Below are 55903 nucleotides of genomic sequence, written 5' to 3'. Positions count from 1 at the left end.
GAGCTGCATCATCGGCACCGGTGAGAAGAAGTGCGTGCCGACGACCCGCTCCGGGCGCTCCGTCACGGCCGCGATCTTGGTGATCGGGATGGCGGAGGTGTTGGAGGCGAGCACGGCGTCCTCGCGCACCAGCTTGTCGAGCGTGCGGAAGATCTCGTGCTTGACCTCGAGCTTCTCGAACACGGCCTCGACGACGACGTCCGCGTCCGCGCAGGCGTCGAGATCGGTGGTCGTGGTGATCCGGCCGAGGGCTGCCTCGGCGTCCTTCGCCTCGAGCTTCCCCTTGGCGACGAACTTGTCGTACGACGCCTTGATCCCGTCCGTGCCCCGCGTCAGCGCCTCGTCGGTGACGTCACGCAGGACGACCTCCCAGCCCGCCTGTGCGGAGACCTGGGCGATGCCGGACCCCATGAGACCGGCCCCGATGACGGCGAGCTTGCGTGCCACTGTGCGACTCCCCTGATACGCGCTGTCCATGTTCTCCAGGAGCGGACATTAGCGGGCGTGAGGGGCCCTGTGACCGGTAAGTAACGCGCGTCACGTCTCACATGACGGACATCACACCGGCGGCACGCGCACGGAGAGCCGACGGCCCGTCAGGCGCCGGGAGCGGCGGGCGCGAAGCCGTCGCGCCGCGTCGCGGGCGGGTGCGAGGGTAGGGGTCCCGGTGCCCGCCCGACGAAGGAGAAGCCCGGCATGGCCGTGATCCACCGCACCACCCTCGAGCCGACCAAACTGGAGCTCCTGACGGCCTGGCTGCCGTCGCGCCCCTGGTACCACGGCGCCCCGGAGGGCCCGCGGCTCACCAGGGCGGGCGGTTTCCGCCTCGACGACCCCCAGGGCGAGGTGGGGATCGAGTTCCTGGTCGCCACGGACGCCTCCGGCTCCGCGCCGGCCGCCTATCTCGTGCCGCTCACCTATCGCGGCGCACCGCTCGACGGGGCGGACGCGGCGCTCGTCGGCACCACGGAGCACGGCGTGCTGGGCCGTCGCTGGGTCTACGACGCCTGCCACGACCCGGTGGCCGTCGCCGAGTTGGCGGCGCTGGTCGAGGGCCGGGTGGAGCCGCAGGCACAGAGCGCGAGCGACACCCCCGACCGGGAGGTCACCCGCGCCCTGGCGGGCGAGGGTCCGGTGCCGGCGGAGTTCCCCGCCGTCATGGACACCGGGGAGCACACCGAGCTCACCGCCCCGGACGGCACGGTGCTACGGGTGCTGCGCGTCCTGCACCCTGCTCCGGACGGCACACCGCAGGCGGAGCCGGGCGCCGCGGGCCATGTCGCCGGGGCGTGGGAGGCGGAGGACGGCACCCGCGTCCAGGGGCTCATGGTGCTGCTGCTCACGCCGCCGCCCGCCCCGTAGAGGGGGCGCCCGGTGGACGTCGTCCGTACGGGACCGCGCCGTGACGGTGGGCACACGCGTGCCCCGGGTCGCGGGGGCGTCACTAGGCTGACCTCATGGTCAACCTGACACGCATCTACACGCGGACCGGCGACAAGGGCACCACCCATCTCGGTGACATGAGCCGGGTCGCCAAGACCGATCTGCGCATCTCCGCATACGCCGACGCCAACGAAGCGAACGCGGTCATCGGTACGGCGCTGGCCCTGGGCGGGCTCCCGGAGGAGGTCGTCACGGTCCTGACGCGCGTGCAGAACGACCTGTTCGACGTGGGCGCCGACCTGTCGACGCCGGTGGTGGAGGACCCGAAGTACCCGCCGCTGCGGGTCGAGCAGTTCTACGTCGACCGGCTGGAGGAGGACTGCGACCGCTTCAACGAACAGCTGGAGAAGCTGCGCTCCTTCATCCTGCCGGGCGGCACGGCGGGCGCGGCGCTGCTGCACCAGGCCTGCACGGTGGTGCGCCGGGCCGAGCGCTCCACCTGGGCCGCGCTGGAGGTGCACGGCGAGACGATGAACCCGCTCACCGCCACCTATCTCAACCGCCTCTCCGACCTGCTGTTCATCCTGGCCCGGATCGCGAACAAGGAGACCGGCGACGTGCTGTGGGTGCCGGGCGGCGAGCGCTGAGTTCCACCGGCGCACGGCCCGGTACAGGCCCAGCAGGATCTCGGCGCCGCCGAGGAACATGAGCAGGACGCCTGCCCTGGGCAGCGAGATCACCGGCAGCTCCACCCCCTGGGTGCAGCGCCAGAGGGCGAGGCCCCCGAGCACCGTGCCCGCGCCCGCGCCCGCGCCCGTGGCACAGTGCTCGGCCGCCTCACCGGCCCACCTGCTCCCGGCCGGCGGAGCCCGACTCGGCTCCGGCGCCGTCCGCCGGGGCCTTCTTCGGCCAGAGCCAGTAGCTGAGCACGATCACGCCGTGGATGCCGGCCGCCCTCCAGGCGGTGAAGCGCCAGGACTCCAGGGAGGTGACGCGGCCCGGGTCGTCGACGTACCAGATGGCGAGCTGCAGCAGCACGGTCGCCACCGCGGCGGCGGTCAGCGTGCCCAGCCACACCCTCGTCTCGTGCCGGGCGCGGGCCGTGCCGTAGCGGGGCGGCCGCACCAGCGGGCGGCCGTCGAGGCGGTGCGCCGCGTGCCCGTCGAGCCACTTCACGGTGCGGTGGCCGTGGCCCACGGTGTAGCCGATGTAGAGCGCGGCGAGCCCGTGGGCCCAGCCCGGCTCGGCGCCGTTCTTCAGGTCCCACGCGGTGGCGACGAGCAGCACGACCTCCAGCACCGGCTCGCACAGCAGCAGCGCCAGGCCGGTACGCGGCATCCGCAGCAGATAGCGGAAGGCCAGGCCGGCCGCCAGCAGCACCCAGAACCCGATCTCGCAGGCGATGATCAGGGCGACGATCACGGTTCGCTCCTCTCGGTCACCCTTCCAGGCTCCCGTGCGCCCCGGTCCCGCGCGTCGTCGCCGCCGACGAATCCGCGGTACATCGAAAGATGCAGTACAGGACCGGCCTCGGGGATCAGGCGCACGCCGTGCGCACCGTGTTGGATGGATCCATGGCCGTACGACCCCTCCGCCCGCCCCGCTTCGACGTGTCCGTCGCGCTCGCCGGCCTCGTGGGCGGGCTGTTGCTGTGGGGGTTCGGGCTGGGCGTGCGGCCGGACAGCGACCCGCTCGTGCTGTTCGAGGGCCGGTGGGCTCTGCTGGTCCCGCTCGGCGTGATGGCGTGCTGCGAGTTGCTGCGCCGCACCGCACCGCGCACCGCGGTGCTGGCCGGCACCCTGGCGCTGGCCGCGGACACGGTGACGCAGGGCAGCATCGCCACCATCGTGATGTACACCGACCTGGTGTACGCCGCCGTCGTCTACGGCACGCCCGCCACCGCACGCCGGCTGCCGTGGATCACCGGTGTCGTGACCGTCATGGCGACGCTGGTGCCGTACGCGGTGTGGCGGGTGCCCGAGGCCCTGCTGTTCGGGCTGGTGGCGGGCGCGGTGACGTTCGCGCCCGCGTCGACCGGCCTCATCGTGCGCAACCACCGGGACGCCGCCGACGCGGCCCGGCTGCGGGCCGAACAGACCGCGCTGCTGGCGGAGATGGACCGGGTCCAGGCGGTGACCGCGGAACGCGCCCGGATGGCGCGGGAGTTGCACGACATGGTCGCCAACCACCTCTCCGCGATCGCCATCCACTCCACCGCCGCCCTCTCCCTGGACGACCCCGGCACCTCCCGGGAGGCACTGACGGTGATCCGGCGGAACAGCGTGCAGGGACTGGCCGAGATGCGACGGCTCATCGGGATCCTGCGCGACGGCGCCGACGACCGGGAACCGTCCGCGACGCCCACCCTCGACGGTCTGGGCGCCCTGGTGGCGGGCGCCCGCGCCAACGGCCTCGACGTCACTCTGGACGCCGGGCACGGCGCCGTACCCGCACCGGTCGAACTGGCCGCGTACAGGATCGTGCAGGAGTCGCTGACCAACGCGCTGAAGCACGCCTCGGCGGGTCCGGTCACCGTGTGCCTGCGGCGCCCGGCCGACGCCCTGGAGATCCGGGTGACCAGCGTCCACGGCGACCGGGACACCCCGCGCGCGCCGGGGTCGGGGGCCGGACTGGTCGGCATGCGGGAGCGGGCCGCCCTGCTGGACGGCACCTTCGAGGCCGGGCCGGAGAGCGGCCCGGACGGCACGCTGTGGGTGGTACGTGCCACCCTTCCCGTCACCGACGTCGAACTAGGAGAAGCCTGATGATCCGCGTCCTGGTCGCCGAGGACCAGTCCGCCGTGCGTGCGGGACTGGTCCTGATCCTGCGCAGCGCGCCGGACATCGAGGTGGTGGGAGAGGCGGAGGACGGTGAGCGGGCGGTCGAACTCGCCCGTGAACTGCGGCCCGATCTGGTGCTGATGGATGTGCAGATGCCGCGTCTCGACGGGGTGTCGGCGACCCGGAAGGTGGTCGCGGAGGATCTCGCGGACGTGCTGGTGCTGACCACGTTCGACCTCGACGAGTACGTGTTCGGGGCGCTGCGGGCCGGCGCGGCCGGGTTCCTGCTGAAGAACACGGAGGCGAAGGACCTGATCGAGGCGGTGCGCACGGTGGCGGGCGGCGAGGGGATCGTCGCCCCGGCCGTGACCCGGCGGCTGATCGCCGAGTTCGCGGCGAAGCCGGCCCGCCCGGTGACGGCCGACCCGTCGGTGCTGGACGCGCTCACCCGGCGCGAGCGGGAGGTGCTGTCCTGTCTCGGGGAGGGACTGTCCAACGCCGCCGTCGCCCAGCGCCTGGACATGGCCGAGGCCACGGTGAAAACGCACGTCAGCCGCCTGCTGGGCAAGCTGGAGCTGCGCAGCCGGGTGCAAGCGGCGGTGCTGGCGCAGGAGTTGGGGCTGTGAAGGTTTAATTCACGAACACCTGCGACAGTGGTCCAGACCTATTGACCCGTGGTCCAGACCTTTCTATTCTCGCCGCACCGTGGGCACGAAGGCTCAGTCGTGCCCCCATCCCCCAGAAGGAGGCGCGGCATGCGCTTCAGACACAGAGTCGCGGCAGGGATCGCGACCCTCGTGCTCCCCTTCGCCGGCCTCGTAGGCCTCGCGAGCAACGCCCAGGCGGCGACGTCGGCGACCGCGACCTACGTCAAGACCCAGGACTGGGGCTCCGGCTTCGAGGGCAAGTGGACCGTCAAGAACACCGGCACCACCAGCCTCAGCTCCTGGACCGTCGAGTGGGACTTCCCCTCCGGCACCTCGGTCACCTCCGCCTGGGACGCCGACGTCACCTCCTCCGGCACCCACTGGACCGCCAAGAACAAGTCCTGGAACGGCACGCTCGCCCCCGGTGCCTCCATCAGCTTCGGCTTCAACGGCAGCGGCTCCGGCTCCCCCGCCAACTGCAAGCTCAACGGCGGCAGCTGTGACGGCGGCACCACCAATCCCGGCGACAACCCGCCGAGCGCCCCCGGCACCCCCACCGCCTCGAACGTCACCGACACCTCGGTGCGCCTGTCCTGGTCCGCGGCCACCGACGACAAGGGCGTCAAGAACTACGACGTGCTGCGCGACGGCTCCCGCGTCGCCACCGTGACCGGCACCTCGTACACGGACAGCGGCCTGGCCAAGGGCACGGACTACTCCTACGCCGTGCAGGCCCGGGACACCGCCGACCAGACCGGCCCGGTCGGCGGCGCGGTGCGGGTCCGCACCACCGGCAGCACCGAGGAGCCTCCGCCCACCGGCGACAAGGTCAAGCTCGGCTACTTCACCGAGTGGGGCGTCTACGGCCGCAACTACCACGTCAAGAACCTGGTGACCTCGGGCACCGCCTCGAAGATCACGCACATCAACTACGCCTTCGGCAACGTCAAGAACGGGCAGTGCACCGTCGACGACACGTACGCCGCCTACGACAAGGCCTACACCGCCGACCAGTCGGTCAGCGGCCAGGCCGACACCTGGGACCAGCCGCTGCGCGGCAACTTCAACCAGCTGCGCCAGCTGAAGGCGAAGTACCCGCACATCAAGGTGCTGTACTCCTTCGGCGGCTGGACCTACTCCGGCGGCTTCGGCCAGGCCGCGCAGAACCCCGCCGCGTTCGCCCGGTCCTGCAAGCAGGTCGTGGAGGACCCGCGCTGGGCCGACGTCTTCGACGGCATCGACATCGACTGGGAGTACCCCAACGCCTGCGGCCTGACCTGTGACACCTCCGGCCCGGCGGCGTTCAAGAACCTCTCCCAGGCACTGCGCAACGAGTTCGGCCAGAACTACCTGGTGACCGCGGCCATCACCGCCGACGGCTCCAACGGCGGCAAGATCGACGCGGCCGACTACGGCGGCGCCGCCCAGTACCTCGACTGGTACAACGTGATGACCTACGACTACTTCGGCGCCTTCAACGCGCAGGGCCCGACGGCCCCGCACTCGCCGCTCACGTCGTACGCGGGCATCCCGCAGGCCGGCTTCAACTCCGCCGACGCCATCGCCAAGCTGAAGGCGAAGGGCGTCCCGTCCAAGAAGCTGCTGCTCGGCATCGGCTTCTACGGCCGCGGCTGGACCGGCGTCACCCAGTCCGCCCCCGGCGGCACCGCGACGGGCGCCGCGCCCGGCACATACGAGGCGGGCATCGAGGACTACAAGGTCCTCAAGAACAGCTGCCCGGCCACCGGCACGATCGCCGGCACCGCGTACGCCCACTGCGGCACCAACTGGTGGTCCTACGACACCCCCGCCACCATCAGCTCCAAGATGGCGTGGGCCAAGTCCCAGGGTCTCGGCGGCGCCTTCTACTGGGAGTTCAGCGGCGACACCAGCAACGGTGAGCTGGCCTCCGCCGTCGACGCCGGACTGAAGTAACGCGCACCTGGCACAAGCCATCGCCCCCTCCTCCCGGCCGGGAGGAGGGGGCGATGTGCCTCAGCAGACGATCAGGCGACGTTCACCCTCTGCCCCGGGGGCGCCGCCTCCAGCCAGGCGAGGAATCCGGTCAGCGCGTCCTCGCTCATCGCAAGCTCCAGCCGCGTCCCCCGGTGCAGACAGGCGAGGATCACCGCGTCCGACAGCAGCGCCAGCTCCTCCTCGCCCTCGGGCACGCGACGGCCGGCCACCTCGATCGCGGAGCGCTCCAGGACACGGCGGGGACGGGGGGCGTAGGAGAAGACCCGGAACCACTCGACCCGGTCGCCGTTGTAGCGGGCCACCCCGTAGGCCCAGCCCTTGCCGCCGGTTTCGCCCTTCTCGGGGGCGTCCCAGCGCAGGCTGCAGTCGAAGGTGCCGCCGGACCGCTGGATGAGGCGGCGCCGCAGGCCGAAGACGAAGAGCCCCACCACCACTAGAGCCACGACGATTCCGCACACAGTCAGAGCGAGGACCATCGACACCGACCTCCTCGTCTCCTAGGTAACGGAACGGAAAAATCATCCAGATCTGCCTCAGCCGCGACCGGCTCCGGATCGCTCCGGTGCCGGCCGCGGCTGAATGACGTCATCTCACCGCTCCCCCAGTGCCCCGAAGGGCCTGGGAGGGGCCCCCACGGATCAGCGCCCCGCCGTCGCCGCCCGCAGACGGACGTCCGCGGCGCGCTGGGCGTCGGCGTCGTCCTCCGCCTTCGCGCGGGCGAGCTCCTGCTCCACGCGCTGGACGTCGATCTCGTCCGACAGCTCGGCGATCTCGGCCAGCAGGGACAGCTTGTTGTCCGCGAACGAGATGAATCCGCCGTGCACCGCGGCGACGACCGTGCCGCCCTCGGGCGTGCGGATGGTCACCGGGCCCGACTCCAGCACACCGAGCAGCGGCTGGTGACCGGGCATGACGCCGATGTCGCCGGACGTGGTGCGCGCGACGACCAGGGTGGCCTCGCCGGACCAGACCTCTCGGTCGGCCGCGACCAGCGCGACGTGCAGCTCAGCAGCCAAGGTGGCTCCTCGGGTCACCACCCGGCGGTTGTGCCGGGTGTTGGTTACAAGTCTAGTGGGCGTGGCAGAGGGGACGGGACGTGCCCGCCCCCTCACCAGTGAGCCGTTCGGCTCACGTCAGAGCGCGGGGGTCAGGAGACGCCCAGCTCCTTCGCGTTCTTCTTCAGGTCCTCGATGCCACCGCACATGAAGAACGCCTGCTCCGGGAAGTGGTCGTACTCGCCGTCGCAGATCGCGTTGAAGGCCGCGATCGACTCGTCCAGCGGGACGTCCGACCCGTCGACGCCGGTGAACTGCTTGGCGACGTGGGTGTTCTGGGACAGGAAGCGCTCCACGCGACGGGCACGGTGGACGACGAGCTTGTCCTCCTCGCCGAGCTCGTCGATACCGAGGATCGCGATGATGTCCTGCAGGTCCTTGTACTTCTGCAGGATGTTCTTCACGCGCATCGCGGCGTTGTAGTGGTCCGCCGCGATGTACCGCGGGTCGAGGATGCGGGACGTCGAGTCCAGCGGGTCCACGGCCGGGTAGATGCCCTTCTCGGAGATCGGACGGGAGAGAACCGTCGTCGCGTCGAGGTGGGCGAAGGTGGTGGCCGGGGCCGGGTCGGTCAGGTCGTCCGCGGGGACGTAGATCGCCTGCATCGAGGTGATCGAGTGACCACGGGTCGAGGTGATGCGCTCCTGGAGGAGACCCATCTCGTCGGCCAGGTTCGGCTGGTAGCCCACCGCGGAGGGCATACGGCCGAGCAGGGTCGACACCTCGGAACCGGCCTGGGTGAAGCGGAAGATGTTGTCGATGAAGAACAGCACGTCCTGCTTCTGCACATCGCGGAAGTACTCCGCCATGGTCAGGCCGGCCAGGGCCACGCGCAGACGGGTGCCCGGGGGCTCGTCCATCTGGCCGAAGACCAGCGCGGTCTTGTCGATGACGCCCGACTCGCTCATCTCGTCGATGAGGTCGTTGCCCTCACGGGTGCGCTCACCGACACCGGCGAACACCGACACACCGTCGTGGTTGTTGGCGACGCGGTAGATCATCTCCTGGATGAGCACCGTCTTGCCGACGCCGGCACCGCCGAACAGGCCGATCTTTCCACCCTTGACGTACGGGGTGAGAAGGTCGATGACCTTGACGCCGGTCTCGAACATCTCGGTCTTCGACTCGAGCTCGTCGAAGTTCGGCGCCTTGCGGTGGATCGGCCAGCGCTCGCCCGTGTACTCCTCGTCGGAGTTCAGCACCTCACCGAGGGTGTTGAACACCTTGCCCGTGGTGAAGTCACCGACCGGCACGGAGATGGAGGCACCGGTGTCGGTCACCGGGGCCTGGCGGACCAGGCCGTCGGTGGGCTGCATGGAGATGGTGCGGACCAGGCCGTCGCCCAGGTGCTGCGCGACCTCGAGGGTCAGCGTCTTGAGCTCGCCCTCCTTGGCCGGGTCGGCGACCTGGACGTGCAGGGCGTTGTAGATGTCCGGCATGGCGTCGACGGGGAACTCCACGTCGACGACCGGGCCGATGACCCGGGCGACGCGGCCCGTAGCCGTCGCGGTCTCAACAGTGGTGGTCATTAGTTGTCACTCCCCGCGGTCGCGTCGGCCAGGGCACTGGCGCCACCGACGATCTCGCTGATTTCCTGGGTGATTTCGGCCTGGCGGGCCGCGTTGGCAAGACGGGAGAGCGTGTTGATCAGCTCGCCCGCGTTGTCGGTGGCCGACTTCATCGCGCGCCGCGTGGCGGCGTGCTTCGAAGCGGCCGACTGGAGCAGCGCGTTGTAGATGCGGCTCTCCACGTACCGCGGCAGCAGCGCGTCGAGGACGTCTTCCGCCGAGGGCTCGAAGTCGTACAGCGGCAGGATCTCGCCCTTGACGGCGTTCTCCTGGGCCACTTCCTCGAGGCGCAGCGGCAGCAGCCGGGAGCCGACCGCCGTCTGCGTCATCATCGACACGAACTCGGTGTAGACGATGTGGAGTTCGTCCACGCCGCCGTCCGCGGTCTCCGTCTGGAGCGCCTCGATCAGCGGGGCCGCGACCTTCTTGGCGTCCGCGTACGAGGGCTCGTCGGTGAAACCGGTGAACGTCTCCGCGATCGTGCGCTCACGGAAGTTGTAGTGGGCCACACCGCGCCGGCCGACGATGTACGTGTCGACCTGCTTGCCCTCGCGCTCCAGGCGCTCGGTCAGCTGCTCCGCCGCCTTGATGGCGTTGGCGTTGAAGGCGCCGGCCAGGCCGCGGTCGCTCGTGAGGAGCAGGACCGCGGCACGGGTCGGGTTCTCCGCCTCCGTGGTGAGCGGGTGCTTGGTGTTCGACCCGGTTCCGACCGCCGTGACCGCGCGGGTGAGTTCCTGCGCGTACGGCGTGGAGGCCGCCACCTTGCGCTGCGCCTTGACGACGCGCGAGGCGGCGATCATCTCCATCGCCTTGGTGATCTTCTTGGTCGCGGTGACGGATCGGATGCGACGCTTGTAGACCCGGAGCTGAGCTCCCATGAGTCAGGTCCCTTCCTTACGTCACTTGGCGGCGGACGGGGCGTCCTCGCCGAGCAGCTTGCCGTCGCTCGTCTCGAACTGCTTCTTGAACTCGGCGATCGCGTCGGCCACGGCCTGCAGGGTGTCGTCCGACATCTTGCCGCCCTCGCGGATGGAGGTCATGAGGCCCTGCTCCTTGCGGTGCAGGTACTCCAGGAGCTCCTTCTCGAAGCGGCGGATGTCGGCGACCGGCACCTCGTCCATCTTGCCGGTGGTGCCGGCCCAGACGGAGACGACTTGGTCCTCGGTCGACATCGGCTGGTACTGGTCCTGCTTCAGCAGCTCGACCATGCGCTGACCGCGCTCCAGCTGCGCCTTCGACGCGGCGTCCAGGTCGGAACCGAAGGCGGCGAACGCCTCCAGCTCACGGAACTGGGCGAGGTCCACGCGCAGACGGCCGGAGACCTGCTTCATCGCCTTGTGCTGCGCGGAACCACCGACTCGGGAGACGGAGATACCGACGTTCAGCGCGGGGCGCTGACCGGCGTTGAACAGGTCCGACTCCAGGAAGCACTGGCCGTCGGTGATGGAGATGACGTTGGTCGGGATGAACGCCGAGACGTCGTTGGCCTTGGTCTCGACGATCGGCAGACCGGTCATCGAACCGGCACCCATCTCGTCGGAGAGCTTCGCGCAGCGCTCCAGCAGACGGGAGTGCAGGTAGAAGACGTCACCCGGGTAGGCCTCACGGCCCGGCGGGCGGCGCAGCAGCAGCGACACGGCGCGGTAGGCGTCGGCCTGCTTCGACAGGTCGTCGAAGATGATCAGGACGTGCTTGCCCTCGTACATCCACTGCTGGCCGATGGCCGAGCCGGTGTACGGCGCCAGGTACTTGAAGCCGGCCGGGTCGGACGCCGGGGCGGCGACGATGGTCGTGTACTCCAGCGCGCCGTTCTCCTCCAGCGCGCGGCGGACCGACGCGATGGTGGAGCCCTTCTGGCCGATGGCGACGTAGATGCAGCGGACCTGCTTCTTCGGGTCGCCGGAGCGCCAGTTGTCACGCTGGTTGATGATCGTGTCGACGGCCAGCGCGGTCTTGCCGGTCTGGCGGTCGCCGATGATCAGCTGACGCTGACCACGGCCGATCGGGGTCATGGCGTCGACGGCCTTGTAGCCCGTCTCCATCGGCTCGTGCACCGACTTGCGCTGCATGACCGTGGGGGCCTGCAGTTCGAGGGCGCGGCGGCCCTCGGTCTCGATCTCGCCGAGGCCGTCGATCGGGTTGCCGAGCGGGTCGACCACACGGCCGAGGTAGCCCTCGCCGACGGCGACGGACAGCACCTCGCCGGTGCGGGTGACCGGCTGGCCCTCCTCGATGCCGCTGAACTCACCGAGGACGATGGCACCGATCTCGCGCTCCTCGAGGTTGAGGGCGAGGCCGAGGGTGCCGTCCTCGAACTTCAGCAGCTCGTTGGCCATGGCCGAGGGCAGGCCCTCGACCTTCGCGATGCCGTCACCGGCCAGGGTGACCGTACCGACCTCCTCGCGCGAGGCCGCGTCCGGCTTGTACGACTGGACGAAGTTCTCCAGCGCGTCCCGGATCTCCTCCGGCCGGATCGTGAGCTCCGCCATCTGAGTTCCCTGCTCTCCTTGTTGGGCCCGAAGTTTCACTTGGGGGGTATGGGGACTCCCCCCAATATGAGGTGAATCCTCTTCACGGCCCAACCAGGGCCGTAAGTGCGTACTGCTTACTGCTTATGAAGAATGTGGTGCCTAGCTCGCCAGCCGGCGGCTCGCGTCCTCGAGCCGGTCCGACAGGGAGCCGTTGATGACCTCGTCACCGACCTGCACCCGGATCCCGCCGACGACCGAGGGGTCGACGTCGAGGTTGAGGTGCATCCGCCGGCCGTAGAGCTTCGCGAGGGCGTCGCCCAGGCGCTGCTTCTGGCCGTCGCTCAGCGGTACCGCGGAGGTGACGACGGCCACCATGCGGTCCCGGCGGTCGGCGGCGAGCTTGGACAGGGACTCGAGTCCCGTCTCCAGGCTACGTCCACGCGGCGCGGTCACCAGTCGCGTCACCAGACGCTCGGTGGCCGCGTTCGCCCTGCCGCCGAGCAGGCTGCGCAGCAGCTCGCTCTTGGAGGAGGCGGGCGCGCTGCGGTTGGTGAGCGCGGCGCGCAGCTCGGTGCTGGAGGAGACGATCCGGCCGAACCGGAACAGCTCGTCCTCGACGTTGTCGAGCGCACCGGCCTTCTGGGCGGCGGTGAGGTCGGCGGTGTTCGCCAGCTCCTCCAGTGCGTCCACCAGGTCGCGGGACTGCGACCAGCGGGTGCGCACCATGCCGGCCACCAGGTCGGCGGCCGGACCGCTGACCTGCGAGCCGAGGAGGCGCCGGGCCAGGTCGGCCTTGGCGTCACCGGCCTGCGCCGGGTCGGTGAGGACCCGACGCAGCGACACCTCGCGGTGGAGCAGCGCGGTGACGGCGGCCAGCTCACCGGCGAGCGAGCCGGCGTCCGTGGACGTGGAGTCCGTCAGCGCGTCGAGACGCTCGCGTGCGGCTGCCAGGGCGTCGCGGCTCGCTCCGTTCATCGTGCGGCCTCGGCCTTCTGGTCGAGCTCGTCGAGGAAGCGGTCGATCACGCGGCTCTGCCGGGCGTGGTCCTCGAGGGACTCGCCGACGAGCTTGCCGGCCAGTTCGGTGGCGAGCTTGCCGACGTCCTGGCGCAGCGCGGACGCGGCGGCCTTGCGGTCGGCCTCGATCTGGGCGTGACCGGCGGCGACGATCTCCTCGCGCTGCCGCTGGCCTTCCGCGCGCATCTCGGCGATGAGCGTGGCGCCCTGCTCCTGCGCCTCCTGGCGCAGACGCGCGGCCTCGTGCCGGGCCTCGGCGAGCTGGGCCTTGTACTGCTCGAGGACGCTCTGGGCCTCGGTCTGCGCGGCCTCAGCCTTCTCGATACCGCCCTCGATGGCCTCGCGCCGCTCTTCCAGAACCTTGTTGATGTTCGGGAGGAGCTTCCAGGCGAGGAAGCCGAAGACGATGACGAAGGCGATCAGGCCGATGACGAGCTCGGGGATCGGCGGGACGAGGGGATTTTCCATCTCCTCGGCCGCGATCGTGAGCATCGGGCTCATGGGTTTGCCTTTCGTCTAGTCGGCGGGAAGTTGATCCGCGATTACTTGCCGTAGACGAACGGCATGACCAGACCGATCAGGGCGAGCGCCTCACAGAACGCGAAGCCCAGGATCTGGTTGGCGCGGATCAGGCCGGCTGCCTCGGGCTGGCGGGCGAGGGCCTGGGTGCCGTTACCGAAGATGATGCCGACGCCGACGCCGGGGCCGATGGCAGCGAGGCCGTAACCGATGGAGCCGAGCGAGCCGGAAACAGCGGCAAGGGTCTGGGACATGCCAGTTCTTCCTTTTCTTTACGGACCGGTGGGGGTTGGCCACCGGACGATCAGGGGGTGGTGGTGCGGGGGTGCGCTCAGTGGTGCTCGGCGAGCGCGCCCTGGATGTACGTGCACGTGAGGAGCACGAAGACGTACGCCTGAAGGGCCTGGATGAAAAGTTCGAAGGCCGTCATCACGATCGTCATGATGAAGCTGACGCCCGCGTAGGCGATGCCGACGCCGTTCAGCAGGTACCAGCTGGCGATCGTGAAGAGCAGCAGCAGGGTGTGGCCCGCGAACATGTTCGCGAAGAGACGCACGGCGTGCGTGAAGGGCCGCACCAGCAGGTTCGAGAAGAACTCGATGAGCATGGCCAGCGGCAGCACCGGGCCGAGCGACTTGTCGTAACCCGTGACGTTCTTGAAGAAGCCGACGAAGCCGTGCCGCTTGAACGTCAGCGAGACCCACAGGATGTACACGACGGCCGCGAGTACCGCCGGGTAGGCGATGATCGAGGTGACCGGGAACTGGGCGACCGGGATGATCGACCAGAGGTTCATCATCCAGATGAAGAAGAAGAGGGAGACGATCAGCGGAACGTACTTCTCCCCTTCCTTCTTGCCGATGGTCTCGTACACGACGCCGCGCCGGATGAAGTCGTATCCGGCCTCGGCGACCATCTGCAGCTTGCCCGGGACGACCTTCGGCTTACGGAAGGCGGCCCAGAAGAAGCCGATGATGACGAGCGAGCCGAGCAGGGCCAGCAGCATCGGCTTGTTGAAGTACAGGTTGCTGTCCGCGTCGCCCCAGAGGGGCTCGAACAGGAACGAGTGCAGGCCGGGAGCCGGGAAGCCACAGCCGTCGAAGATGTGGCAGTCGGTCTCGAAGGCGAGCACCTGCGTCGGGTCAGCACTCACCGCGGGCTCCTTCAGCGTGGCGCATAGGTACGGCAACCTCGTTGTGTCGGCGCGGCGCTGAGCCGCGGTTCGGCACGGGACTGGTGTTACGGATGTGGGGGCGGCTGGGGGGCATCTCGCCTCGCGATTGAGCAGGCGTCAGCAGAGATGCCCGCGCCCGCGATGCCGCAGTTGGCACCGGACGATAGCAGGGTCTTGCCGGCCTCTTTATCCCGCCCCTACCCGTCACGACGAGTGCCCCGATTTTTCGGACTTCGTGTCCGTCGTCGACTCGGGTTCGACGTAGAGAATCTTGGACTTCATGTGGGCCCGCGTCTGCGCCGCGATCCATGCCAGCGTGACGGCGACCAAGGTGATCGCGAAGGCCCGGGGGTTGAACAGCGTCGTGTTCTTGAAGACGGCGAGGAAGACGAACAGCAGCAGGATCTGTGCCGCGTAGAGCATCAGGCCCATCGCCTGGAAAAGATGCGGAAGCGATTTGGCGGTGCGCTGCAGGACGTAGAGACCGATCCCCATGAAGAGCATCGCCACCACGGTCGCGACGACGGCTCCGACCGCCCCCTTGCCGCCGGCCACCACAGCACTGATGACGGCGGCGACAGCACCGACGGCAGCCGTGGGCACGGCGGCCTGGGCCAGGATCCGGACGTCATTGGACGGCATGGCGGCAACTCCGCAATTCACAGGGGGCAGTGTGTCGTCATGGACGAGCGTAAACCCCCGGGCCGGGTGCGAATTCACCGCACCGGTGAGCCGTCACAGGGCGGCTCGTCGGCTCTCTCCGGGGTTCTCGTGAACGGTATCACAAACTATTTGATGCAGTCTTTACCTGAAAGGTGTGCTTGGAGTCACACATGAGGGGCAGCCTGCGCGTCTGAGCGCGACAGACGGCCGAATGTCTGATATTGGGGCGGTTCGTGGCCCCAACTTCGCCCCATCGAAGCACCACGACTTGGCAATGCTCTAGTCGAATTCTTACCTTGACCGTGATCGGTCGGCCAGGCGTGCGCGGGGCCCCACGGCACTCGCGCCGTTGACACCGGCGACACCCGCCGGCACCGGAGTACGGGCCTCGGAGGCCTCCTCCGGGCCCTGGACGGGCTCCCCGCCCGGCTGCGGGGCGTCCTCGCCCCCCTCGGCCGCGGCCGTCCTCCTGCGCCGGTAGCGCGGCGGCACGAAGGCCTCCGCCCAGCGCGGGGCACGCGGGGTGAAGCGGGGCAGCAGAAGCAGTACCAGCCCGAGGGTGGAGAGGATCACCACACTCAGCACGATCCACATCGACGCCGAGTTCACCGAGTAGGTCAGTGCGCCGAAGGCGATCAGCGCCGACCAGAAGTACATGATCAGCACCGCGCGGCTGTGCGAGTGGCCGATCTCCAGCAGCCGGTGGTGCAGGTGCCCGCGGTCCGCGGCGAACGGCGACTGACCGCGCCAGGTGCGCCGGACGATCGCCAGGATCAGGTCGGCGGCCGGCACCGCGATGATGGTCAGCGGCAGCAGCAGCGGGATGTAGACCGGCACCGTCTGGTGCACGGCCTCCTTCTCCGAACCGGCGAACAGCTTCAGCGCGTCCGGGTCCACCTGCCCGGTCACGGAGATCGCGCCGGCCGCCAGCACCAGGCCGATCAGCATCGAGCCGGAGTCACCCATGAAGATCCGCGCCGGGTGCATGTTGTGCGGCAGGAAGCCCAGGCACATGCCCATCAGGATCGCCGCGAACAGCGTCGCCGGGGCGGCCGCCTCGATGCCGTACGAGTACCAGATGCGGTAGGCGTACAGGAAGAACGCGGCCGCCGCGATGCACACCATGCCGGCCGCGAGACCGTCCAGCCCGTCCACGAAGTTGACCGCGTTGATGGTGATGACGACCAGGGCGACGGTGAGGAGCGTGCCCTGCCACTGGGTGAGCGCGACCGAGCCGACACCCGGGATCGGCAGCCACAGGATCGTCAGACCCTGCATGACCATCACGCCGGCGGCGATCATCTGCCCGCCCAGCTTGATCAGGGCGTCGATCTCGAACTTGTCGTCCAGCACACCGATCAGCCAGATCAGCGCGGCCCCGGAGAGCAGCGCGCGTGGCTCGTTGGAGTTCTCGAAGAGCTGGTCGAGGTTGGTGAGGTGGTCGGCGACCAGCAGGCCCGCGCACAGGCCGAAGAACATCGCGATCCCGCCGAGCCGCGGAGTGGGCTCCCGGTGCACGTCACGTGCCCGGATCTCCGGCATCGCCCCCGCCACGATCGCGAACTTCCGCACCGGCCCGGTCAGGAGGTACGTCACCGCGGCCGTGATGCAGAGCGTCAGCAGGTATTCACGCACGGGCTTCCCCACAGATCTCGCTGGCCTTCACAGCCCCACACCCTAGCGAGGGGCGCATAAGAGTGGGGACTTCCGGGTACCGACGATGGTTGCACGGACGGCCGTGCCCGCGGCCGCTCCCCCCCCGTCCGGCCCCGCTCAGCGGGGGTACGGCGGGAAGGCCGCCACCAGCTCCCGCACGTCCTCCCGGGCCCGCGCCGGATCCGTACCGCCGCGCAGCACGCTCGCCAGCAGCCCGGCGACCAGCGTCATCTCCCGGGTGCCCATGCCCTGTGTGGTGACCGCCGCCGTGCCCAGGCGCAGCCCGCGGTCGTCGTCGTGCGGCAGGGCGCAGCAGTCCAGGACCAGGCCCGCCGCCGCGAGCCGGCCCCGCGCGGTGCGTCCGTCGACGCCGAGCGGGGCAGGGTCGGCGGTGATCAGGTGGGTGTCGGTGCCGCCGGTGGTGACCACCAGCCCCTCGGCGGTGAGCGCGGCGGCCAGCGCCCGCGCGTTGGTCACCACCTGGTGGGCGTACGCGGCGAACGCCGGGGTCGCCGCCTCGCCGAAGGCGACCGCCTTCGCGGCGATGGTGTTCATCTGCGCGCCGCCCTGGGTGAAGGGGAACACCGCCCGGTCCACGCGCTCGGCCAGCTCCTCGCCGCAGAGGATCATCCCGCCGCGCGGCCCCCGCAGCACCTTGTGCGTGGTCGCGCACACGACGTCCGCGTACGGCACCGGGCTGGGCGCCGCTCCGCCGGCGATCAGCCCCATCGGGTGCGCCGCGTCCGCGATGAGGTAGGCGCCCACGTCGTCGGCGACCTCGCGGAAGAACGCGTAGTCGATGTGGCGGGGGTAGGCGATGGAGCCGCACACGATCGCCTTGGGGCGGTGGGCGCGGGCGAGGGCGCGCACCTGATCGTGGTCGATCAGGCCGCTCTCCGCGTCCACCCCGTAGCCGACGAAGTCGAACCAGCGGCCGGAGAAGTTCACCGGAGAGCCGTGGGTGAGGTGACCGCCGTAGGGCAGGCCGAGGGCGAGGACGGTGTCGCCGGGACGCAGCAGCGCGGCGTACGCGGCGAGTACGGCGGAGGAGCCGGAGTGCGCCTGCACGTTGGCGTGGGCGGCGCCGAACAGCGCCTTGGCACGGTCCACGGCGAGGCGCTCGGCGACGTCGACGATCTCGCAGCCGCCGTGGTGGCGGTTGCCCGGGTAGCCCTCGGCGTACTTGTTGGCCAGCGGCGAGCCGAGGGCGGCCAGCACGGCCGGTGACATGAAGTTCTCGGCGGCGATCAGCTGCAGCGTGGCCGCCTGCCGCTCGCGCTCGCCGAGCAGCACCTCGGCGAGCTCGGGGTCCTGCCGGCGCAGGACATCGGCCTCGAGCGCATGGGTGACCGTCATCGTGGACTCCCGGACGTCGGCACTGACGTACGACCAATGTAGGCCCGCCTGTCCCGGTGCGCCCGCGTTCTTGCACCCGTCCCGCGGGCGTCACGGGCCGCTCAGGTCCGTGCGGGCACTCCGGTCAGCGCCGTCACCACCGGGTCCAGCGCCTGGTGTATCTCGTCGCCGATGGAGCGGAAGAAGGACAGCGGGGCGCCGTACGGGTCGTGGACCTCGTCCGCCTCGGCCGTGGGCGCAAGGAGCCAGCCGCGCAGGGCGGCGGCGGCGCGGACCAGGGCGCGGGCGCGCATGACCAGCCCGTCCTCCAGGGGCGGCAGGGTCGCCGGGTCGATCGCGTCGACCAGGCGGGTGAACTCCTTGAGCGTGAAGGTGCGCAGCCCCGCCGAGTGGCCCATGGAGATGACCTGGGCGCGGTGGTCGCGGGTCGCGGTCAGCACGAGGTCGGCGCGGATGACGTGCTCGTCGAGCAGCTCCCGGCCCGTGAATCCGGAGGCGTCCGCGCCGTACTCCCCCAGCACGGTCTCCGCGTGGGCCTCCATCGGCGCGCCCTCGTGACCCCAGGTGCCGGCGCTCTCGACGATCAGCCCGCCGCCCAGGACGCCGAGGCGCTGGTGCACGAAATGCCGGGTCAGCCGCTCGGTGATGGGCGAGCGGCACACGTTCCCGGTGCTGACGTGGAGGATGCGGAAGGTGTCGCGCGGGAGCCCTACGAAGGTGGTGGTGATCTCCGCGGCCCGTTCCCCGTTGCCTATGCCACGCCCCGCCTCAGGGGCCGTCAATTCGCCACCTCGAGGTCGGGTACCACCTTGCGCAGTTCGTCGGGCGAGAGGGCGCCCTCGCGCAGCAGCACCGGCACCGGGCGGGTGACGTCGACGATGGACGACGGCACGTTGCCCGGGGTGGGCCCGCCGTCCAGGTAGACGGAGACGGAGTCGCCGAGCATCTCCTGGGCGGCGTCGCAGTCCTCCGGGGCCGGGTGGCCGCTGAGGTTGGCGGAGGAGACGGCCATCGGGCCGACCTCGGTGAGCAGTTCGATGGCCACGGGGTGCAGCGGCATGCGCACCGCGACGGTGCCGCGGGTGTCGCCGAGGTCCCACTGGAGCGACGGCTGGTGGCGGGCGACCAGCGTCAGCGCGCCCGGCCAGAACGCGTCGACCAGTTCCCAGGCCATCTCCGAGAAGTCGGTGACCAGGCCGTGCAGGGTGTTCGGGGAGCCGATGAGGACGGGGCTGGGCATGTTGCGGCCGCGGCCCTTGGCCTGCAGCAGGTCGCCGACGGCCTCCGAGCTGAACGCGTCGGCGCCGATGCCGTACACCGTGTCGGTCGGCAGCACCACGAGCTCGCCCCGGCGCACTGCGGACGCGGCCTCGCGCAGACCGGTCGTGCGGTCGGTCGCGTCGTTGGTGTCGTATCGCCGAGCCATTTAGCGGGCCTCCTCGTACACGTGCTGCTGGGGGGAAGAAGTATGCGCCGTGCCGGTCACGGCAGCGCCTTGCGTGCGGTGGCGAACCGGGGGCGGTTGTTCAGGTCGGGGTGGTCGGCCGCGTCGGTCCAGCCGCGGTCCTCGGCGAAGATCCACGGCACCTGGCCGCCCTGGGTGTCGGCGTGCTCGACGACGACCACCCCGCCGGGGCGCAGCAGCCGGTGCGCGGTGCGCTCCAGGCCGCGGATCAGCTCCAGGCCGTCCTCACCGGAGAACAGCGCGAGCTCGGGGTCGTAGTCGCGGGCCTCGGGGGCGACGTACTCCCACTCGGTGAGGGGGATGTAGGGCGGGTTGGAGACCACCAGGTCGACCTGGCCGTCGAGGTCCGGGAAGGCGGTCAGGGCGTCCCCCTGGCGCAGTTCGACCCTGGACCCCTCCACGTTCTTGCGGGTCCACCTGAGGGCGTCCTCGGACAGCTCCACGGCGTACACGCGGGACCGGGGCACCTCCTGGGCGAGCGCGAGGGCGATCGCGCCGGAGCCGGTGCACAGGTCGACGATGCACGGCTCGACGACGTCCATCGCGCGCACGGCGTCTATGGCCCAGCCGACCACCGACTCGGTCTCCGGGCGGGGCACGAACACCCCCGGGCCGACCTGGAGCTCCAGGTAGCGGAAGTACGCCCGGCCGGTGATGTGCTGGAGCGGCTCGCGGGCCTCACGGCGGGCGATGACCTCCCAGTACCGGGCGTCGAAGTCGGCGTCCTTCACCGTGTGCAGCTCGCCGCGCTTGACGCCGTGCACGAACGCGGCGAGCTCCTCCGCGTCGGTGCGCGGCGAGGGCACGCCCGCGTCGGCGAGCCGCTGGGTGGCCTGGGCCACCTCGGCGAGCAGCACGCCTCGGGGGTTCGGGGGTCGCCCCCCAATGTGTTGCTGCACGCTGATCCTCCGGGCTGTCTTCGGGTGCTTACGCGGCGGCGAGCTTGGCGGCCGAGTCCGCGTCGACGCAGGCCTGGATCACCGCGTCGAGGTCGCCGTCCAGGACCTGGTCCAGGTTGTACGCCTTGAAGCCGACACGGTGGTCGGAGATGCGGTTCTCCGGGTAGTTGTACGTGCGGATCTTCTCGGAGCGGTCCACGGTGCGGACCTGGCTGCGGCGGGCGTCGGCGGCCTCCCGCTCCGCCTCCTCCTGCGCCATGGCGAGGAGCCTGGAGCGCAGGATACGCAGTGCCTGCTCCTTGTTCTGCAACTGGCTCTTCTCGTTCTGGCAGGAGGCGACGACACCGGTCGGCAGGTGCGTGATGCGCACGGCGGAGTCGGTGGTGTTCACCGACTGCCCGCCCGGACCGGAGGAGCGGTAGACGTCGATGCGCAGGTCGTTCGGGTTGATCTCGACGTCGACCTCCTCCGCCTCGGGGGTCACGAGGACACCCGCGGCCGAGGTGTGGATGCGGCCCTGGGACTCGGTGGCGGGCACCCGCTGCACGCGGTGCACCCCGCCCTCGTACTTCATCCGGGCCCACACGCCCTGGCCGGGCTCGATCTGGCCGCGGGACTTCACGGCGACCTGGACGTCCTTGTAGCCGCCCAGCTCGGACTCGGTGGCGTCGATGATCTCGGTCTTCCAGCCGACGCGCTCGGCGTAGCGCAGGTACATGCGCAGCAGGTCGCCGGCGAACAGGGCGGACTCGTCGCCGCCCGCGCCCGCCTTGATCTCGAGGATGACGTCCTTGTCGTCGCTGGGGTCGCGCGGGACCAGCAGCAGCCGCAGCTTCTCGGTGAGCTCCTCGCGCCGCGCCTCCAGGTCCTTGACCTCGGCGGCGAACTCCGGGTCGTCGGCGCCCAGTTCGCGCGCGGTCTCGATGTCGTCGCCGTGCTGCTTCCAGGAGCGGTACGTGGCGACGATCGGGGTGAGCTCGGCGTAGCGCTTGTTCAGCTTGCGCGCGTTGGCCTGATCGGCGTGGACCGACGGGTCGGCGAGCTTCTTCTCCAGGTCGGCGTGCTCGGCGACGAGTTCCTCGACGGCCTCGAACATCTTGGGCTCCTGCTGGTACGTGGGTGAAGGGCGGGCGACCAAAAACGCCGGTCCCGGCCTGCCCCCGGGCGGGGGCGCGGCCGTGGACCGGCGATTCGGTGCTCGCTACTTCTTGGAGCCGGCAGCCTTGCCGAAGCGGGCCTCGAAGCGGGCCACACGGCCACCGGTGTCGAGGATCTTCTGCTTGCCCGTGTAGAACGGGTGGCACTCGGAGCAGACCTCGGCGCGGATGTTGCCGCCGGTGATCGTGCTGCGGGTGGTGAACGACGCGCCACAGGTGCAGCTGACCTGCGTCTCGACGTACTCGGGGTGGATGTCGCGCTTCAAGGTGTCTCCTAGGTTCCGGGAGGGCACCGGGTCGCATCCGCGGGATGCGGGGCGTGAACCGGGGCCGACGTACCAGTCTGCCAGGACTGGCGCCGTCTCCCAAAACGGGGGTGGCCCCGGGATCATTCCCGGGGCCACCCCGTGGTGCTCACGGACGGGCGGAGGCTCAGCCCAGCAGGTCGTGATTCTGGTAGCCGGCCGCTCGGCGTGCGGGCCAGCAGGTCCGCCTTGCCATCGCCGCTGACGTCGCCGACCGTGACGACGGCGTTGTACGTGGTGCTCTTCCACGTGGCCAGCTTGGTGCGGCCGGTGAAGGAGCCCGCGCCGGCCTTGCCGGTGCCCTTGTGCAGGTACAGGTCGCCGGTGCTGCGGACCCGGGCCACCAAGTCGGTGCGGCCGTCGCCGGTGAAGTCACCGTGACCGCGCAGGACGTCGAAGCCGGCCCAGCCCGTGCCCGTCTTCAGACGGGCCGAGAAGGTGCCGTTGACCTTGCCCGGGTACGTCCACAGGACGCCCGCGGAGTCGACCATCAGCAGGTCGGGCACGTAGTCGCCGGTCAGGTCACCGGGGTGACGATCTGGCGGCCGGCGCCGTCAGCAGCGCCGCGACGACGGCGAACCGGCGCCTGCGAGGGCCGGGTCCGGACATGGGTACATCCATGCAATTACCCCCTCGGGCTGTTGGGATCGTTCTCTGAATCCTGTTGGAGGAGAGCCCGGAGCAGCGTGAACGTACACCTGTCCGACCACATCCGTGCACGAAAAACGGCCGTCCCGTGAAGGGACGGCCGTTCGTCGTGCCCGCGCGGGGGCCCGAGAAGAAGGTGACGTCAGTCGCCGTTGCCCGGCGTCGGCGTCGTCTTCTGGATCTGCATCAGGAACTCGACGTTCGACTTGGTCTGCTTCATCTTGTCGAGCAGCAGCTCGATCGCCTGCTGCTGGTCCAGCGCGTGCAGCACGCGGCGCAGCTTCCAGACGACCGCCAGCTCCTCGTTGCCGAGCAGGATCTCTTCCTTACGGGTGCCGGACGCGTCGACGTCCACCGCGGGGAAGATGCGCTTGTCGGCGAGCTTCCGGTCGAGCTTGAGCTCCATGTTGCCGGTGCCCTTGAACTCCTCGAAGATCACCTCGTCCATGCGGGACCCGGTGTCCACCAGGGCGGTGGCGAGGATGGTCAGCGAGCCGCCGTCCTCGATGTTGCGGGCCGCACCGAAGAAGCGCTTCGGCGGGTACAGGGCGGTCGAGTCGACACCACCGGACAGGATGCGGCCGGAGGCCGGGGCGGCGAGGTTGTACGCACGGCCCAGACGCGTGATCGAGTCGAGCAGCACGACGACGTCGTGACCCAGCTCCACCAGGCGCTTGGCGCGCTCGATGGCGAGCTCGGCGACCGTGGTGTGGTCCTCGGCCGGGCGGTCGAAGGTCGAGGAGATGACCTCGCCCTTCACCGACCGCTGCATGTCGGTGACCTCTTCCGGACGCTCGTCGACGAGGACGACCATCAGGTGGCACTCGGGGTTGTTGTGGGTGATCGCGTTGGCGACCGCCTGCATGATCATGGTCTTGCCGGTCTTCGGCGGGGCCACGATCAGACCGCGCTGGCCCTTGCCGATCGGCGACACGAGGTCGATGATCCGCGTGGTGAGCACGCCCGGGTCGGTCTCCAGGCGCAGCCGGTCCTGCGGGTACAGCGGGGTCAGCTTGTTGAACTCCGGGCGGCCGCGGCCGTGTTCGGGCGCCATGCCGTTGACGGAGTCCAGGCGGACCAGCGCGTTGAACTTCTCGCGCCGCTCGCCGTCCTTGGGCTGGCGGACCGCACCGGTGACGTGGTCGCCCTTGCGCAGGCCGTTCTTGCGGACCTGGGCGAGGGAGACGTACACGTCGTTCGGGCCGGGCAGGTAGCCGGAGGTCCGGATGAAGGCGTAGTTGTCGAGGATGTCCAGGATGCCCGCGACCGGGATCAGGACGTCGTCCTCGTTGATCTGCGGCTCCTGCACCTCGTCGCGGCCACGACGGCCACGGCGGTCGCGGTAGCGGCCACGACGGCCACGGCGGCCGCCTCCGTCGTCGTCGTACCCGTCGTCCTGACGGCCCCCGCCACCCTGCTGGTTCTGCTGACGGCCGCCGCCCTGGCTCTGCTGCTGGTCGTCGCCCTTGCCCCGGCGGTCACCACGATCGCCGCGGTCGCCCCGGTCGCCGCGGTCACCTCGGTCGCCGCGGTCACGGTCACGTCCGCGGTCACGGTCGCGCCGGTCGCGGCGGCGGCCCTCGCCGCCGTCGTGGTCGGACTTGCCGTCACCCTGCTGCTGCGCCGGGTTGTCGTTCTTGGTGTCGGTCTTCGCCTCGGCCGCAATCGTCTCGGTCGCGGCGGACGGGGCGCCGGCCTCGGCGGTGGCGCGACGGCGGCGACGCTCGGCGGGGGCGCTCTCGGCGGCCTGCTCGGCGTCGGAGGCCTTCGGCGAGGGCTGACCGGGAATCTCGATCTGCTGCTGGGCCGCGGCCTTGTCGGCGGGCGCCTGCTCGTCCTTGGCCTCGGCCTTCTCCGCCTTCTCGGCCGTGTCGCCCGTGCGGGTGCGGGAGGTGGCGCGGCGCTTGGGCTTGGTCTCGCCGGCGGCCTCGGCCTTGGCCGGGGCGTCCGCGGAGGGGGCGCCCGAACCGGCGGCCTGCGCCTCCTTGATGACCTCGATCAGCTGGCTCTTGCGCATCCGCGCGGTGCCCCTGATACCGAGGCCGGATGCGACCTGCTGCAGCTCGGCCAGCACCATGCCCTCGAGGCCGGTACCGCGGCGCCGCCGGGAGCCGGCACCGGTGGCAGGCGCGGAAGCGTCCGTGGCGGGCGCGGCAGCGGTCTCCTCGACACGTGCGCCCATCAGATCGGTGGTGTCGCTCACAAAGGGTCCTTCCCTGGAGCGGACGTCGGCCTGTCTGGCTCGGCGACCGGTTGTGCTGTCCGGCATCGTTCCCTGGTGTGTGGACCGTGCCGGGGCGGTGGTCCGCCTCAGCGGCGGAAGAGATATCTGGTGATGGCGCTACCTCGAGCCGTGGCACCCAGTGTCACGTGGCGCGGTCGCACCGGTTCCGAAGCTCCCCCAGAGGGGGTACCCCCACTGGCGGGCCGTTCAGTGTCCGCGTACGACGTACGGCCTGCGTGCGTCGCAGTGAACACAGTGCGGCTTGGGGGGCTCCCGGAAGAATGTCTGTCCCGGACGGGGACACGAGGCACCTCGCCATGGTGGGGTCGGGTGCAGACTTGAGGTTAACACTACCGGATCCAACAAACATTCCCCCTCTCCAAATCCGGCAACCGTGTCAGGTGGCGAGCGGAAGGACGCTCGCTCCCTGGACGTCGAGCCCGAGCCGGTTCGCGGCCCAGTCGGTGCCGGCCAGTGCCTCGACCTTGTCGGCCGTGCCCGCGTCGGCCAGCGCCATCACCGTGGGTCCGGCGCCGGAGATCACGGCGGGGATCCCGTCCCCGCGCAGCCGCTCCACCAGTGCGGCGCTCTCCGGCATCGCCGGGGCGCGGTACTCCTGGTGCAGACGGTCCTCGGTGGCGGGCAGCAGCAGCTCGGGGCGCCGGGTCAGCGCCTCGACGAGCAGGGCCGCCCGGCCCGCGTTGGCGGCGGCGTCGACATGCGGCACGGTGCGCGGGAGCAGTCCGCGCGCGGTCTCGGTGAGGACCGGCTTCGCGGGCACGAAGACCACCGGAACGACGGATTCGGCGGGCTCCATCCTGATCGCCCGGGCGGCGCCGCCCTCCAGCCAGGACAGGGTGAACCCGCCGAGCAGGCAGGCCGCGACGTTGTCGGGGTGGCCCTCGATCTCGGTGGCCAGCTCCAGCAGCGCGGTGTCGTCGAGCTTGGCGTCGGCGCCTATCGTGACGGCGCGCGCGGCGACGATCCCGGCGCAGATGGCGGCCGACGAGGAGCCGAGGCCCCGGCCGTGCGGGATGCGGTTGGCGCAGACGATCTCCAGACCGCGCGGCTGCCCGCCGAGCAGGTCGAAGGCGGTGCGCAGGGAGCGTACGAGAAGGTGGCGCTCGTCCCGCGGGAGGGTCTCACTGCCCTCACCCGCGATGTCGATGTGCAGCCCGGAGTCCGCCACCCGGACGACGACGTCGTCGTAGAGGCCCAGCGCGAGGCCGAGGGCGTCGAAGCCCGGGCCGAGGTTGGCGCTGGTGGCGGGGACGCGCACCCGGACGGCGGCGGCGCGGAACGCGGGACCGGCCATCGCTCGAAGACTCTCCTTGAGCTGCGTGGACTGTCGAATGACGTTCGATGGACATTCGATGACGTACGAGAACCCTGGGGCCGCCGCCGGCCGGGCTGGCCGGCCGCTTGCGGGCCGCCCCGGGTCACTGGCGGGGACCACGGGGACGACGCACTACCGCGGCATATGCGGCGGGCGGGTTCGGTACAGCCTATCGAAGGAAGGTTCACCTGCGACATAGGGCGCACAGGAGGCGCACGATGCGTGTCGTAAGCCCCCCGTGCACCCCCTGCGGTGAGCGTCCCCAGGCAGGCGCGTCCTTACGCCGGTTTCGCGGATCCGCGTCGCCTGAAGCGCGTGGACCGCACCGCAGGAAACGCGTGGACCGCGTCGCCGGGAGCACGCGGATCGGGTCGCGTGGGTCGGACGCGACTGGGCCGCGTGGGTCAGGCGAGACCGAGCCGCTGGGCGGCCGTGGCGGCGTCGACCGGGACGGTGACCGGCTGCGGGGCGCCGGCGACGGCCCAGTCGGGGTCCTTCAGACCGTTGCCGGTGACGGTGCAGACGATCCTCTGTCCAGGATCGACCTTGCCCTGCTCGGCCGCCTTCAGCAGACCGGCCACCGACGCGGCGGACGCGGGCTCGACGAAGACGCCCTCCTGGGAGGCCAGCAGCCGGTAGGCGCGCAGGATCTCACGGTCCGTCACCTCCTCGATGTGGCCGCCCGACTCGTCCCGCGCGGCGAGCGCGAAGTCCCACGAGGCGGGGTTGCCGATGCGGATGGCGGTGGCGATGGTCGAGGGGTCCTTGACCACCTCGCCGCGCACGATCGGGGCGCTGCCGGAGGCCTGGTAGCCCCACATGCGCGGGGTCCGGGTGCTGACGCCGTCGGCGGCGTACTCCTTGTAGCCCTTCCAGTACGCGGTGATGTTGCCCGCGTTGCCCACCGGCAGGACGTGGATGTCGGGGGCGTCGCCCAGCATGTCCACGATCTCGAAAGCGGCGGTCTTCTGCCCCTCGATGCGCACCGGATTGACCGAATTGACCAGCGCCACCGGGTAGTTGTCGCTCAGCGCGCGGGCCAGCGTCAGACAGTCGTCGAAGTTGCCGTCGACCTGGAGGATCTTCGCGCCATGCACCAGGGCCTGGCCCATCTTGCCCAGCGCGATCTTGCCCTGCGGCACCAGCACGGCGGAGACCATGCCGGCGCGCACGCCGTACGCGGCGGCGGACGCGGAGGTGTTGCCGGTGGAGGCGCAGATGACCGCCTTGGCGCCCTCCTCCTTCGCCCGCGAGATGGCCATGGTCATGCCGCGGTCCTTGAAGGACCCGGTCGGGTTCGCGCCCTCGACCTTGAGGTGGACCTCGCAGCCTGTGCGCTCGGAGAGCACCTGCGCGGGCACGAGCGGCGTACCGCCCTCACGGAGCGTCACGACCGGCGTGGTGTCCGACACCGGAAGCCGGTCCCGGTACTCCTCGATGATTCCGCGCCACTGGTGGGTCATTGCTGGTTACTCTCCTTCAACCCGCATGATGCTGGCGACACCACGCACGGTGTCGAGCTTGCGCAACGCCTCCACGGTCCCGCCGAGGGCCGCGTCGGACGCACGGTGGGTGACGACGACGAGCGACGCCTCCCCGTCCTTGCCTTGCTGGCGGACCGTGTCGATCGAGACACCGTGCTCCGCGAACACGGTGGCGACCTGGGCGAGCACACCCGGTTTGTCGGCCACGTCCAGGCTGATGTGGTAGCGCGTGACGACCTCGCCCATCGGCGAGACGGGCAGCGCCGCGTACGCGGACTCACCGGGGCCGGTGGTCCCGTTGATCCGGTTGCGGGCGACGGCGACCAGGTCGCCGAGCACCGCGGAGGCGGTCGGGGCGCCGCCGGCGCCGGGGCCGTAGAACATCAGCTGCCCGGAGGCGTCCGACTCGACGAACACGGCGTTGTAGGCGCCCCGCACGGAGGCCAGCGGGTGGCTGAGCGGGATCATCGCCGGGTGCACGCGCGCGGTGACGGACGCCCCGTCCCCGGCCCGCTCGCAGATGGCGAGCAGCTTGATGGTGCAGCCCATCTCCTTGGCGGAGGCGAAGTCCGCGGCCGTCACCTCGGTCATGCCCTCGCGGTGGACGTCGTCGAGGCGCACGCGGGTGTGGAAGGCGATCCCGGCGAGGATGGCGGCCTTGGCGGCGGCGTCGAAGCCCTCGACGTCGGCGGTCGGGTCGGCCTCGGCGTACCCCAGGGCGGTGGCCTCGTCGAGGGCCTCCTGATAACCGGCCCCCGTGCTGTCCATCTTGTCGAGGATGAAGTTGGTGGTGCCGTTGACGATGCCGAGCACCCGGTTGACCTTGTCGCCGGCGAGGGACTCGCGCAGCGGGCGGATCAGCGGGATGGCGCCGGCCACGGCGGCCTCGTAGTAAAGGTCCTTGCCGTGCTCCTCGGCGGCGGCGTGCAGCGCGGCGCCGTCCTGGGCGAGGAGGGCCTTGTTGGCGGAGACGACGGAGGCGCCGTGCTCGAAGGCGGTGGTGATGAGGGTCCGGGCGGGCTCGATGCCGCCGATGACCTCCACGACGACGTCCAGGTCGCCGCGTTTGACCAGGGCGGTGGCGTCGGTGGTGACCAGGGACGGGTCGATGCCCTCGCGCACCTTGTCCGGGCGCCGCACGGCGACCCCGGCGAGCTCCACCGGGGCCCCGATGCGGGCGGCGAGGTCGTCGGCGTGCGTCGTCATGATGCGCGCCACCTCTGAGCCGACCACTCCACAGCCCAGCAGCGCCACCTTCAGCGGACGCGTACGCATCATCCGACCTCGTTTCCTGATTACCGTCTCGGTTGCACCAGTCTCACTCACCGAACGGGACTTTCTGCGCCAAGTCCGGATTGTGAGACGTCTATTTCATTTCCGTGACCGCGCCGGCGAAAGATCTTCCGCCGGCGCGGTCACCCTGTTCAGGGCCCTGTCCGGGGCCCTGGCCGGGGCCCTGTTCTTCGGGGGCGTCTCAGCCGACGTCGAGCCGCAGCAGGTCCTCCTCCGTCTCGCGCCGGACGACGACGCGCGCCTGGCCGTCCTTGACGGCGATCACCGGCGGCCGCAGCACGTGGTTGTAGTTGCTGGCCATGGACCGGCAGTACGCCCCGGTCGCCGGCACGGCGATCAGGTCACCCGGTGCCAGGTCGCCCGGCAGGAAGGCGTCCTTCACCACGATGTCACCGCTCTCGCAGTGCTTGCCGACGACCCGGGTGAGCATGGGCTCGGCGTCGGAGGAGCGGGAGACGAGGGAGACGCTGTACTCGGCGTCGTACAGGGCGGTGCGGATGTTGTCCGACATGCCGCCGTCGACGGAGACGTACGTCCGCAGGCCTTCGAGCTGCTTGACGGTGCCGACCTCGTACAGCGTGAAGGCGGTCGGCCCGACGATCGCGCGCCCCGGCTCGACGGAGATGCGGGGGGTGCGCAGCTTCGCGGCCTCGCACTCACGGGTGACGATCTCGCTGAGCGCCTTGGCGATCTCGTGCGGCTCGCGGGGGTCGTCGTCGCTGGTGTAGGCGATGCCGAGGCCGCCGCCGAGGTCGATCTCGGGCAGCTCGACGCCGTGCTCGTCGCGGATGTCCTTGAGCAGCCCGACCACGCGGTGCGCGGCGACCTCGAAACCGGACATGTCGAAGATCTGCGACCCGATGTGCGAGTGGATGCCGATGACCTCGAGCCCGTCGAGCTGGAGCGCGCGCCGCACGGCCTCGGCGGCCTGCCCGCCGGCCAGCGGGATGCCGAACTTCTGGTCCTCGTGGGCGGTGGCGATGAACTCGTGGGTGTGCGCCTCGACGCCGACGGTGATGCGGATCTGCACGCGCTGCCGGGTGCCGAGCTCGCGGGCGATGTGGGCGACGCGGACGATCTCCTGGAAGGAGTCGAGCACGATCCGCCCGACGCCGGCCTCGACGGCCCGGCGGATCTCGGCGACGGACTTGTTGTTGCCGTGGAAGGCGATGCGCTCGGCGGGCATGCCGGCGGACAGGGCGGTGGCCAGCTCGCCGCCGGAGCAGACGTCGAGGTTCAGCCCCTCCTCGTTCAGCCACCGCACGACGGCGCGGGAGAGGAACGCCTTGCCGGCGTAGAAGACGTCGGCGTTCTCGCCGAAGGCGGTGCGCCAGGCGCGGGCCCGGGAGCGGAAGTCGTCCTCGTCGAGGACGTAGGCGGGGGTGCCGTACTCCTCGGCGATCCGCTTGACGTCGATCCCGCCGACGGTGAGCACGCCGTCGCCGTCACGGGTGACGGTCTGCGACCACACCTTGGGGTCGAGGGCGTTGAGGTCGGCGGGCGGCGCGGAGTAGTGCCCCTCGGGGAGGACGTCGGCGTGACGGGGCCCGGCGGGGTGTGCGGAACGGCTCATGGCAGGTCTTGGGCTTCCTAGAGATGTTCGGGTGCGTCGATGCCGAGCAGGGACAGGCCACCGGCCAGCACCGTCCCGGCGGCTTCGGCGAGGGCGAGCCGGGCACGGTGGGCGGCCGAGGGTTTCTCCTCACCGAGGGGCAGCACGGCGGGCAGCAGCGGCACGAGGGCGTCGGCGACGGCGACGAGGTGCCGGGCGAGCCGGTCGGGGGCGCGGTGGACGGCGGTGGCGGCGAGGACGCGGGGGTGGTCGGCGAGGGCCTGGCACAGCGCCGGCTGGTCCGCCACGACCCCCGGCTCCGCCCCGAAACCGAGATCGGCGGCATTACGCACGACCGCCCGACTCCGGGCATGTGCGTACCGCACCCGGAACAGAGGGTTGCTCTCACGCTGCACCAGATGCTCGTCCCCGATGCGGGGCCGGTCGTGCGGTGCGGGATGCAGCAGGGCCCAGCGGGCGGCGTCACGGCCGAGGGGGAGCGGATCGGAGGGCGCGGGAACGGGCCGGACACCGACCTCGGCGTTCTCACCGCGGACGCCGTCGACGTGTACGCCCAGCACACTCGCCCACTCGGCCGGGAGCGGACCGGCGCACTCGGTGTGCACGAGGGCGCCCTGCGACCGGAGGATCCGGGCGATGGCGTCGAGCTGGACGACAGCGCGCACTTCGCGGGCGGCGACCAGCCGTACGGCTCCCTGCCCGGCGAGGGGGTTCCCGTGCCCGTAGCGGCCCCCGCGCCGCAGAACCTCACGGACGACCTCGACGGACGCGGCACCCCCGAGGGAGATGTTGAGGAACCCCGGCCCGGTGACGACGACGTCGCTGATCCCGTCGGTACGGAGCAGTCGGATGCGTAGCAGCTCGGCGACGGCGGGGGCGGGCTGCCCGGCGGGGCGGGCGAGCTGAAGGGCGACGTTGGTGGCGTAGTCGCCGCAGCCGCCGGGCCCGGGGGGCGTGACGACGACCCGCTCGGGCACGGCCACGGCGAGGTCTCCCTCGTCGACGGCACGGCGCACCGCGTGCAGCACGGTGCGGGAGAGCTCGACGGGGGTCACGGGACCAGCGTAGGCGAGGAGGGGGGTGGGTAGGCGAACAGGTTTGACGCCTGTCCCGGGATGTGGACGCACGTGGACACGGCCGGACCTGCGGTTCTCAGCTGCCGGCGTGCCCGGCGGCGGCCTCGGCGTCCCCGGGCCCGCGCACGCGCCCGAGAGGATCTGCGACGTGCGCGCGGACGAGCCGGACAAGCTCCTGCGGATCGAAGGGCTTGGCGAGAAAAGCGTCGACGCCGACGTCGAGGCCACTCTCGACCTCGTGCTGGGTGCAGGCGCTGACGACAAGGAGGGGGATGTGGGCGGTACGGGGGTCGGACCGCAGCCGCCCGGCGGTTCTGAGCCCGTTGAGCCGGGGCATGACGACATCCAGGGTGATGAGGTCGGGCCGCACCTGATGCACGACTTCCAGACACTCGGCACCATCGGCGGCGGTCACCACCTCGAAGCCCTCCAGCTCGAGGTTGACCCTGATCAACTGCCGGATGACCTTGTTGTCGTCGACCACAAGAACCCGGCCCGAAGTGCTCGGCACGACTCGAGAGTAGGTCGGGACCGGCCACCGCGTCCGGCGTTTCCCCACTTCCACCCCGTCCGGGCGACGCGCCGCACGCCGGACCGCCGTCGGCGGGGCGACCGGCTGCACACCGGACCGACCCCGCCGGGCGACCCGCTGCACGCCGGACCGACCCCGGCCGGCGCGGAAAGTGGTTCATGACCACCCCCCGGGAACTGGTAGTGTTCTACCCGTCGCCGCGATCACCGCGCCCGACACGCCCCCGTAGCTCAGGGGATAGAGCAACGGCCTCCGGAGCCGTGTGCGCAGGTTCGAATCCTGCCGGGGGCACCCAGCATGAGGTGCCCAAAGACCCCGTCACCAGCGGAAACGCTGAGAGCGGGGTCTTCGCGTATGCGCAGGGCGAATGGGGCATGGAGTGGTGCACTGTGCAGAGCCAATCGTGGCGGGGACGAAATCCTGGGTGGTCCTGACGGAGATGGGTGGTCGGCCAGTCGGCGGAGTGAGTTCGTCCCGGGTGCTCTCCGTTTCCCAGTCTTCTATCGAAGCCTGCGCCCCAAGCCGCGCGGAGCCCGGCGGACCAAAATGTATGGCGGGCGGTCAAGGTGAGAGGAGAGTTCACTGCCAGTAGTCCGCGCCTGGGCGGTAGTGGCGCTCGACGACTCCGCTCCCGTTGAGTTGGGGCGGTCGGCCTGACAGCGCGGTGAGGTCCGTGTTGCCAAGCCAGCCCAGTCGCACGCTGTGCCGGGTCAACCGTCTCGCCGGTATGAGCGGCCGGCGAGATGGACGTGCCGCGTGCGGAGTGGGGCGGCCGGTCCAGACGGCGACGAGGTCGCCGGTGTCCCCAGGGCTGCTCGCCCGCCTGGCGTCCTTGGCACCGACTCGCTCGCTCCGTAATGACTACTGGACCTGCATACCGCCCGCGGTGGTGGCATCAGGAGTAGCATATGGAGCATGAGCGAGCCTACTCAGAAGTACTCGATCACTATGCCCCGTGACATTGCCGAGGCCGCTCGTGCGCGCGGTGGCCCTTCCGGCCTGTCGTCCTACGTCGCCGCGGCCGTCGCCCGCCAGATCGAGCGCGACAACCTCAATGACCTCATCCAGGTCGCCGAGGCTGCGCACGGCCCCATCACGGACGAAGAGATCCAGGCGCTGCGTGATCAGCTCCATCAAGCCCGCGAACAGCAGAACCGGCGCGGGGCGGACGCGGCGTGACGCACACCCCCGCCACCCCGAGCGGCACCCTGGTCCTCGACAGCGAAGGGCTGGCCAAGGCCGTCCTGCGTGACCGCGCAGTGACCGGCTGGCTCGCTCTGGCTCGCGCCGATGACCTGCGCGTGATCACATCGGCAGCCACCCTCGTCGAAGTGGTACATCCCCGCATCAACCGCCCGGCTCTGGAGTGGACCCTTTCGCGTCTGGTCGTCGAACCGGTCAGCGAGCCGATCGCCCGGCAGGCGGCCACGCTCCTTGCCGAAGCCGGCCTGCACGGCCACAAGTACGCCATCGACGCCATGCTGTGCGCCACCGCCCTCGCCGCGCCTGGTCCGGTCACGGTTCTCACCTCCGACCCGGACGACCTCACAGCGCTCGGCGGCGGACGTATCACCGTGATCAAGGTCTGACGGCGGCGCTCAGCCCTCGAAGCCGGAATCAGCTGTCGCGGCGGGGGCGGCCAGGGCGGGCCGTTCATCGGCGGCTGCGCCTGGATGCGGCAGTCCAGCGTGCCTGCCTGGCGTAGCCAGGTGCCGTCGCACTGTCCGCGCGGCCCCCGTCATGCTCCACGGCTGGAAGGTTGACCGGCACGAGCACCCGAAGCTGGCGCCGTGGCCTACGTGTGGGGTGGCAGCGTCGGGTGCGCGTCCGTGGGCACGAGTTGGACCAGGCCTGCCCGGGTTCCGTCCTGCGCCTCCGTGTGCGCCGCTCGGACTCGCCAGGTGCCTGGCGGGGGGGCAGTGGGGCGTAGGACGGGGTGCCGCCGTCGGGGTATTCCTGATCCAGGTCCGAGCCCGCTTCGGCTGAGTCCATCAGGACTGCTGGGCCCTCCGTCGTCCAGGTGCCGTACTCCTCCCAAGGCGTCGTGGGGTCCGTGAGAGCCGCGTCCACTGCGGCGGTCAACTCGGCCTCGTCGTGCGCTGCCAGCCAGCGCACGAAGAGGCTGAGTTCAGGTACGTAGCGCGTCCTGACCGGTTCCTCTGCCAGGACCAACGCCTGGGCGCCCATGTCGCCCACGGCGATCACCCCCGCCAGGTCGTCCACCTCGCAGGCCCTGTCGTAGTCGTCCACGGCCGTGGCGTCTCCAACCATCACTCCGGTCTGCGTGCATCCGTGCCATGCGGGCAGGGCGGAGACGGGGACAACGATCAGCGGGCCGCCCATTGATTCCACCCAAATGCGGTCGTCACCCATGTGTTTCCCTGACCAGGTTGCCGTTCTCGTCGTACAGCTCCAGCGTGTATGTCACTCCGAAGCGGGTGAGGAGGGCGGCCAGGTCGTCGAAGCGGTGGGGGGCCACCACCCCGTTCAAGAGGACGTCCTGGTCGTCGGGCTCGAGTTCGAACTCGCACCAGTCCGTGCCCACCTCGTAGCCGTGCCAGGACGACGAGCGCGATCTCCAGCCCAGGCAGCAGCCGAAGCGTTCCGCCAAGAAGTGGCCGTCCCGGTAGCCGTGCAGGATGCCGCACATGCTGTAGTCCGAGTGCGCCCACTCGGGGGCGAGCAGTCCACCTGCCTCAGCCACGCGTCGCCCTCACCAGCCAGCTCCGCGATCTCAACCGCACCCCCGTCTCCGTCGCGTACGCCGTGAATGCCTCCGTTGCCGCCTCGCGCGCGCGGGCGACCGCCTCAGCCGGTGTGTCGCGGAGCCAGTGGCGCATCGGGCCCCAGCCGAAGAGGAACGCCGACGCGTCGGCGGGGTCCGTACCCCAGAGTTGCTGGGTTTCCAGGGGTTCCACCTCGATCGACGTGTAGCCCGCCCTGGAGAGGACGTCCCGTGACCGCGCCGGGTCCGCGAACGACGCCGGGCCCGTCTTCGACGCCGCCGTCAGGTCCGGCAGCGGTGCGTGTTCCGCCACCGCCTCGAAGATCCTCGCCTGGTCCAGGCGGTCGAAGGACTGAGGACAGACGAAGGCCAGGCGGCCTTCCGGCCGCAGGGCGCCGGCGATGTTCGTGAACGCCGCCACCGGGTCCGCGAAGAACATCACGCCGTAGCGGCTCAGGGCGACGTCGAAGCTCGCCCGTTCGAAGGGGTGAACCTGGGCGTCGCCCTGGACGTGGGTCACATTGGTGAGGCCTTCGGTCTCGGCGGTCGCGCGGGCACGCTCCAGCATGGGGGTCGACAGGTCGATGCCCACCGCCCGGTGCGCGCTGCGTGCGGCCAGCCGGGTCACGTGGCCGTTGCCGCAGCCGATGTCCAGGACCGTGTCGGTGCCGCGCAGTGCGGCCGCGTCGAGGAGCGGGCCGTTCAGGGAGTCGTTCAAGCCGTCGTAGCGCGCCTGGTGTTCGGCCCAGTGCCGGCCCTCGTAGCCGTTCCAGGCCTCGAACTGGTGCGTGTTCGCGATGGGGGTGTCCGCCATGGGGCCATCGTGCCCTGCGGGAGCCGGTTACGGGCCGTTTCCTGAGCCGGCTTCAGGGGTGGATTGCTCCAGCCGCGTCCCGTGAGGACTGTGGGGCAAGCACGCTGTCGTTCATGTATGTAAATCCCGTTCATTCTATTGATTCGCCTCCACCTCTCTGCATAGAGTCCCGCCACCTCGCCCGTACGGAATGGACGGAGCCTCCCGTGTCGAAGCAACTCCGCAAGCCAGTACGAACGCGGCGGCTCGGCGCGCTCGCCGCCGTGGTTGTCGCCGCCGCCGTCACCGCCACCGGGTGTTCCTCGGGCTCCTCCGGTCAACAGCAGGACGACTCCGCGCCGTTGGAGGTCTGGATCCGGCAGGACGCCGGCAGCCCCGCCGCCGAGTCCGCGGAGGCGCTCACCAAGGCGTTCAGCGAGAAGAGCGGTATCCAGGCGAAGCTCGTCGCCGTCGGCGTCAACGACTTCGAGACCAAGCTCCAGCAGCGCACCGCGCAGAAGGACCTCCCCGACATCGTCATCAACGACACCGGCCAGCTGGGCAACCTGGTGACCCAGGGACTCGTCCGCGAGGTGGACCGGAAGGGTGTCGCCGGGGGCGGCGACATCGCCGACCGCGCCTGGGAGGCCGCGCAGGGGTACGACGGCAAGTACTACGGGGTGCCCTTCAATTCACAAGCCTTCGCCCTGCTCATACGGAAGGACTGGAGGGAGAAGGTAAACGCCCAGCTGCCTTCCTCCTGGGACGAACTCATCCAGCTCGCCGCCGCGTTCACCAACGACGACCCCGACGGCAACGGCAAGAAGGACACCGCCGGCATGGTCGTCCCCGGCAGCACCACCCGCGGGTATCTGACCTGGTGGTTCTCCACCATGCTGTGGTCCGAGGGCGGTGACTTCGTCAAGAAGGACGGCGACGGGTACAGCGCCGCCGTCGACGACCCCGCCTCCGTCAAGGCCGTCGAGAAGCTCCAGGCGATGTTCTGCGACTCCAAGGTCGTGCAGCCCGGCGCCAGCACCGCCGACTCCGCCACCACCCACACCGTCTTCGAGAGCGGCAAGGGCGGCATCTACCTGACCGGGCCGTACATGCTGCCGCGCTTCGACGGCTCGCTGGGCAAGGACAAGTACGAGGTCGTCGCCGCCCCGCCCGGCGCCGGCGGCGAGGCGGCCCTGGCCGAGGGCGAGAACGTCTACCTGATGGCCGGCTCCGGCAACGAGAAGGGCCAGCAGGAGTTCGCCGAGTTCGCCGCCTCCCCCGCCGGGCAGAAGATCGGTCTCGGCGTCGACAACGGCGGCATCATCGTCCGGCTGCCGGTCAACACCAAGGTCGACGGTGCCGCGGAGCGCAAGGACCTGCGCTGGGACGTCTTCCAGAAGGTCTACGACGGCCACGGCCGCAACGCCCCCGCCCTGCCCAACTGGGCCACCGTCCGCCAGATTTCGTCCGAGGGACTGAACGGCGTGGTCTCCCAGTGCTCGCGTGACGTCGCCGGGGCGATGGGTGAGCTCGCCGACGAGATCGACGCCGAGCTGGAGAAGCAGGAGGCCAAGGGCTGATGACGGTGACCGAGGCGCGGTCGGCGTCGCGGAAGCCGGAGGCCCGACGCCCGTCCCGCACGGCTCCGCCCGTGCGGGCGCGGCTGCGGCGCGCCGCGACACCGTGGCTGTTCCTGGCGCCTGCCCTCCTGCTCTTCCTGTACTTCAAGTTCATCCCCATGGCGCAGGCCGTGCGGATGAGCTTCGAGGAGGTGCGGCCGTTCCTCGGCAACACCTACGTCGGGGGCGAGAACTACGCCGAGATAGCGGGCAGTTCCGACTTCGGCGCCGCGGTGTGGCACACGGTCGCGCTGGCGGTGGCGACCACCGCCGGCTCCATCCTGCTGGGGCTCGCGCTGGCCCTGCTGCTGGAGGGGCAGACCCGCTCGCTGTGGTTCATCCGCTCCGCGATCTTCCTGCCGGTCGTCACGGCCATGGCGGTGGTGGCCGAGGTGTGGCGGGTCATGTACTACCCGGCGGAGGGTGGCGCGCTGAACTCGGTACTCGGCGTCCTCGGCCTGGGACCGAGCGAGTTCCTCAACTCCCCCGACAGTTCCCTGGCGTCCATCGCCTTCGTCGGCGTCTGGCGCGGGGCCCCGTACGACATGATGATCTTCCTCGCCGGGCTGGCGGGGGTGGACCGGGTGCTCTACGAGGCCTCCGCCGTCGACGGCGCCTCGCGGTGGCGGCGGATCTGGCACGTCACCCTGCCGGGACTGCGGCCGGTGTTCGCCATTCTGCTGACGCTCGCGGCGATCCGGGGACTGCGCATCTTCACCGAGGTGTTCCTGCTGACCAACGGCGGGCCCGACGGCTCCACCGAGGTGCTGCTGACCCTCACGTACAAACTCGGGCTCGAACGCAACGAGTTGGGGGTCGCCGCGGCCGGGACCGTCCTGCTGTTCCTGGTGCTGCTGGTGCTGACCGTGGCGTCGCGCCTGCGCCGGAGGGAGGCCCGATGAGGAACGAGACCGCGCTCGGACTGGCGGAGGCGCGCGGGCCGTGGGCCCGGGTGCTGAGGTTCGTGCTGTACACCGCCCTGTTCATGGTCTTCGCCGGGCCGCTGCTGGCGCTGATGATCGGCGCGTTCACCCCGACCGTGGACCCCACGCAGTTCACCCTGCTGCCCGACCGGCTGTCCCTGGACAACCTGGAACGGGCGATCGACCGCAACGTGCTGGACTACCTGCTGAACTCCTTCGTCGTGGTGGGCGGTGGGCTGGCGCTCCAGGTGCTGGTGAGCGTGTTCGCCGGATACGCGCTGGCCCGCAAGCGGTTCCGTGGGTCGGCGGCGGTGCTGGTGCTCATCCTGGCGACGATGATGCTGCCGGAGGAGGTGCTGGCCGTTCCGCTGTCGGTGCTGCTGGCGGACCTGCCCGTGCTGCACGTCAGCCTGGTGGGCTCGCTGGTCGGCATGATCGTGCCGGTGGCCGCCTGGGGTTTCTCCATCCTGGTGATGACCGAGTTCATGAAGGAGATACCCAAGGAACTGGAGGAGTCGGCGCGGCTGGACGGCGCGGGCGAGTTCCGGGTGTTCTGGCAGGTCGTGCTGCCGTTGTGCCGGCCCGCGCTGGGTGTGATCGGCATCTTCGGGTTCACGATGATCTGGGACCAGTACATGCTGCCGCTGCTGGTCGCCACCGACCCGGCGCAGTACACCCTGCCGCTGGCGCTGCGCTCCCTGCGCTCGGACGACCAGGTGGGCATCGGGGTCCTGCTGATGGGCGCGTTCCTGGCGATGCTGCCGTCGGTACTGGCGTTCCTGGCGCTCCAGCGGTCGTTCATCCGGGGGCTCACCTCGGGCGCCGTGAAGGGGTAGGACGCGGCACGCCGTGAAGCTGTGGAACACGGCGTGCCGCGCCCTGGCGGGGGCCGGGGGCAGCGTGCGGCGTGTCCCCCGTGCGAGCTACGTGAGGTGTCCACCGTGAGGTGACGCCTTCCGCGCGGCGGATCCGTAGCGTCGGGGCGGTCGGTGCGGCGGGACAACTGCCGCCGCCTCCAACCCCGTTCGTCGAGGAGCTGAGTCGTGCGCATCGTGTGGCAGGTGCTGGCCGTGGTGGTGGTGTCCCTGATCGGGGGACAGAGCGTCGCCGCCGCCGAGGACAATCCGTGGCTCACTCTCGGTCTCGGCCTGGTGACGGCGGTGCTGGCCGTATACGTCTACGCGTGGGTCGTGGGACGTACCGAGCGCCGGGCGGTCACCGAGGTGGCCCGGAAGGGCGCGGCGGGGGCGCTCTTCCGGGGGCTGCTGATCGGTGTGCTGGTCTTCGGGGCCGTGGTGGGGAACATCGCCTTCCTCGGGCACTACGAGGTGGACGGCTGGGGGTCCGCCACGGGCGCCGTAGGGCTGGCCGGGTTCATGGCCGCCGCCTCCGTCACGGAGGAACTCCTCTTCCGCGGCGTAGTGTTCAGGATCATGGAGGAGCGAGCCGGCACCTGGGCCGTGCTGATCGTGACCAGTGTGCTGTTCGGCGCGTGGCATCTGGCGAACCCGGACGCGAGCCTGTGGGGCGTGGCCGTCATCACGCTGTCGGCGGGACCCATGCTGGGCGCCGCGTACGTCGCCACCCGCAACCTGTGGGTGCCGATGGGGCTGCACTTCGGGTGGAACTACGCCGCGTCCGGCCTCTTCAGCACCGAGGTCTCCGGCAACGACACCCAGCAGGGCCTGCTGGACGCCTCCACGTCCGGGCCGACGCTGATCAGCGGCGGTGAGTTCGGCCCCGAGGGCAGCCTGTACACCCTGGTGTTCTGCCTGCTCGTCGCTGCCGGGTTCCTGTGGCTGGCCCGCCGGCGGGGCACGATGAAGGTCCGCCGCTCGAAGCGTGTCGACCCCGTGGTGCTCGCCCGGTGATTCGTCTGCGGGGGTTGCGGGAGGTCTGGGACCGGCTGCACGTCACGGTCCGGGACCTCCCGTTCGCCGTGCTGCTGTTCGCCACGGCGTTCGTCCCCGACTTCCACGGGAGCGGCACCGAGATCGGCACCACGGTGGACCGGCCGTTCGACGCGCTGGCCGTCGTGGCGATCGGTCTGCAGTGCCTTCCGCTCGCCCTGCGCCGCCGGTGGCCGTTGATCTGCGTGATTCTGGTGGCGGGCGGCTTCGCCCTCGACCAGCTGCGCGGCTACCACTCGGTCGCCGCGAGCGCGCTGCCGTTGGCACTGCTGAGCACGGGTGCCCATCTGGAGCGGTACCGGCGCACGGCGGTGGCCGGCCTGTCGCTGGCGTACGTCGCCCTGGTCGCCGAGTTCGTGCGGCGCGGGACGGAGGAGCCGGCGGCCGAGTTCGTGTCGTTCTACGTGGCCCTGTGTCTGCTGTGGGGCGGCGGGGTGTGGCTGCGCTCCACCCGGCTCGCCGAGGCGGAGCGGCGCCACCAGGTCGCGGAGCAGACCCGGGCGGCCGAACGGGCGCGCATCGCCCGCGAGTTGCACGACGTGGTGACCCACCACGTGACCGCGATGGTGGTCCAGGCGGAAGCGGCCCGGTACTTGACGGCCGCGCCCGACCGGCTCGACGAGACCCTGACTGCGGTCACCGACACCGGCCGCCGCGCCGTCGCCGACCTGCGGCATCTGCTCGACCTGCTCAACCCGGACCACGGTGTGGGCTCCCGCACCCCGCCCGTGGGCCGGCTGCTCACCCTGGTCGAGCAGACCCGCCGGGCCGGGCAGCCGGTGGAGTTCACGGAGAAGGGAACCCCGGCCGCGTCGACGGGGAGCGCCGATCTGGTGGCCTACCGGGTGGTGCAGGAGGCCCTCACCAACGCCCTCAAGTACGCTCACGGCCGACGTACTTCGGTTCTGGTGCAGCACAGCGGAAGGGACATCACCGTGGAGGTCGGCACGGACGGTCCCGGAACGGCGACCGGGGCCTCGCCGGGCGGCAGCGGGCGGGGGCTGGCCGGTCTGCGGGAGCGGGTGGACGTCCTGGGCGGCGAGTTCGACGCGGGACCGCGGCCCGGCGGGGGGTTCGCCGTACGGGCGCGGATACCCCAAGGGAGCGGCTCGTGAGTGGCACACCCGTCCGGGTGCTCGTGTGCGACGACCAGACGCTGGTGCGCACCGGGCTGGTGACGATCATCGGCGCGCAGCCCGACATGGAGGTGGCGGGCGAGTGCGCCGACGGCCGGGCCGCCGTCGACCTCGCCGCGAGGGTACGTCCGGACGTCGTCGTGATGGACGTCCGGATGCCGGTGCTCGACGGCATCGAGGCCACCCGGCTGCTGGCCGGCTCCGGGGTGCCGGACCCGGTGAAGGTGCTGGTGGTGACCACGTTCAACCTCGACGAGTACGTGTACGAGGCGCTGCGCGCCGGGGCGAGCGGTTTCCTGCTGAAGGACGCCCCGCCGGACCGGCTGCTGCTGGGCATCCGGACCGTGGCGTCGGGCGCGGCGCTGCTCGACCCGGAGGTCACCCGGCAGCTGGTGGGCCGGTACGCCTCCCGTATCCGGCCCAGCGAGGACGGCGCCCGGCGGATCCCGCTGACTCCACGCGAGCTGGAGGTGCTGCGGCTCATCGCGGACGGGCTGTCCAACAGCGAGATCGCGGCGGCGCTGGTGATCAGCCAGGAGACGGTGAAGACGTTCGTGTCGCGCATCCTGTCGAAACTGCAACTCCGGGACCGGGTGCAGGCGGTGGTGTACGCGTACCGGCGGGGGCTGGTGAGCTGACGCGCGGCCGCGCGGGTGGGGGGTCGGTCGGGCGGACCGGGGCCTGGGACGCGCTCGGGGTGCGCGCAACCGGCGCGGCTGAGGGAGCACACACCGGAACGTCCGGAAACCGCCGGGGCTTGGGGCAAGTATCTGCCGCACTCGGGCGCCGGCTCCACGCACGCGACGCGCCGAGGGGTCAGTCGTGGGCCTTCACCGAACCCCGACCGTCCGTACGGTCGCGGGAATCTGGCCCGAAGTCCGGTCGCCCCGCCGACCGGCTGCTGCCGATGTAGTCCGCCGATTGTGTGGGCGCGGGACGGGCCCCCATCGCCCCACCGTCACCGCCACCACCACCCGTCCCGGCCGTGGACGTCAGCTCGATCTCGTCGCCCGTCCGGACCCGGTCGTGGAACCACTCGGCGTCCGTCAGGCTCATGCCCACCCACCCCGTGGTGCCGGACAGGGCCCGCAGCAGCCGGGCGTCGAAGGAGAGGGGTCCGGCGTAGACGTGCTCGCCGCCGGGGGTGCGCAGCTGGACCAGGTAGGGGACCTTGACGCTCTGCACCGTGGTCCTGGTGGTCCGCAACGGCAGTACCCCGCCGTCGGTCCGGGCGGTCACGGTGAGCCGGGTGCCGGGCGGGAACCGGCCCGCGGCCCGTGTGTCGACGCGCAGGACACGGTCGGCGAGGGTGAGGGTGCGCAGGCCCAGGTCGAGCCGGCCGGCCGACGGGCGGGGCGCGCGGGAGGGAGCCGAGACGCTCGGGGACCGCGCGGCCGAGGGCGCGGCGGTCGGCGTGGTGCCGGGCAGGTGCCGTTTCCCGCCGGGGGGCTCGGTGTGCAGGGTGAGGGCCACCACCGTCACCGCGCAGGCCACCGTGGCGGCCGTACCGAGGGCGAGGGCGGCCCCGCGGCGGCGTGAGCGGCGCCGGGCGCGGTCCCTGACCTCCGCGGCGGCCAGGCGGGGCGGCCTTTCGTGCTGAGTGGCCAGTTCCCGCAGGGCACCGCGGAGTTCATCCGACACGGCCGCCCTCCTCCCAGGCCGGCTCCTCGGCCTCGTCCACCGCCAGGTGCCTGGCCAGTGCCGCCCGGCCGCGGGACAACCGGGCCTTGACCGTCCCCACCGGCGCGCCGGTCTCGGAGGCTACCTGCTCGACACTGAGGTCGCACAGATGGTGCAGCACGACCGCCATCCGCTGGGTCTCCGGGAGTTGGCGCAGCGCGGCTACCAGCGCGGTGCGGTCGGGTCCGGGACCGGGCGTCGCCTCCGGCGGCGGGGAGTGGCGCACCAGTTCCAGCCAGCGCTTGGCACGGCGCCAACGGCTCACCGCGAGGCGCATGGCGACGGTGCGCACCCACGCCTCCGGCGCCTCGTCGGCCAGCAGCCGGTGGCGCCGGTCCCAGGCGCGTACGAACGCCTCCTGCACCACGTCCTGGGCCTCGCCGAGGTCCCCGGTGAAGGCGAAGAGCTGGCCGGTCAGACGGGGGAAGGCGGCCGCGTAGAAAACGTCGAACTCGTCCTCGTCCATGCCCTCCACCGCAGTCTCGGATCACCGTCGTGGACCGTCCGCCACCGCCTCGCGGTCCGGCCCGGCAGGTCGCGCACATCGAAGCACGCCCGTCCGATAGGACGCCGAACAAGGGCGCCGGGATCAGTCGGTCCGCCGTGCCGGTGGGGCTGGACCCGGTGCGGGGCCGCGCGGGGTGTGACGTACGGCTCGTTCCGCCGGGCGGACAAGGCGGCCGGCCCGGGCTTCGTGACGTTTTCCACAGTGCCACTACGCCCTGGTAACTCTTCCCTCCCGTAGGCGTCTTGACGGATGTGTTCCGCATCACCCAGGTGGTAGAACCGCCCAAATCGGACATGGATCAGAGCCGCTCATGGCCACCGCGGAGTTCGTACAGAACACTCGGAACCTCCCGGAGTACGACAGTTCGGACCAAAGAGAGCATGCGCGGCCATGACCCACTCCCCCGAAACGCCTGAAGTACCGATACGTCCCTACGCGGTGACCGCCGCGGAGGTCGTCCCCGGCGACCTGTTCGCCCTGACGCCCGAGGACGCGGCGCGGCACCACTGGTACGTCGTCACGCACACGCTGCCCGTCTCCCCGGAGGTGATCCGGGTCACGCTGCGGCCGCCGCTCGGCGGGGTGGACCGCGAGGAGGAGCTGCGGCGCGAGCAGACGGTGACCGTCGCCGGGCGACGGCTGGACGTGGCCGCGGTGCCCCGGGTGAGCTCGCCCTCCCTGGACGGCGTGGAGTTCCGCGACGGCGACCGGCTGGTCGTCCTGCGCGCGGTGGATCCGCTGGCCGCCGAGGTGACGTACGTACGCCGCTTCGGTGCATGGCACCGGGACGCCGGCGAGGACTCCGGCGCGGGCGCGACCGACGCGGAGGTGCGGCGCTGGGCCGCCGGCGCCGACCGGGACGGGCAGGTCGTACGGCACGAGCCGCGTCCCGCGCGGACGGCGGAGGCGGCTGGGCCGCGCCGCGTGGTGGTCACCGGGCTCGGCGCCGTCACCCCGCTGGGCGTCGGCACCGGGGCGTTGTGGCAGGGGCTGCTCGAAGGGCGGCACGGCATACGGGAGTTGACGGGCGAGGGGTTCGACGGGCTGCCGGTGCGGATCGCCGGCACGGTGCCGGTCGACCCGGCCGGGCTGCTGCCCCGGCAGGCGGCGCGGCGGATGAACCGGGCCGCCCAGTTCGCGGTGCTGGCCGCGCGGGAGGCGTGGGCCGACGCCGGGTACGCCGACGGCGGCACCCGCGAGAGCGGGCTGGACCCGGAGCGGGTCGGGGTGAGCCTCGGCGCGATCCTCGGGGACGCGTCGGTGCTGGTCGGCGGGGACCGTCGGCTGCGGGAGCGGGGGGCGCGGGGCGTGTCCCCGCTCACCACGCCGATGACCGTGCCGTCGCAGGCGGCCTCGCAGGTGTCGCTCGACCTGCACATCACCGGGGAGGCACGCACGGTGACCAGCGCGTGCGCCTCGGGCACGGAGGCGATCGGGCAGGCCGTGGACCGGATCCGGTACGGCCGGGTGGACATCGCCCTCGCGGGCGGCGCCGAGGCGGTCGTCACGCCCGCGATCATGGCGTCGTTCGCGGCGATGCGGGCGCTGGCGGAGGGCGACCCGAACGCCGGATCGCCGTCACGGCCGTTCGCCAAGGACCGGGACGGGTTCGTGAACAGCGAGGGGGCGGGGGTGCTGGTGCTGGAGTCCGAGGAGCACGCGCGGGCCCGCGGGGCGCGGATCTACTGCGAGGCGGCCGGGTGGGGGCTGTCGGCGGACGCGCACCATGTGGCGGCCCCGGACCCGTCCGGCGACGGCATCGCGCTCGCGTTGCGGCGGGCGGTGCGGGACGCGGGTGGTGAGGTGGCGGACGTCGTCCATGTGAACGCCCATGCGACCGCCACGGTCGACGGGGATCTCGCGGAGGCGCGGGCCCTGCGGGGGGTGCTGGGCGGGCGGGATGTTCCGGTGACGGCGCCGAAGGGGAGCCTGGGGCATCTGCAGGGGGCCGCGGGTGGGGTCGAGGCGGTGGTCGCGGTGTTGACGCTGCGGCATGGGGTGGTGCCGGCGACGGTGGGGTGTGGGGAGGTGGACGACGGGGTCGGTCTGGACGTCGTCCGGGGCGCACCGCGCCCGCTGCCCGACACCGGTGACCTGGTCCTGAGCAACTCGTTCGGGTTCGGGGGGCACAACGCGGTGCTGGCGCTTCGGCGGGTGGGGGCGGCTTAGCGCCGGGCGTCTGTCGGGTGCCGCCCGTTGGTGTGGGCCGGGGGGTGTTCGCGCAGCCCGGCGCTTGCGGGGTGCCGCCGCGCCCACCCTCCCCCATCGCCCCAGCGGCACGACTGCCCGCGGCTGAGCGCTGCTGTGGTCGCGAACGGCGGGGAGGGGACGGGGTGGGGGTGGGCGCCCGCAGCGGCTGGCGCGTCCGCGCCCCGCACCACAAAGCAAGCCTCATCGCGCCAGACCGAGGACGACCGCCCCCACCCCGGCCCCGCGCCACCCACCCACCGCAGGCGCGACCCGCACTCCCACCAACCCAGACGGATCAGGCCGACCGTTTGCGGGACGTCGTCTTCTTGGCCGGCGTCTTCTTCGCGGGCGTCTTCTTCGCCGTCTTCGACGTCGCCTTCTTCTCGGCCTGCGAGCTCTTCGCCGTCTTCGACGTCGACTTCCGAGGCGACGACGCCGTCTTCTTCTTCGCCGTCGACGTCGACTTCTTCCCGCCCGTCTCCTTCGGCGACGAACGCGACGTCTCGCGCTGCGGGAGGTGCTTGACCTCGGCGTCCTCACCACGGGACTCCTTGGCCGCCCGGACGCTGTTCTCCAGGGCCGCCATCAGGTCCAGCACCTTGCCGCCGCGCTCCGGAGCGGCCACCTCCGGCGGGGCCTCGCCGGCCGCCTTCGCGGCGACGACCTCCTCCACCGCCTCGCGGTACTCGTCGTGCAGGTCCTCCAGATCGACCTCACCCAGCGTGTCCATCAGCGCGTCCGCGAGATCCAGCTCCTTGTCGCGCACGGTGACGTCCGTGTCCGGCGCGACCCCCTCGGGGGCGCGGACCTCGTCCGGCCACAGCAGCCCGTGCATGGCGATCGCGTCGCCGACCACGCGCAGCATGCCCAGCCGCTCCCGCCCGCGCAGGGCGTACTTCGTGATGGCCACCTTCTTGCTCCGCTTCAGCGCCTCCCGGAGCAGCGTGTACGGCTTCGCGGCGGGCGCGCCGCCCGCCGCGAGGTAGTACGCGGCGTCCATCTGGAGCGGGTCGATACGGTCCTCGGGCACGAAGGCGACGATCTCGATCGTCTTGGCGGTCGGGAGCGGCAGCCCCGCCAGGTCCTCGTCGGTGATCGGGATGATCGAGCCGTCCGAGTCCTCGTAGCCCTTGCCGATCTCCTGGCCCGTGACCTCGCGGTCCTCCAGCTCGCAGAACTTCCGGTAACGGATCCGGCCGCCGTCCTCCGTGTGGATCTGGCGGAAGGAGATCGAGTGGTTCTCGGTGGCGTTCACCAGCTTGATCGGGATGCTGACCAGCCCGAACGAGATCGCGCCGTTCCAGATGGACCTCACGTGCAGCACCTCTCCGGTCGTCTGCCGATCAGTGTCGGAGCATTTGTCACAGTTTGCGTGAGATTCTCATCGTATGGCTCCCATCACCGAGGTGGAGGGGCGACGGCTCCCGCTCAGCAATCTGGAGAAGGTGCTGTATCCCGCCACCGGCTTCACCAAGGCGGAGGTACTGCACTACTACGCCACCGTCGCCGCCGTGCTGCTGCCGCATCTGCGGGAGCGGCCGGTGTCCTTCCTGCGCTATCCGGACGGGCCCGACGGCCAGGTGTTCTTCACCAAGAACGTGCCGCCGGGTACGCCCGACTGGGTCACCACCGCCGAGGTGCCGAGGTCCGAGGGCCCGGCCCGGATGGTGCTGGTGGAGGACCTGCCGAGCCTGATGTGGGCGGCGAACCTGGTCGCGGAGTTCCACACCCACCAGTGGCGCATCACCGACCCCGGACAGGCGGACCGCATCGTGTTCGACCTGGACCCGGGGGCGCCCGCGACCGTGGTGCACTGCTGCGAGGTGGCCCTGTGGCTGCGGGAGCGACTCGCACAGGACGGCATCGAGGCGTACGCGAAGACGTCCGGGTCGAAGGGGCTGCATCTGCTCGCGGCGGTACGCGGGGCCTCGTCCGAACAGGTGTCCGACTATGCGAAGGCGCTGGCCGTCGAGGCGGAGCGGGCGATGCCCCGGCTGGTGCTGCACCAGATGAAACGCAGCCTGCGCCCGGGGAAGGTCTTCGTCGACTGGAGCCAGAACGCGGCCCGCAAGACCACGGCCACCCCGTACACCCTGCGGGCGCGGGCCGAACCGCTGGTGTCGGCGCCGGTGACCTGGGAGGAGGTCGAGGAGTGCCGCTCGCCGGACCGGATGGCTCTGCTCGCCCCGGACATCCCCCCGCGGCTCCAGGACCACGGCGACCTGCTGGCCCCCCTGCTGGAGCCCGGCCACGCGGGCACCCTGCCCTGACCGGCGCTCACCCGGAACGCGCCGCACCGCCTGCCTGGAACAGCACCGGCCCCCACCGCACCCGACACCTCACACCCGCGACCACGTGTGCCGGTCACGGGCCACCGCGTACAGCGCCTCGACGTCCGCCGGCTTCAGCACCCCTCTCCCGCGGGCCAGACCCGGCACGTCCGCGTCCGTCAGGACGCGGACCCCGCGCGGCGGACCGGTGACCGTCACCCGCCGGGCACCGACCAGCACCAGCACCGGGCGTACCTCGGCCGTCAGGGCGTGGGCGGCCCGGTCGGCGTCGGCGCGAACCCGGTGCAGCAGGGGTTCGGTGGCACGGCGGCCGAAGCCCACCAGGGGGTCGGCGACGGTCACGCGCCGCCTGTCGGCGTACAGCGTGTGCAGGGCGTACAGCCCGCCGGGGCCGATCAGCAGGTGGTGGACGCGGTGGCCGCCGGGGAGCGGCAGTGAGTGCAGGACGTGAAAGCCGGAGCCGTCCATGTGGTCCAGGGCGTCCCCCACCGTCCGCTGTGCGGCGAGTTCCCGGCGGCGTCGGTCGGAACGCAGGCGGCGGGACGGGCCGGGGTCACGGTCGAGGGCGACCAGCAGGGCCTCGCCGGGACGGTTCGGGGCGAGGTCGTCGTCGGGGTGCAGGGCGAGCCGGGTCAGGTCGGCGGAGGTGGGGACCGGGGGCGCGCCGACGGTGACCGGACCGGTGAGGAACGGGCTCAGGGCGGTGAGCGCCTCCTCCTCGTACTCCTCGCCGAGCAGGTTCACGCGTGCGGCCTCACGGTCGTACCAGGCGATGGTGTGTCCGTCCGGGAGGCAGACGTACAGCCGGTCCCTGCCGTGCCGGCGGGTCGGCACGACGCGCGGTCGGTCCATGCGCCATCACCCCGCATCCATGGGACCAGGCGGGGTGCTGCCGGGGCAAGAAGCCGGATACCTTGGACTGGAGTTGGGCGTGAGGGTGGGAGGACGCCGTTGCGTACCCGCGGGAGTCAACCCGACGTACCGGCCCCGGACAGCCCGTGGGACGAGATCGTGCCCGGCCTGTGGATGGGCGGGCACCAGGTCCGCGCGCCGGACGGGCGGCTGGAGTCCGTGGTGGTGGACCGGCAGTTCGACCTCGTGCAGACCCTGCTGCGGCTACCAGGGCACGGGCCGGACACCGAGGTGGAGCACCACGTGTGGCCGATCCCGGACGGACCGCTGGACGGCACCCAGCTGGCGGGTGTGATCCGGCTGGCCGAGGCGGCGTGCGAGGCGCTGGACGCCGGGCGCACGGTCCTGGTCCGCTGCTTCCACGGCTACAACCGCTCGGGGCTGGTCGTCGCGCACGCGCTGATGCGGCGGGGCCGGACGGCCGAGGCGGCGATCCGGCTGATCCGCTCCCGACGCTCTCCCTGGGCGCTGCACAACGACCTGTTCGTCGACTACCTGCGGGCCGGGCTGACCACCGCCCGGCTGCTCGAGGAGCTGACGGACTGACCGGCACCGGGGCGAAGTGACCGCACCGGAGCGGAGTAACCAGCACCGGGGCGGAGTGGCCGGCACCGGGGCGGCGCGTCCGGGGTGCTGCGGGGCCGGGCGACCCGGAGGGCGGAGCGCCGTCCCCGATGGCGCAGCAGGGCGGGCGGGCGCCAGGGGGCGCTCCTAATGTGGCGACAAGTCACCTTCGACCTGTTGTCTCCCCCCATGGAGGTACTGCCATGTCACCGCGTCCCCCGCTCACCCGCCGTCTGCCCATAGCGCTCGCCGCCGGGGCCCTCGCGGTCGCGACCGCCGTCACACCCGCCCTCGCCGCCGACGACCCCGGCCAGAGCAACCAGAACAACCAGGGCAACTGGAGCCAGCAGAGCGGCAACGGCAACAGCAACAACAGCGGCTCGGGCTCCCACCAGCAGAGCGGCAACCAGCAGGGCGGCAACAGCCAGCAGTCCGGTGGGAACCAGCAGAGCGGCGGCAACGGCGACTGGGGCAACCAGGCCGGCGGCAACCACGGCGACCAGGGCCAGTACCGCGGTGTCGTGACCACGCAGAAGCTGGCCCTGCGCAGCGCGCCCAACCGCGGTTCGCAGGTCATCCGGTACGCCCACAAGGGCGAGGTCGTCTCGATCTTCTGCAAGGTCCCCGGCGACAAGGTGGACGGCAACCCGCTCTGGTACCTCCTCACGGACGGCACCTGGGCCTGGGGTCCCGCCCGGCACATCGACAACATCGGTCCCGCGCCACGCTGGTGCTGATGAGCACACCACGCGAAGCGTCACATCTGGGTAAGTTCCGGACATGAGCAAGGCCGGCATCACCCTGGCGACGGCGGATCCGCCCGCACCCACCGTCCCTCTCACCGGGCGCCGCGGCGTGGAACTCGCCCTCATCGTCCTGGCCGTCGGGCTGTCGGTGTACGGCTACTGCGCCGTCGGCCTCGCCAGGAACGGCACCGTCCCGCCCGGCGCCGCCGGTTACGGCGCCGGGCTCGGTGTGCTCGCCCTGCTGGCGCATCTGGCGGTGCGCTGGCGCGCCCCGCTGGCGGACCCGCTGCCGCTGCCGATCGGGGTCCTGCTCAACGGCCTGGGCCTGGTGCTGATCTACCGGCTCGACCTGGAGGCACCCGGCGACCGGGGCGCCCCCACCCAGCTGATCTGGTCGACGCTGGGGGTGGCGCTGTTCATCGCGGTGATCCTGGTGCTCCGCGACCACCGGGTGCTCCAGCGCTACACCTACCTGTGCGTCACCGTCGCGCTGGTCCTGCTGACGGTGCCGATCCTCTTCCCCGCGGTGAACGGGGCGCGGATCTGGATCCGGGTGGCCGGGTTCTCCATCCAGCCGGGCGAGTTCGCCAAGGTGCTGCTGGCGGTGTTCTTCGCCGCGTACCTCGCCGCGAACCGCGGCGCCCTGACCTACGCGGGCCGCCGCGTCTGGGGGATGCAGGTGCCCACCGGGCGGGTGCTCGGACCGATCGTCGCCGTGTGGCTGGTCAGCGTGGGTGTGCTGGTCCTGGAGCGGGACCTCGGCACCTCGCTGCTGTTCTTCGGCCTGTTCGTGGTCCTGCTGTACGTCGCCACCGGCCGCACCGGCTGGATCGCCCTGGGCCTGCTGCTGGCGTCGCTCGGCGCGGTGGCGGTGGGGCGGCTGGAGCCGCACGTGCACCACCGGATCGAGACCTGGCTGCACCCGTTCGCCTCCATCGAGGCCGGTGAGGGTCCCAACCAGATCGCGCAGTCGTTGTTCGCCTTCGCGGAGGGCGGCATCCTCGGCTCCGGACTGGGGCTCGGGCACTCCGTGCTGATCGGCTTCGCGGTCAAGTCCGACTTCATCCTGGCGACGGCCGGCGAGGAGCTGGGCCTGGCCGGGCTGTCCGCGATCTTCCTGCTGTACGGGCTGCTGGTGGAGCGCGGCTACCGGGCGGGGCTGGCGCTGCGGGACCCGTTCGGCCGGCTGCTCGCCGTGGGCCTCGCCTCGCTGGTGGCGTTGCAGGTGTTCGTGATCGCGGGCGGCGTGACCGGCCTGATCCCGCTGACCGGGATGGCCATGCCGTTCCTGGCGCAGGGCGGTTCGTCGGTGGTGACGAACTGGGCGATCGTGGCGCTGCTGGTCCGGCTGAGCGACAGCGCGCGGCGGCAGTCCGGCGGGGGTGCGCCCCGGTGACCCGGCACATCCGGCACGCCGCGCTGTTCTGCGCGCTGCTGCTGGTCGCCCTGCTGGTCAACGCGGCCCGGGTGCAGGTGCTGCACGCCGAGGACTACGAGGCCAATCCGGCCAACCGCCGTGCCGCGATCGTGCGGTACCAGCAGCCGCGCGGCGACATCTGGGTCGGCGGCCGGCCGGTCACCGGGTCCCGGGACACCGGGGAGCATCTGCGCTACGAACGGACGTACAGCGACGGGCCGTTGTACGCGCCGGTGACGGGCTTCGCCTCGCAGGAGTACGGCACGACGCTGCTGGAGGACACCGAGGACGGGGTGCTGTCCGGCGCCGCCCCGATGCTCGCGCCGCTGCCGCTGTGGAACGAGTTCACCCGCTCCCGCAGCGCGGGCGGTGACGTGCTGACCACCATCGACCCGCGGGCGCAGAAGGCGGCGTTCGACGGCCTGCGGGGGCGCAAGGGCGCGGTGGCGGCGGTGGAGCCGTCGACCGGGCGGATCCTGGCGCTGGTGTCGGTGCCGTCGTACGACCCCGAGCCGCTGTCCGGGAACGGCAGGACGGCGCGGGAGGCCTGGGCGCGGCTGAACGCCGACCCGGACCGGCCGATGCTGAACCGGGCGGTGCAGCGGACCTACCCCCCGGGGTCGACGTTCAAGGTGGTCACCGCGGCGGCGGTGCTGGACGCGGGCACGGTGAAGAACCTCGACAGGCCGACCCGCTCCCCCGACCCGTACCTCCTGCCGGGGACGACGACCCGGCTGGTCAACGGCTCCGGCGACTGTGAGGACGCCACGCTGCGTGAGGCGTTCGTGTGGTCCTGCAACACGGTGTTCGCCCAGCTCGGGGCGTCCGCCGGGGTGGCGCGGATGCGGGAGACGGCCGAGGGTTTCGGCTTCAACGACCCGGAGCTGCGCATCCCGTTCCGGGTGGCGCCCAGCACCTTCGACACCACGGTGGACGCGGCGCAGCTCGCGCTGTCGTCGATCGGGCAGTACAACACGCGGGCCACGCCGCTGCAGATGGCGATGGTCGCGGCGGCCGTGGCGAGCGGCGGGCAGGTGCGCGAGCCGTACCTGGTGGAGCGGACCACGCGGGCGGGCGGCGGCACGGTGGCGGCGGCCGGGTCGCGGTCGGTGCGGCGGGCCATGCTGCCGGCGACGGCGGCGCACATCCGGGAGCTGATGCGCGGTGTCGTGGAGGACGGCACCGGCAAGAAGGCGGCGATCCCCGGTGCCGTGGTCGGCGGGAAGACCGGCACCGCCCAGCACGGGCTGGGCAACTCGGGGACACCGTACGCCTGGTTCATCTCCTGGGCGCAGCGCGAGGACGAGCTGGAGCCGAAGGTGGCGGTGGCCGTGGTGGTGGAGGACGCCGAGGGCAGCCGGCGGGAGATCAGCGGGGGCGGGACGGCGGCGCCGGTCGCCCGCGCCGTGATGGAGGCGGTGCTGAAGAAGTAGGCGAACTACGGTTCACGGCGGCCCAGTTGTTGAGACGGGGGTGCCGATTCCGGCGCGTCCCGACCTAACGTTCGGTCCATGACCGAGACCGCGTACGAACTCGCCCAGGTGAACATCGCCCGGCTCAAGGCACCTCTGGACACTCCTCTGCTGAAGGACTTCGTCGATCAGCTCGACCCGGTCAACGCGGACGCGGACGCCGCCGACGGCTTCGTGTGGCGGCTCCAGGACGAGGAGGGCGACGCCACGGCCATTCCCGTCTTCGACGACCCGTGGCTGATCGTCAACCTGTCGGTGTGGCGCGACGCGGACGCCCTGACGGCGTTCATGTACCAGGGCCGCCACCGGGAGATGCTGGCCCGGCGCAGGGAGTGGTTCGAGCGCGTCCGGGAGGCGATGACCGCCTTGTGGTGGGTGCCGAAGGGGCATCGTCCGTCCGTGGCGGAGGCCGAGTCCCGTCTGCTGCGCCTGCGCACCCACGGCCCGACGCCGTACGCCTTCACCCTGCGCACGTCCTTCCCGCCCGGCGAGGGCCCGCACGCGCCGGGCTCACCGCTCGTCGACAAGTCGTGCGTGAGGGATTGACGGGCTTGCTGACAGGCAGTCTCATAAAGGTGACCTGCCGGTAACCCGAGACGCCTCCGAGGTGGAACCGTCATGACGACCCTGTCGGAAACCGACGCGCTCGACGGCCTGCGGGACGCGCTCGGGCAGCTGAAGGACCGCGAGCAGGTGGCCCGGCGGCTGCTGGAGTCCTCCGCGAAGCACTCCTTCGACCCGGACAAGGAGCTGGACTGGGACGCCCCCTTCGAGGAGGGCAAGTGGTTCTGGCCGCCGGAGCTGGTCTCGCTGTACGGCACCCCGATGTGGCGGCGGATGAGCGAGGAGCAGCGCATCCTGCTCTCCCGGCACGAGGCGGCCGCGCTCGCCTCGCTCGGCATCTGGTTCGAGCTGATCCTGATGCAGCTGCTGGTCCGCCACATCTACGACAAGTCCGCGACCAGCGCCCATGTGCGGTACGCCCTCACCGAGATCGAGGACGAGTGCCGTCACTCGAAGATGTTCGCCCGGGTGATCGAGCAGAGCGGCACCCCCTGGTACCCGGTGAGCCGGATCCACCACAACCTGGGCCGGCTGTTCAAGACGGTCTCCACCACCCCCGGCTCGTTCACCGCGACCCTCCTCGGCGAGGAGGTGCTGGACTGGATGCAGCGGCTGACCTTCCCGGACGAGCGGGTGCAGCCCCTGATCCGGGGCGTCACGCGGATCCACGTGGTCGAGGAGGCGCGGCACGTCCGGTACGCCCGTGAGGAGCTGCGGCGGCAGATGATGACGGCGCCGCGGTGGTCCCAGGAGTTCACCCGCGTCTCCTCGGGCGAGTTCGCCCGGGTGTTCTCGGTGGCGTTCGTGAACCCGGAGGTCTACACGAACGTCGGCCTGGACCGGCGCGAGGCGGTCGCCCAGGTCAAGGCGAGCGGGCACCGGCGGGACGTGATGCAGCAGGGGGCGAAGAAGCTCACGGACTTCCTGGACGACATCGGCGTGCTGCGCGGTGCGGGCCGCCGGCTGTGGCGGTCCTCGGGCCTGCTGGCGTAGGCCGCCGGGGCCTGCGGACGGGGCCACCGCCGCCGAACTCCGGCCCGGTCCGGTGCGTTCCGGGGGTCGGACTTCGGCCTGGCGGGGCGGGCGGGCGACGCGGAGGGGCGGTTACGCTGCGGACATGACCTCGCAGGCCCCCACCCCCGCCTACCGGCGCCTCAGTGTCGAGGAGCGCCGCAGCCAGCTGCTGGAGGCCGCGCTGTCCCTGTTCGCCCACCGCGCCCCGGAGGATGTGTCCCTGGACGACGTGGCGGAGGCGGCCGGAGTGTCCCGGCCGCTGGTCTACCGCTACTTCCCGGGCGGCAAGCAGCAGCTCTACGAGGCGTCCCTGAAGTCCGCCGCCGACGAACTGCGGGACTGCTTCGACGAGCCGCACGTGGGGCCACTGCTCCCCCGGCTGACCCGGGCCGTGGAGCGCTACCTCGCCTTCGTCGGCCGGCACGACACCGGCTTCAGCGCGCTGCTCCAGGGCGGCAGCGTGGTGGAGACCTCCCGCACCACCGCGATAGTGGACGGGGTGCGCCGGGCCGCCGCGGAGCACATTCTCAGCCATCTCGACGTCACCGATCCGGGACCACGGCTGCGGATGACCATCCGGATGTGGATCACCGCGGTGGAGGCCGCCTCCCTGATCTGGCTCGACGAGGACAAGCAGCCGCCCTCGGAGGAGCTGCGGGACTGGCTGGTGGAGCAGTTCGTGGCGGTGCTTACGGTCACCGCGCGACGCGACGCGCAGACCGACGCGCTGGTGCGGGCGCTGGCCGCGGAGCTGTGACCCGCGGCCGATGGCCGAGACTGGTGGGGTGAAGAGCGAAGACACCCCCTTCGAGGGCGGCCCCATGGACGGGCGCGTCCTGCCCGTGCTGCTCGGCATCACCGGGCACCCGCCCAAGACGTACCGCATCCCCGTGCCGGCCCCGGACGGCGGCCCGCCCACGGTGCTGGTCTACCGCCGGGTGCCCCGCGGGACGGGCAGGCTGACCGGGCTGACCGCCCGCTGGAAGTACCTCTACGACCCGACCGGGCGGGCCGGCGACGGACCGCGGTGGCCGTGGCAGAGGCCCCGCCCCGCTCCGGACGCCACGCCGCAGGGCAAGCCGGACGACGCGCACGGGTGACCGGGTTGCGCCGAACCGCGCACACTCGGCGAGCGGACCACGCGCACCGCCTCGATGCTCGCGGTGCGGGGCGGACGAGCCT

56 protein-coding genes, 1 tRNA gene and 2 pseudogenes (1 of these 59 running past the window's edge) are annotated in these 55903 nt (G+C 71.4%); 24 read left to right on the top strand and 35 right to left on the bottom strand.

Going from position 1 to position 55903, the window contains the following annotated elements:
• On the bottom strand, positions 1-447 hold the 5' portion of the coding sequence (locus ACIF8S_RS27315; protein WP_349791102.1) for a 3-hydroxyacyl-CoA dehydrogenase family protein. Its footprint begins 402 nt before the window's first position; the window shows 447 of its 849 coding nt (coding positions 1-447); the start codon lies at positions 445-447; its stop codon lies off the left edge, out of view.
• Between the two features lie 249 nt (positions 448-696).
• On the opposite strand from ACIF8S_RS27315, the gene ACIF8S_RS27310 reads away from it, so the two are divergent.
• Positions 697-1362: a 1,4-alpha-glucan branching protein gene (locus ACIF8S_RS27310; protein ID WP_400002476.1), complete on the top strand. Its 666-nt coding sequence runs from the start codon at positions 697-699 to the stop codon at positions 1360-1362.
• A 95-nt stretch (positions 1363-1457) separates the two neighbouring features.
• A complete protein-coding gene (locus ACIF8S_RS27305; RefSeq protein WP_024884533.1) occupies positions 1458-2030 on the top strand; it encodes a cob(I)yrinic acid a,c-diamide adenosyltransferase in 573 nt (190 codons plus the stop codon).
• A gap of 21 nt (positions 2031-2051) precedes the next feature.
• Here ACIF8S_RS27305 and ACIF8S_RS27300 read toward each other — a convergent pair.
• Together ACIF8S_RS27300 and ACIF8S_RS27295 are read right to left on the bottom strand one after the other, a co-directional pair.
• A pseudogene (locus ACIF8S_RS27300) lies at positions 2052-2174 on the bottom strand (DUF5708 family protein); the annotation flags it as partial.
• Positions 2175-2220: 46 nt separating this feature from the next.
• A complete protein-coding gene (locus ACIF8S_RS27295; RefSeq protein ID WP_400002474.1) occupies positions 2221-2805 on the bottom strand; it encodes a hypothetical protein in 585 nt (194 codons plus the stop codon).
• A 152-nt stretch (positions 2806-2957) separates the two neighbouring features.
• On the opposite strand from ACIF8S_RS27295, the gene ACIF8S_RS27290 reads away from it, so the two are divergent.
• From ACIF8S_RS27290 to ACIF8S_RS27280, 3 genes are all read left to right on the top strand, one after another.
• On the top strand, positions 2958-4148 hold the full coding sequence (locus ACIF8S_RS27290) for a sensor histidine kinase (protein ID WP_400002473.1): 1191 nt from the start codon (positions 2958-2960) through the stop codon (positions 4146-4148).
• Complete coding sequence (locus ACIF8S_RS27285; RefSeq protein WP_349791107.1) at positions 4148-4789, top strand: response regulator transcription factor; 642 nt, start codon at positions 4148-4150, stop codon at positions 4787-4789. Before ACIF8S_RS27290 ends, ACIF8S_RS27285 begins: the two co-directional genes overlap by 1 nt.
• Before the next feature lie 129 nt (positions 4790-4918).
• Positions 4919-6745, top strand: coding sequence for a glycosyl hydrolase family 18 protein (locus tag ACIF8S_RS27280; RefSeq protein WP_400002471.1), 1827 nt, complete (start codon positions 4919-4921; stop codon positions 6743-6745).
• A 71-nt stretch (positions 6746-6816) separates the two neighbouring features.
• Here the strand turns inward: ACIF8S_RS27280 and ACIF8S_RS27275 are convergent, their stop codons facing one another.
• The 25 genes and pseudogenes from ACIF8S_RS27275 to ACIF8S_RS27155 all read right to left on the bottom strand — a co-directional run bounded on the left by ACIF8S_RS27275 (position 6817) and on the right by ACIF8S_RS27155 (position 32284).
• Positions 6817-7263 (bottom strand): DUF2550 domain-containing protein, encoded by a 447-nt coding sequence (locus ACIF8S_RS27275; protein WP_349791109.1) that lies wholly within the window; start codon positions 7261-7263, stop codon positions 6817-6819.
• A gap of 162 nt (positions 7264-7425) precedes the next feature.
• Positions 7426-7803: a F0F1 ATP synthase subunit epsilon gene (locus ACIF8S_RS27270; protein WP_349791110.1), complete on the bottom strand. Its 378-nt coding sequence runs from the start codon at positions 7801-7803 to the stop codon at positions 7426-7428.
• 131 nt (positions 7804-7934) lie between these two features.
• Positions 7935-9371, bottom strand: coding sequence for a F0F1 ATP synthase subunit beta (gene atpD / locus ACIF8S_RS27265; RefSeq protein ID WP_145827378.1), 1437 nt, complete (start codon positions 9369-9371; stop codon positions 7935-7937).
• Positions 9371-10288, bottom strand: coding sequence for a F0F1 ATP synthase subunit gamma (locus tag ACIF8S_RS27260; RefSeq protein WP_400002469.1), 918 nt, complete (start codon positions 10286-10288; stop codon positions 9371-9373). The genes atpD and ACIF8S_RS27260 overlap by 1 nt, the downstream gene beginning before the upstream one ends.
• Before the next feature lie 21 nt (positions 10289-10309).
• Entirely contained in the window at positions 10310-11899 is a 1590-nt protein-coding gene (gene atpA / locus ACIF8S_RS27255) for a F0F1 ATP synthase subunit alpha (protein ID WP_359599103.1), read from the bottom strand.
• Positions 11900-12040: 141 nt separating this feature from the next.
• Positions 12041-12856, bottom strand: a complete 816-nt coding sequence (locus tag ACIF8S_RS27250) for a F0F1 ATP synthase subunit delta (protein ID WP_400002467.1) — start codon at positions 12854-12856, stop codon at positions 12041-12043.
• The gene (locus ACIF8S_RS27245) at positions 12853-13398 is read right to left on the bottom strand and encodes a F0F1 ATP synthase subunit B (protein ID WP_150152854.1); all 546 of its coding nucleotides are present in this window, start codon (positions 13396-13398) and stop codon (positions 12853-12855) included. The genes ACIF8S_RS27250 and ACIF8S_RS27245 overlap by 4 nt, the downstream gene beginning before the upstream one ends.
• Positions 13399-13439: 41 nt before the next feature.
• A complete protein-coding gene (gene atpE, locus ACIF8S_RS27240) occupies positions 13440-13670 on the bottom strand; it encodes an ATP synthase F0 subunit C (protein WP_024884520.1) in 231 nt (76 codons plus the stop codon).
• A gap of 77 nt (positions 13671-13747) precedes the next feature.
• A complete protein-coding gene (gene atpB, locus ACIF8S_RS27235) occupies positions 13748-14569 on the bottom strand; it encodes a F0F1 ATP synthase subunit A (RefSeq protein WP_024884519.1) in 822 nt (273 codons plus the stop codon).
• Between the two features lie 225 nt (positions 14570-14794).
• Positions 14795-15232, bottom strand: coding sequence for a hypothetical protein (locus tag ACIF8S_RS27230; RefSeq protein ID WP_024884518.1), 438 nt, complete (start codon positions 15230-15232; stop codon positions 14795-14797).
• Between the two features lie 312 nt (positions 15233-15544).
• Positions 15545-16888 (bottom strand): MraY family glycosyltransferase, encoded by a 1344-nt coding sequence (locus ACIF8S_RS27225; RefSeq protein WP_400002464.1) that lies wholly within the window; start codon positions 16886-16888, stop codon positions 15545-15547.
• Between the two features lie 138 nt (positions 16889-17026).
• Positions 17027-18265, bottom strand: a complete 1239-nt coding sequence (glyA, locus tag ACIF8S_RS27220) for a serine hydroxymethyltransferase (RefSeq protein ID WP_400002462.1) — start codon at positions 18263-18265, stop codon at positions 17027-17029.
• A gap of 101 nt (positions 18266-18366) precedes the next feature.
• Positions 18367-19047: a protein-tyrosine-phosphatase gene (locus ACIF8S_RS27215; protein ID WP_400002460.1), complete on the bottom strand. Its 681-nt coding sequence runs from the start codon at positions 19045-19047 to the stop codon at positions 18367-18369.
• Positions 19044-19691 (bottom strand): L-threonylcarbamoyladenylate synthase, encoded by a 648-nt coding sequence (locus ACIF8S_RS27210; RefSeq protein WP_215211536.1) that lies wholly within the window; start codon positions 19689-19691, stop codon positions 19044-19046. The genes ACIF8S_RS27215 and ACIF8S_RS27210 overlap by 4 nt, the downstream gene beginning before the upstream one ends.
• Before the next feature lie 56 nt (positions 19692-19747).
• Positions 19748-20587 (bottom strand): peptide chain release factor N(5)-glutamine methyltransferase, encoded by an 840-nt coding sequence (gene prmC / locus ACIF8S_RS27205; RefSeq protein ID WP_349791119.1) that lies wholly within the window; start codon positions 20585-20587, stop codon positions 19748-19750.
• 70 nt (positions 20588-20657) lie between these two features.
• Entirely contained in the window at positions 20658-21725 is a 1068-nt protein-coding gene (prfA, locus tag ACIF8S_RS27200; RefSeq protein WP_215211535.1) for a peptide chain release factor 1, read from the bottom strand.
• 105 nt (positions 21726-21830) lie between these two features.
• On the bottom strand, positions 21831-22052 hold the full coding sequence (gene rpmE, locus ACIF8S_RS27195) for a 50S ribosomal protein L31 (RefSeq protein ID WP_024884511.1): 222 nt from the start codon (positions 22050-22052) through the stop codon (positions 21831-21833).
• 122 nt (positions 22053-22174) lie between these two features.
• Positions 22175-22621 (bottom strand): annotated as a pseudogene (locus ACIF8S_RS27190) (FG-GAP repeat domain-containing protein); the annotation flags it as partial.
• Positions 22622-22881: 260 nt separating this feature from the next.
• Positions 22882-24942, bottom strand: a complete 2061-nt coding sequence (rho, locus tag ACIF8S_RS27185) for a transcription termination factor Rho (protein ID WP_400002457.1) — start codon at positions 24940-24942, stop codon at positions 22882-22884.
• 418 nt (positions 24943-25360) lie between these two features.
• Positions 25361-26278, bottom strand: a complete 918-nt coding sequence (gene thrB / locus ACIF8S_RS27180) for a homoserine kinase (protein WP_349791122.1) — start codon at positions 26276-26278, stop codon at positions 25361-25363.
• Between the two features lie 425 nt (positions 26279-26703).
• The gene (gene thrC / locus ACIF8S_RS27175) at positions 26704-27762 is read right to left on the bottom strand and encodes a threonine synthase (RefSeq protein WP_215211533.1); all 1059 of its coding nucleotides are present in this window, start codon (positions 27760-27762) and stop codon (positions 26704-26706) included.
• 6 nt (positions 27763-27768) lie between these two features.
• Positions 27769-29061 carry a homoserine dehydrogenase gene (locus tag ACIF8S_RS27170; RefSeq protein ID WP_400002454.1) on the bottom strand — a complete coding sequence of 431 codons (1293 nt, stop codon included), beginning with the start codon at positions 29059-29061 and terminating at the stop codon, positions 27769-27771.
• Positions 29062-29257: 196 nt separating this feature from the next.
• On the bottom strand, positions 29258-30649 hold the full coding sequence (gene lysA / locus ACIF8S_RS27165) for a diaminopimelate decarboxylase (protein WP_400002453.1): 1392 nt from the start codon (positions 30647-30649) through the stop codon (positions 29258-29260).
• A 17-nt stretch (positions 30650-30666) separates the two neighbouring features.
• Entirely contained in the window at positions 30667-31704 is a 1038-nt protein-coding gene (gene nrtL / locus ACIF8S_RS27160; protein ID WP_400002452.1) for an ArgS-related anticodon-binding protein NrtL, read from the bottom strand.
• A 97-nt stretch (positions 31705-31801) separates the two neighbouring features.
• The gene (locus ACIF8S_RS27155) at positions 31802-32284 is read right to left on the bottom strand and encodes a PleD family two-component system response regulator (RefSeq protein WP_400002533.1); all 483 of its coding nucleotides are present in this window, start codon (positions 32282-32284) and stop codon (positions 31802-31804) included.
• A gap of 192 nt (positions 32285-32476) precedes the next feature.
• Between ACIF8S_RS27155 and ACIF8S_RS27150 the strand changes: the two genes are divergently transcribed.
• The 3 genes from ACIF8S_RS27150 to ACIF8S_RS27140 all read left to right on the top strand — a co-directional run bounded on the left by ACIF8S_RS27150 (position 32477) and on the right by ACIF8S_RS27140 (position 33846).
• Positions 32477-32548, top strand: a tRNA-Arg gene (locus tag ACIF8S_RS27150).
• A 624-nt stretch (positions 32549-33172) separates the two neighbouring features.
• Positions 33173-33436, top strand: coding sequence for a hypothetical protein (locus tag ACIF8S_RS27145; protein ID WP_024884483.1), 264 nt, complete (start codon positions 33173-33175; stop codon positions 33434-33436).
• Positions 33433-33846, top strand: a complete 414-nt coding sequence (locus ACIF8S_RS27140) for a type II toxin-antitoxin system VapC family toxin (RefSeq protein ID WP_400002450.1) — start codon at positions 33433-33435, stop codon at positions 33844-33846. Before ACIF8S_RS27145 ends, ACIF8S_RS27140 begins: the two co-directional genes overlap by 4 nt.
• 64 nt (positions 33847-33910) lie before the next feature.
• Here the strand turns inward: ACIF8S_RS27140 and ACIF8S_RS27135 are convergent, their stop codons facing one another.
• The 3 genes from ACIF8S_RS27135 to ACIF8S_RS27125 are packed head-to-tail and all read right to left on the bottom strand — an operon-like array spanning position 33911 to position 35796.
• Complete coding sequence (locus ACIF8S_RS27135; protein WP_400002532.1) at positions 33911-34600, bottom strand: Imm21 family immunity protein; 690 nt, start codon at positions 34598-34600, stop codon at positions 33911-33913.
• A gap of 22 nt (positions 34601-34622) precedes the next feature.
• Positions 34623-34961, bottom strand: a complete 339-nt coding sequence (locus tag ACIF8S_RS27130; protein WP_400002448.1) for a hypothetical protein — start codon at positions 34959-34961, stop codon at positions 34623-34625.
• A complete protein-coding gene (locus tag ACIF8S_RS27125; protein WP_400002446.1) occupies positions 34954-35796 on the bottom strand; it encodes a class I SAM-dependent methyltransferase in 843 nt (280 codons plus the stop codon). The genes ACIF8S_RS27130 and ACIF8S_RS27125 overlap by 8 nt, the downstream gene beginning before the upstream one ends.
• Before the next feature lie 206 nt (positions 35797-36002).
• Here ACIF8S_RS27125 and ACIF8S_RS27120 point away from each other — a divergent pair, with 206 nt between their 5' ends.
• The 6 genes from ACIF8S_RS27120 (at position 36003) to ACIF8S_RS27095 (ending at position 42001) form a co-directional block, all read left to right on the top strand.
• Positions 36003-37355, top strand: a complete 1353-nt coding sequence (locus ACIF8S_RS27120) for an extracellular solute-binding protein (protein WP_400002444.1) — start codon at positions 36003-36005, stop codon at positions 37353-37355.
• Complete coding sequence (locus ACIF8S_RS27115; protein ID WP_400002442.1) at positions 37355-38296, top strand: carbohydrate ABC transporter permease; 942 nt, start codon at positions 37355-37357, stop codon at positions 38294-38296. Before ACIF8S_RS27120 ends, ACIF8S_RS27115 begins: the two co-directional genes overlap by 1 nt.
• On the top strand, positions 38293-39153 hold the full coding sequence (locus ACIF8S_RS27110; RefSeq protein WP_150152825.1) for a carbohydrate ABC transporter permease: 861 nt from the start codon (positions 38293-38295) through the stop codon (positions 39151-39153). Before ACIF8S_RS27115 ends, ACIF8S_RS27110 begins: the two co-directional genes overlap by 4 nt.
• A 207-nt stretch (positions 39154-39360) precedes the next feature.
• Complete coding sequence (locus ACIF8S_RS27105) at positions 39361-40188, top strand: lysostaphin resistance A-like protein (protein ID WP_400002441.1); 828 nt, start codon at positions 39361-39363, stop codon at positions 40186-40188.
• Entirely contained in the window at positions 40185-41342 is a 1158-nt protein-coding gene (locus tag ACIF8S_RS27100) for a sensor histidine kinase (RefSeq protein WP_400002439.1), read from the top strand. Before ACIF8S_RS27105 ends, ACIF8S_RS27100 begins: the two co-directional genes overlap by 4 nt.
• Positions 41339-42001: a response regulator gene (locus tag ACIF8S_RS27095; RefSeq protein WP_400002437.1), complete on the top strand. Its 663-nt coding sequence runs from the start codon at positions 41339-41341 to the stop codon at positions 41999-42001. Before ACIF8S_RS27100 ends, ACIF8S_RS27095 begins: the two co-directional genes overlap by 4 nt.
• 178 nt (positions 42002-42179) lie before the next feature.
• On the opposite strand, the gene ACIF8S_RS27090 is transcribed toward ACIF8S_RS27095, so the two are convergent.
• Both ACIF8S_RS27090 and ACIF8S_RS27085 read right to left on the bottom strand, forming a co-directional pair.
• A complete protein-coding gene (locus ACIF8S_RS27090; protein WP_400002435.1) occupies positions 42180-43004 on the bottom strand; it encodes a hypothetical protein in 825 nt (274 codons plus the stop codon).
• Positions 42994-43509 carry a SigE family RNA polymerase sigma factor gene (locus ACIF8S_RS27085; RefSeq protein WP_349791147.1) on the bottom strand — a complete coding sequence of 172 codons (516 nt, stop codon included), beginning with the start codon at positions 43507-43509 and terminating at the stop codon, positions 42994-42996. The genes ACIF8S_RS27090 and ACIF8S_RS27085 overlap by 11 nt, the downstream gene beginning before the upstream one ends.
• Positions 43510-43941: 432 nt before the next feature.
• Between ACIF8S_RS27085 and ACIF8S_RS27080 the strand changes: the two genes are divergently transcribed.
• A complete protein-coding gene (locus ACIF8S_RS27080; protein ID WP_400002433.1) occupies positions 43942-45720 on the top strand; it encodes a beta-ketoacyl-[acyl-carrier-protein] synthase family protein in 1779 nt (592 codons plus the stop codon).
• Positions 45721-46036: 316 nt separating this feature from the next.
• Here ACIF8S_RS27080 and ACIF8S_RS27075 read toward each other — a convergent pair whose 3' ends face one another.
• On the bottom strand, positions 46037-47065 hold the full coding sequence (locus ACIF8S_RS27075; protein WP_400002431.1) for a Ku protein: 1029 nt from the start codon (positions 47063-47065) through the stop codon (positions 46037-46039).
• A 64-nt stretch (positions 47066-47129) separates the two neighbouring features.
• Here ACIF8S_RS27075 and ligD point away from each other — a divergent pair, with 64 nt between their 5' ends.
• Positions 47130-48011 carry a non-homologous end-joining DNA ligase gene (gene ligD, locus ACIF8S_RS27070; protein WP_400002429.1) on the top strand — a complete coding sequence of 294 codons (882 nt, stop codon included), beginning with the start codon at positions 47130-47132 and terminating at the stop codon, positions 48009-48011.
• 69 nt (positions 48012-48080) lie between these two features.
• Here ligD and ACIF8S_RS27065 read toward each other — a convergent pair whose 3' ends face one another.
• Positions 48081-48884, bottom strand: a complete 804-nt coding sequence (locus ACIF8S_RS27065; RefSeq protein WP_400002427.1) for an NERD domain-containing protein — start codon at positions 48882-48884, stop codon at positions 48081-48083.
• Positions 48885-48983: 99 nt separating this feature from the next.
• Here ACIF8S_RS27065 and ACIF8S_RS27060 point away from each other — a divergent pair, with 99 nt between their 5' ends.
• The 8 genes from ACIF8S_RS27060 (at position 48984) to ACIF8S_RS27025 (ending at position 55821) form a co-directional block, all read left to right on the top strand.
• Entirely contained in the window at positions 48984-49490 is a 507-nt protein-coding gene (locus ACIF8S_RS27060) for a dual specificity protein phosphatase family protein (protein ID WP_400002425.1), read from the top strand.
• 221 nt (positions 49491-49711) lie between these two features.
• A complete protein-coding gene (locus ACIF8S_RS27055; RefSeq protein WP_400002423.1) occupies positions 49712-50245 on the top strand; it encodes an SH3 domain-containing protein in 534 nt (177 codons plus the stop codon).
• A gap of 43 nt (positions 50246-50288) precedes the next feature.
• Positions 50289-51650, top strand: coding sequence for an FtsW/RodA/SpoVE family cell cycle protein (locus ACIF8S_RS27050; protein ID WP_400002421.1), 1362 nt, complete (start codon positions 50289-50291; stop codon positions 51648-51650).
• Positions 51647-53104: a penicillin-binding transpeptidase domain-containing protein gene (locus tag ACIF8S_RS27045; RefSeq protein WP_400002420.1), complete on the top strand. Its 1458-nt coding sequence runs from the start codon at positions 51647-51649 to the stop codon at positions 53102-53104. The genes ACIF8S_RS27050 and ACIF8S_RS27045 overlap by 4 nt, the downstream gene beginning before the upstream one ends.
• A 78-nt stretch (positions 53105-53182) precedes the next feature.
• The gene (locus ACIF8S_RS27040) at positions 53183-53689 is read left to right on the top strand and encodes a DUF3291 domain-containing protein (protein ID WP_400002418.1); all 507 of its coding nucleotides are present in this window, start codon (positions 53183-53185) and stop codon (positions 53687-53689) included.
• A gap of 72 nt (positions 53690-53761) precedes the next feature.
• Complete coding sequence (locus ACIF8S_RS27035) at positions 53762-54700, top strand: diiron oxygenase (protein WP_400002416.1); 939 nt, start codon at positions 53762-53764, stop codon at positions 54698-54700.
• 124 nt (positions 54701-54824) lie between these two features.
• Entirely contained in the window at positions 54825-55478 is a 654-nt protein-coding gene (locus ACIF8S_RS27030; RefSeq protein WP_400002415.1) for a TetR/AcrR family transcriptional regulator, read from the top strand.
• A 28-nt stretch (positions 55479-55506) separates the two neighbouring features.
• Complete coding sequence (locus ACIF8S_RS27025) at positions 55507-55821, top strand: hypothetical protein (RefSeq protein ID WP_400002413.1); 315 nt, start codon at positions 55507-55509, stop codon at positions 55819-55821.
• The last annotated feature ends 82 nt before the right edge of the window (positions 55822-55903 follow it).

Origin of the sequence: Streptomyces sp. NPDC085937, assembly GCF_044540535.1 — a bacterium.
Lineage (GTDB): Bacteria > Actinomycetota > Actinomycetes > Streptomycetales > Streptomycetaceae > Streptomyces.
This window is presented reverse-complemented; position numbering and strand designations above follow the sequence as displayed.

Coding starts and splice junctions, on each gene's coding strand:
- ACIF8S_RS27310 (WP_400002476.1), top strand. CDS start 697: ATGGCCGTGATCCACCGCACCACCCTCGAGCCGACCAAACTGGAGCTC.
- ACIF8S_RS27305 (WP_024884533.1), top strand. CDS start 1,458: ATGGTCAACCTGACACGCATCTACACGCGGACCGGCGACAAGGGCACC.
- ACIF8S_RS27290 (WP_400002473.1), top strand. CDS start 2,958: ATGGCCGTACGACCCCTCCGCCCGCCCCGCTTCGACGTGTCCGTCGCG.
- ACIF8S_RS27285 (WP_349791107.1), top strand. CDS start 4,148: ATGATCCGCGTCCTGGTCGCCGAGGACCAGTCCGCCGTGCGTGCGGGA.
- ACIF8S_RS27280 (WP_400002471.1), top strand. CDS start 4,919: ATGCGCTTCAGACACAGAGTCGCGGCAGGGATCGCGACCCTCGTGCTC.
- ACIF8S_RS27275 (WP_349791109.1), bottom strand. CDS start 7,263: ATGGTCCTCGCTCTGACTGTGTGCGGAATCGTCGTGGCTCTAGTGGTG.
- atpD (WP_145827378.1), bottom strand. CDS start 9,371: ATGACCACCACTGTTGAGACCGCGACGGCTACGGGCCGCGTCGCCCGG.
- ACIF8S_RS27260 (WP_400002469.1), bottom strand. CDS start 10,288: ATGGGAGCTCAGCTCCGGGTCTACAAGCGTCGCATCCGATCCGTCACC.
- atpA (WP_359599103.1), bottom strand. CDS start 11,899: ATGGCGGAGCTCACGATCCGGCCGGAGGAGATCCGGGACGCGCTGGAG.
- ACIF8S_RS27250 (WP_400002467.1), bottom strand. CDS start 12,856: ATGAACGGAGCGAGCCGCGACGCCCTGGCAGCCGCACGCGAGCGTCTC.
- ACIF8S_RS27245 (WP_150152854.1), bottom strand. CDS start 13,398: ATGAGCCCGATGCTCACGATCGCGGCCGAGGAGATGGAAAATCCCCTC.
- atpE (WP_024884520.1), bottom strand. CDS start 13,670: ATGTCCCAGACCCTTGCCGCTGTTTCCGGCTCGCTCGGCTCCATCGGT.
- ACIF8S_RS27230 (WP_024884518.1), bottom strand. CDS start 15,232: ATGCCGTCCAATGACGTCCGGATCCTGGCCCAGGCCGCCGTGCCCACG.
- glyA (WP_400002462.1), bottom strand. CDS start 18,265: ATGACGGTCACCCATGCGCTCGAGGCCGATGTCCTGCGCCGGCAGGAC.
- ACIF8S_RS27210 (WP_215211536.1), bottom strand. CDS start 19,691: ATGGCTCGGCGATACGACACCAACGACGCGACCGACCGCACGACCGGT.
- prfA (WP_215211535.1), bottom strand. CDS start 21,725: ATGTTCGAGGCCGTCGAGGAACTCGTCGCCGAGCACGCCGACCTGGAG.
- thrB (WP_349791122.1), bottom strand. CDS start 26,278: ATGGCCGGTCCCGCGTTCCGCGCCGCCGCCGTCCGGGTGCGCGTCCCC.
- thrC (WP_215211533.1), bottom strand. CDS start 27,762: ATGACCCACCAGTGGCGCGGAATCATCGAGGAGTACCGGGACCGGCTT.
- ACIF8S_RS27170 (WP_400002454.1), bottom strand. CDS start 29,061: ATGATGCGTACGCGTCCGCTGAAGGTGGCGCTGCTGGGCTGTGGAGTG.
- lysA (WP_400002453.1), bottom strand. CDS start 30,649: ATGAGCCGTTCCGCACACCCCGCCGGGCCCCGTCACGCCGACGTCCTC.
- ACIF8S_RS27145 (WP_024884483.1), top strand. CDS start 33,173: ATGAGCGAGCCTACTCAGAAGTACTCGATCACTATGCCCCGTGACATT.
- ACIF8S_RS27135 (WP_400002532.1), bottom strand. CDS start 34,600: ATGGGCGGCCCGCTGATCGTTGTCCCCGTCTCCGCCCTGCCCGCATGG.
- ACIF8S_RS27125 (WP_400002446.1), bottom strand. CDS start 35,796: ATGGCGGACACCCCCATCGCGAACACGCACCAGTTCGAGGCCTGGAAC.
- ACIF8S_RS27115 (WP_400002442.1), top strand. CDS start 37,355: ATGACGGTGACCGAGGCGCGGTCGGCGTCGCGGAAGCCGGAGGCCCGA.
- ACIF8S_RS27110 (WP_150152825.1), top strand. CDS start 38,293: ATGAGGAACGAGACCGCGCTCGGACTGGCGGAGGCGCGCGGGCCGTGG.
- ACIF8S_RS27085 (WP_349791147.1), bottom strand. CDS start 43,509: ATGGACGAGGACGAGTTCGACGTTTTCTACGCGGCCGCCTTCCCCCGT.
- ACIF8S_RS27080 (WP_400002433.1), top strand. CDS start 43,942: ATGACCCACTCCCCCGAAACGCCTGAAGTACCGATACGTCCCTACGCG.
- ligD (WP_400002429.1), top strand. CDS start 47,130: ATGGCTCCCATCACCGAGGTGGAGGGGCGACGGCTCCCGCTCAGCAAT.
- ACIF8S_RS27065 (WP_400002427.1), bottom strand. CDS start 48,884: ATGGACCGACCGCGCGTCGTGCCGACCCGCCGGCACGGCAGGGACCGG.
- ACIF8S_RS27055 (WP_400002423.1), top strand. CDS start 49,712: ATGTCACCGCGTCCCCCGCTCACCCGCCGTCTGCCCATAGCGCTCGCC.
- ACIF8S_RS27050 (WP_400002421.1), top strand. CDS start 50,289: ATGAGCAAGGCCGGCATCACCCTGGCGACGGCGGATCCGCCCGCACCC.
- ACIF8S_RS27040 (WP_400002418.1), top strand. CDS start 53,183: ATGACCGAGACCGCGTACGAACTCGCCCAGGTGAACATCGCCCGGCTC.
- ACIF8S_RS27035 (WP_400002416.1), top strand. CDS start 53,762: ATGACGACCCTGTCGGAAACCGACGCGCTCGACGGCCTGCGGGACGCG.
- ACIF8S_RS27030 (WP_400002415.1), top strand. CDS start 54,825: ATGACCTCGCAGGCCCCCACCCCCGCCTACCGGCGCCTCAGTGTCGAG.